At 62.8% G+C, this 56,344-nt stretch carries 60 protein-coding genes (1 of these 60 only partly in view); 32 read left to right on the forward strand and 28 right to left on the reverse strand.

Annotated elements, in window-relative coordinates; genetic code table 11:
* Positions 1-617: LysR family transcriptional regulator (locus tag E0E41_RS10980; RefSeq protein WP_130870833.1), on the reverse strand; the 617-nt coding region annotated here is incomplete at its 3' end.
* A gap of 167 nt (positions 618-784) precedes the next feature.
* On the opposite strand from E0E41_RS10980, the gene E0E41_RS10985 reads away from it, so the two are divergent.
* The 9 genes from E0E41_RS10985 to E0E41_RS11025 all read left to right on the forward strand — a co-directional run bounded on the left by E0E41_RS10985 (position 785) and on the right by E0E41_RS11025 (position 10,060).
* Positions 785-1,240: a MarR family winged helix-turn-helix transcriptional regulator gene (locus E0E41_RS10985; RefSeq protein ID WP_130869938.1), complete on the forward strand. Its 456-nt coding sequence runs from the start codon at positions 785-787 to the stop codon at positions 1,238-1,240.
* Positions 1,237-2,976 carry an ABC transporter ATP-binding protein gene (locus E0E41_RS10990; protein ID WP_130869939.1) on the forward strand — a complete coding sequence of 580 codons (1,740 nt, stop codon included), beginning with the start codon at positions 1,237-1,239 and terminating at the stop codon, positions 2,974-2,976. Before E0E41_RS10985 ends, E0E41_RS10990 begins: the two co-directional genes overlap by 4 nt.
* Positions 2,977-2,992: 16 nt before the next feature.
* Entirely contained in the window at positions 2,993-4,879 is a 1,887-nt protein-coding gene (locus E0E41_RS10995) for an ABC transporter ATP-binding protein (protein WP_130869940.1), read from the forward strand.
* 110 nt (positions 4,880-4,989) lie between these two features.
* Entirely contained in the window at positions 4,990-5,664 is a 675-nt protein-coding gene (locus tag E0E41_RS18530; protein ID WP_165450538.1) for a Crp/Fnr family transcriptional regulator, read from the forward strand.
* A gap of 43 nt (positions 5,665-5,707) precedes the next feature.
* Positions 5,708-6,493, forward strand: coding sequence for a molybdate ABC transporter substrate-binding protein (gene modA / locus E0E41_RS11005; protein WP_207303214.1), 786 nt, complete (start codon positions 5,708-5,710; stop codon positions 6,491-6,493).
* Entirely contained in the window at positions 6,477-7,280 is an 804-nt protein-coding gene (locus E0E41_RS11010) for an ABC transporter permease (protein ID WP_130869943.1), read from the forward strand. The genes modA and E0E41_RS11010 overlap by 17 nt, the downstream gene beginning before the upstream one ends.
* A complete protein-coding gene (locus E0E41_RS11015) occupies positions 7,277-8,065 on the forward strand; it encodes a Rossmann-like domain-containing protein (RefSeq protein ID WP_130869944.1) in 789 nt (262 codons plus the stop codon). The genes E0E41_RS11010 and E0E41_RS11015 overlap by 4 nt, the downstream gene beginning before the upstream one ends.
* A 59-nt stretch (positions 8,066-8,124) precedes the next feature.
* On the forward strand, positions 8,125-9,483 hold the full coding sequence (locus tag E0E41_RS11020) for an MATE family efflux transporter (RefSeq protein WP_368019915.1): 1,359 nt from the start codon (positions 8,125-8,127) through the stop codon (positions 9,481-9,483).
* A 256-nt stretch (positions 9,484-9,739) separates the two neighbouring features.
* Positions 9,740-10,060: a hypothetical protein gene (locus tag E0E41_RS11025; protein WP_130869946.1), complete on the forward strand. Its 321-nt coding sequence runs from the start codon at positions 9,740-9,742 to the stop codon at positions 10,058-10,060.
* Positions 10,061-10,098: 38 nt separating this feature from the next.
* On the opposite strand, the gene spoIIID is transcribed toward E0E41_RS11025, so the two are convergent.
* Positions 10,099-10,350, reverse strand: a complete 252-nt coding sequence (gene spoIIID / locus E0E41_RS11030; protein WP_130869947.1) for a sporulation transcriptional regulator SpoIIID — start codon at positions 10,348-10,350, stop codon at positions 10,099-10,101.
* Positions 10,351-10,473: 123 nt separating this feature from the next.
* On the opposite strand from spoIIID, the gene E0E41_RS11035 reads away from it, so the two are divergent.
* From E0E41_RS11035 to asrC, 4 genes are all read left to right on the forward strand, one after another.
* Positions 10,474-11,355: a LysR family transcriptional regulator gene (locus E0E41_RS11035; RefSeq protein WP_130869948.1), complete on the forward strand. Its 882-nt coding sequence runs from the start codon at positions 10,474-10,476 to the stop codon at positions 11,353-11,355.
* Between the two features lie 182 nt (positions 11,356-11,537).
* Positions 11,538-12,575: an anaerobic sulfite reductase subunit AsrA gene (asrA, locus tag E0E41_RS11040; protein WP_130869949.1), complete on the forward strand. Its 1,038-nt coding sequence runs from the start codon at positions 11,538-11,540 to the stop codon at positions 12,573-12,575.
* Positions 12,576-12,590: 15 nt separating this feature from the next.
* Complete coding sequence (gene asrB, locus E0E41_RS11045; RefSeq protein WP_130869950.1) at positions 12,591-13,382, forward strand: anaerobic sulfite reductase subunit AsrB; 792 nt, start codon at positions 12,591-12,593, stop codon at positions 13,380-13,382.
* A gap of 18 nt (positions 13,383-13,400) precedes the next feature.
* Positions 13,401-14,468, forward strand: coding sequence for a sulfite reductase subunit C (gene asrC, locus E0E41_RS11050; RefSeq protein ID WP_130869951.1), 1,068 nt, complete (start codon positions 13,401-13,403; stop codon positions 14,466-14,468).
* A gap of 71 nt (positions 14,469-14,539) precedes the next feature.
* Here the strand turns inward: asrC and E0E41_RS11055 are convergent, their stop codons facing one another.
* A complete protein-coding gene (locus E0E41_RS11055; RefSeq protein WP_130869952.1) occupies positions 14,540-15,409 on the reverse strand; it encodes a DegV family protein in 870 nt (289 codons plus the stop codon).
* The gene (locus tag E0E41_RS11060) at positions 15,406-15,879 is read right to left on the reverse strand and encodes a MarR family winged helix-turn-helix transcriptional regulator (RefSeq protein WP_130869953.1); all 474 of its coding nucleotides are present in this window, start codon (positions 15,877-15,879) and stop codon (positions 15,406-15,408) included. Before E0E41_RS11060 ends, E0E41_RS11055 begins: the two co-directional genes overlap by 4 nt.
* A gap of 165 nt (positions 15,880-16,044) precedes the next feature.
* Here E0E41_RS11060 and spoIIP point away from each other — a divergent pair, with 165 nt between their 5' ends.
* On the forward strand, positions 16,045-17,202 hold the full coding sequence (gene spoIIP, locus E0E41_RS19145; protein ID WP_130869954.1) for a stage II sporulation protein P: 1,158 nt from the start codon (positions 16,045-16,047) through the stop codon (positions 17,200-17,202).
* 86 nt (positions 17,203-17,288) lie between these two features.
* Here spoIIP and E0E41_RS11070 read toward each other — a convergent pair whose 3' ends face one another.
* From E0E41_RS11070 to rpmH, 10 genes are all read right to left on the reverse strand, one after another.
* Entirely contained in the window at positions 17,289-18,164 is an 876-nt protein-coding gene (locus E0E41_RS11070; protein ID WP_368019916.1) for an IS3 family transposase, read from the reverse strand.
* Positions 18,165-18,209: 45 nt separating this feature from the next.
* Entirely contained in the window at positions 18,210-19,850 is a 1,641-nt protein-coding gene (locus tag E0E41_RS11080; RefSeq protein WP_130869956.1) for a DEAD/DEAH box helicase, read from the reverse strand.
* 161 nt (positions 19,851-20,011) lie between these two features.
* The gene (locus E0E41_RS11085; protein ID WP_130869957.1) at positions 20,012-20,524 is read right to left on the reverse strand and encodes a shikimate kinase; all 513 of its coding nucleotides are present in this window, start codon (positions 20,522-20,524) and stop codon (positions 20,012-20,014) included.
* 5 nt (positions 20,525-20,529) lie between these two features.
* Positions 20,530-21,405, reverse strand: coding sequence for a hypothetical protein (locus tag E0E41_RS11090; protein WP_130869958.1), 876 nt, complete (start codon positions 21,403-21,405; stop codon positions 20,530-20,532).
* An 82-nt stretch (positions 21,406-21,487) separates the two neighbouring features.
* Positions 21,488-22,804 carry an L-cysteine desulfidase family protein gene (locus E0E41_RS11095; protein ID WP_130869959.1) on the reverse strand — a complete coding sequence of 439 codons (1,317 nt, stop codon included), beginning with the start codon at positions 22,802-22,804 and terminating at the stop codon, positions 21,488-21,490.
* A 70-nt stretch (positions 22,805-22,874) separates the two neighbouring features.
* Entirely contained in the window at positions 22,875-23,657 is a 783-nt protein-coding gene (gene jag / locus E0E41_RS11100) for an RNA-binding cell elongation regulator Jag/EloR (RefSeq protein ID WP_130869960.1), read from the reverse strand.
* 36 nt (positions 23,658-23,693) lie between these two features.
* Positions 23,694-25,043: a YidC/Oxa1 family membrane protein insertase gene (locus E0E41_RS11105; protein ID WP_130869961.1), complete on the reverse strand. Its 1,350-nt coding sequence runs from the start codon at positions 25,041-25,043 to the stop codon at positions 23,694-23,696.
* A 32-nt stretch (positions 25,044-25,075) separates the two neighbouring features.
* Entirely contained in the window at positions 25,076-25,294 is a 219-nt protein-coding gene (gene yidD / locus E0E41_RS11110; protein ID WP_130869962.1) for a membrane protein insertion efficiency factor YidD, read from the reverse strand.
* Entirely contained in the window at positions 25,291-25,644 is a 354-nt protein-coding gene (gene rnpA, locus E0E41_RS11115) for a ribonuclease P protein component (protein WP_130869963.1), read from the reverse strand. Before rnpA ends, yidD begins: the two co-directional genes overlap by 4 nt.
* 91 nt (positions 25,645-25,735) lie before the next feature.
* Positions 25,736-25,870, reverse strand: coding sequence for a 50S ribosomal protein L34 (gene rpmH / locus E0E41_RS11120; RefSeq protein WP_006570963.1), 135 nt, complete (start codon positions 25,868-25,870; stop codon positions 25,736-25,738).
* Between the two features lie 352 nt (positions 25,871-26,222).
* Here rpmH and dnaA point away from each other — a divergent pair, with 352 nt between their 5' ends.
* The 12 genes from dnaA to bilS all read left to right on the forward strand — a co-directional run bounded on the left by dnaA (position 26,223) and on the right by bilS (position 37,203).
* Positions 26,223-27,536: a chromosomal replication initiator protein DnaA gene (dnaA, locus tag E0E41_RS11125; protein ID WP_130869964.1), complete on the forward strand. Its 1,314-nt coding sequence runs from the start codon at positions 26,223-26,225 to the stop codon at positions 27,534-27,536.
* A gap of 255 nt (positions 27,537-27,791) precedes the next feature.
* Positions 27,792-28,904, forward strand: coding sequence for a DNA polymerase III subunit beta (gene dnaN, locus E0E41_RS11130; protein ID WP_130869965.1), 1,113 nt, complete (start codon positions 27,792-27,794; stop codon positions 28,902-28,904).
* Between the two features lie 28 nt (positions 28,905-28,932).
* Complete coding sequence (locus tag E0E41_RS11135; protein WP_130869966.1) at positions 28,933-29,355, forward strand: acyl-CoA thioesterase; 423 nt, start codon at positions 28,933-28,935, stop codon at positions 29,353-29,355.
* Between the two features lie 10 nt (positions 29,356-29,365).
* A complete protein-coding gene (locus tag E0E41_RS11140; RefSeq protein ID WP_130869967.1) occupies positions 29,366-29,578 on the forward strand; it encodes an RNA-binding S4 domain-containing protein in 213 nt (70 codons plus the stop codon).
* Positions 29,575-30,681, forward strand: a complete 1,107-nt coding sequence (recF, locus tag E0E41_RS11145; protein ID WP_130869968.1) for a DNA replication/repair protein RecF — start codon at positions 29,575-29,577, stop codon at positions 30,679-30,681. The genes E0E41_RS11140 and recF overlap by 4 nt, the downstream gene beginning before the upstream one ends.
* 9 nt (positions 30,682-30,690) lie before the next feature.
* On the forward strand, positions 30,691-31,002 hold the full coding sequence (locus E0E41_RS11150; RefSeq protein ID WP_130869969.1) for a Tat pathway signal protein: 312 nt from the start codon (positions 30,691-30,693) through the stop codon (positions 31,000-31,002).
* 1 nt (position 31,003) lies between these two features.
* Complete coding sequence (remB, locus tag E0E41_RS11155; RefSeq protein WP_130869970.1) at positions 31,004-31,267, forward strand: extracellular matrix regulator RemB; 264 nt, start codon at positions 31,004-31,006, stop codon at positions 31,265-31,267.
* 90 nt (positions 31,268-31,357) lie between these two features.
* On the forward strand, positions 31,358-33,298 hold the full coding sequence (gyrB, locus tag E0E41_RS11160; protein WP_130869971.1) for a DNA topoisomerase (ATP-hydrolyzing) subunit B: 1,941 nt from the start codon (positions 31,358-31,360) through the stop codon (positions 33,296-33,298).
* Between the two features lie 44 nt (positions 33,299-33,342).
* Entirely contained in the window at positions 33,343-35,847 is a 2,505-nt protein-coding gene (gene gyrA / locus E0E41_RS11165; RefSeq protein WP_130869972.1) for a DNA gyrase subunit A, read from the forward strand.
* A gap of 3 nt (positions 35,848-35,850) precedes the next feature.
* Positions 35,851-36,207, forward strand: coding sequence for an SHOCT domain-containing protein (locus E0E41_RS11170; protein ID WP_242623761.1), 357 nt, complete (start codon positions 35,851-35,853; stop codon positions 36,205-36,207).
* A gap of 10 nt (positions 36,208-36,217) precedes the next feature.
* A complete protein-coding gene (rnhA, locus tag E0E41_RS11175) occupies positions 36,218-36,655 on the forward strand; it encodes a ribonuclease HI (protein ID WP_130869973.1) in 438 nt (145 codons plus the stop codon).
* A gap of 41 nt (positions 36,656-36,696) precedes the next feature.
* Positions 36,697-37,203 carry a flavodoxin family protein BilS gene (gene bilS / locus E0E41_RS11180; protein ID WP_130869974.1) on the forward strand — a complete coding sequence of 169 codons (507 nt, stop codon included), beginning with the start codon at positions 36,697-36,699 and terminating at the stop codon, positions 37,201-37,203.
* 40 nt (positions 37,204-37,243) lie between these two features.
* Here bilS and E0E41_RS11185 read toward each other — a convergent pair whose 3' ends face one another.
* Genes E0E41_RS11185 through E0E41_RS11205 form a run of 6 tightly spaced genes read right to left on the reverse strand, consistent with a single transcriptional unit; the run spans position 37,244 to position 41,798 of the window.
* Positions 37,244-37,798: a sugar O-acetyltransferase gene (locus tag E0E41_RS11185; RefSeq protein WP_130869975.1), complete on the reverse strand. Its 555-nt coding sequence runs from the start codon at positions 37,796-37,798 to the stop codon at positions 37,244-37,246.
* Between the two features lie 48 nt (positions 37,799-37,846).
* Positions 37,847-39,091 (reverse strand): PSP1 domain-containing protein, encoded by a 1,245-nt coding sequence (gene ricT, locus E0E41_RS19150; RefSeq protein WP_130869976.1) that lies wholly within the window; start codon positions 39,089-39,091, stop codon positions 37,847-37,849.
* A 28-nt stretch (positions 39,092-39,119) separates the two neighbouring features.
* Positions 39,120-40,115 (reverse strand): DNA polymerase III subunit delta, encoded by a 996-nt coding sequence (locus E0E41_RS11195; protein ID WP_130870835.1) that lies wholly within the window; start codon positions 40,113-40,115, stop codon positions 39,120-39,122.
* Positions 40,116-40,121: 6 nt separating this feature from the next.
* Complete coding sequence (locus tag E0E41_RS11200; RefSeq protein ID WP_130869977.1) at positions 40,122-40,445, reverse strand: cyclic-di-AMP receptor; 324 nt, start codon at positions 40,443-40,445, stop codon at positions 40,122-40,124.
* Positions 40,446-40,480: 35 nt separating this feature from the next.
* The gene (locus tag E0E41_RS18965; RefSeq protein ID WP_368019917.1) at positions 40,481-40,576 is read right to left on the reverse strand and encodes a hypothetical protein; all 96 of its coding nucleotides are present in this window, start codon (positions 40,574-40,576) and stop codon (positions 40,481-40,483) included.
* Entirely contained in the window at positions 40,545-41,798 is a 1,254-nt protein-coding gene (locus E0E41_RS11205) for an aminotransferase class V-fold PLP-dependent enzyme (protein WP_438819467.1), read from the reverse strand. The genes E0E41_RS18965 and E0E41_RS11205 overlap by 32 nt, the downstream gene beginning before the upstream one ends.
* Before the next feature lie 169 nt (positions 41,799-41,967).
* Here E0E41_RS11205 and E0E41_RS11210 point away from each other — a divergent pair, with 169 nt between their 5' ends.
* Positions 41,968-42,594: a DUF4230 domain-containing protein gene (locus E0E41_RS11210; protein ID WP_130869978.1), complete on the forward strand. Its 627-nt coding sequence runs from the start codon at positions 41,968-41,970 to the stop codon at positions 42,592-42,594.
* 82 nt (positions 42,595-42,676) lie between these two features.
* Here E0E41_RS11210 and E0E41_RS11215 read toward each other — a convergent pair whose 3' ends face one another.
* Both E0E41_RS11215 and gpr read right to left on the reverse strand, forming a co-directional pair.
* Positions 42,677-44,113, reverse strand: a complete 1,437-nt coding sequence (locus E0E41_RS11215; protein ID WP_130869979.1) for a glycine--tRNA ligase — start codon at positions 44,111-44,113, stop codon at positions 42,677-42,679.
* Between the two features lie 461 nt (positions 44,114-44,574).
* Complete coding sequence (gpr, locus tag E0E41_RS11220) at positions 44,575-45,477, reverse strand: GPR endopeptidase (RefSeq protein ID WP_130869980.1); 903 nt, start codon at positions 45,475-45,477, stop codon at positions 44,575-44,577.
* Positions 45,478-45,679: 202 nt separating this feature from the next.
* Between gpr and rpsT the strand changes: the two genes are divergently transcribed.
* Positions 45,680-45,943, forward strand: coding sequence for a 30S ribosomal protein S20 (gene rpsT, locus E0E41_RS11225; RefSeq protein ID WP_165450539.1), 264 nt, complete (start codon positions 45,680-45,682; stop codon positions 45,941-45,943).
* A 99-nt stretch (positions 45,944-46,042) separates the two neighbouring features.
* Entirely contained in the window at positions 46,043-46,909 is an 867-nt protein-coding gene (locus tag E0E41_RS11230) for a YihY/virulence factor BrkB family protein (protein ID WP_130869982.1), read from the forward strand.
* 75 nt (positions 46,910-46,984) lie between these two features.
* On the opposite strand, the gene E0E41_RS11235 is transcribed toward E0E41_RS11230, so the two are convergent.
* The 4 genes from E0E41_RS11235 to E0E41_RS11250 form a co-directional block, all read right to left on the reverse strand.
* The gene (locus tag E0E41_RS11235; protein ID WP_368019918.1) at positions 46,985-47,860 is read right to left on the reverse strand and encodes an IS3 family transposase; all 876 of its coding nucleotides are present in this window, start codon (positions 47,858-47,860) and stop codon (positions 46,985-46,987) included.
* Positions 47,839-48,153: an imidazolonepropionase gene (locus tag E0E41_RS11240; RefSeq protein WP_130868681.1), complete on the reverse strand. Its 315-nt coding sequence runs from the start codon at positions 48,151-48,153 to the stop codon at positions 47,839-47,841. Before E0E41_RS11240 ends, E0E41_RS11235 begins: the two co-directional genes overlap by 22 nt.
* Before the next feature lie 108 nt (positions 48,154-48,261).
* Positions 48,262-49,014: a type III pantothenate kinase gene (locus tag E0E41_RS11245; RefSeq protein ID WP_130869984.1), complete on the reverse strand. Its 753-nt coding sequence runs from the start codon at positions 49,012-49,014 to the stop codon at positions 48,262-48,264.
* Positions 49,015-49,017: 3 nt separating this feature from the next.
* A complete protein-coding gene (locus E0E41_RS11250) occupies positions 49,018-49,713 on the reverse strand; it encodes an ECF transporter S component (RefSeq protein ID WP_130869985.1) in 696 nt (231 codons plus the stop codon).
* A 230-nt stretch (positions 49,714-49,943) separates the two neighbouring features.
* On the opposite strand from E0E41_RS11250, the gene coaBC reads away from it, so the two are divergent.
* Entirely contained in the window at positions 49,944-51,146 is a 1,203-nt protein-coding gene (gene coaBC, locus E0E41_RS11255; protein ID WP_130869986.1) for a bifunctional phosphopantothenoylcysteine decarboxylase/phosphopantothenate--cysteine ligase CoaBC, read from the forward strand.
* 51 nt (positions 51,147-51,197) lie between these two features.
* Here the strand turns inward: coaBC and E0E41_RS11260 are convergent, their stop codons facing one another.
* Together E0E41_RS11260 and pta are read right to left on the reverse strand one after the other, a co-directional pair.
* Positions 51,198-52,658: a peptidoglycan DD-metalloendopeptidase family protein gene (locus E0E41_RS11260; protein WP_130869987.1), complete on the reverse strand. Its 1,461-nt coding sequence runs from the start codon at positions 52,656-52,658 to the stop codon at positions 51,198-51,200.
* Positions 52,659-52,921: 263 nt separating this feature from the next.
* A complete protein-coding gene (gene pta, locus E0E41_RS11265; protein WP_130869988.1) occupies positions 52,922-53,905 on the reverse strand; it encodes a phosphate acetyltransferase in 984 nt (327 codons plus the stop codon).
* A 182-nt stretch (positions 53,906-54,087) separates the two neighbouring features.
* Between pta and E0E41_RS11270 the strand changes: the two genes are divergently transcribed.
* Both E0E41_RS11270 and lepA read left to right on the forward strand, forming a co-directional pair.
* Entirely contained in the window at positions 54,088-54,786 is a 699-nt protein-coding gene (locus E0E41_RS11270) for a helix-turn-helix domain-containing protein (RefSeq protein ID WP_130869989.1), read from the forward strand.
* 177 nt (positions 54,787-54,963) lie between these two features.
* Positions 54,964-56,344, forward strand: partial view of a translation elongation factor 4 gene (gene lepA, locus E0E41_RS11275; RefSeq protein ID WP_130869990.1) — the 5' portion only. Its footprint extends 428 nt past the window's final position; the window shows 1,381 of its 1,809 coding nt (coding positions 1-1,381); its start codon is at positions 54,964-54,966; the stop codon falls past the right edge of the window.

The raw sequence follows: 56,344 nt of genomic DNA on the forward strand, positions 1-56,344 counted from the left end.
AGAGATAGTTGGCGAGGTATTGAGATATAAATGGATAGGAGATCGAGATGAGATAGTTTATTTTTAGTGAGAAGCAGGCCACACCGAGATCTAAAAACAGGTGTTATCGGCGGCAGCGTGTGATGTGAATAAGAGACGGCCCCCTGAAAGCCCCTTTTTCGGGGCACCGCCCCATGAAAGGTGAGCATCACCTCGATGTCCCCGTCCGCCAGCAGGTTGTCCAGGGCACTGAAGGGGAGCAGCCGCAGTTGGGGCAGCACCTCCGGCTCCTCCCGCCGCAGACGCTCCAGGGCCGGGCGGATGAGCCGCAGGTCGGCGGCACTGCGGCAACCGATGCCCAGCCTGACGGGCCGGCTGGTGCGGCACTGCCTCACCTGGGTCGCCGACTGGCGGGCCAGCTTCAGGATATCCCCGGCATATTGCAGAAACAGATGTCCCTCCTGGGTCAGGCGGACGCTCTTGCTGGTGCGCTGGAACAGCTCCACCCCCAGCTCGTCCTCCAGGGTCCTGATCTGGTGGCTGACGGCGGGCTGGGTGATCCGCAGGTGCTCCGCCGCCCGGGAAAAGTTCAAAAAGTCCGCCACCGCCATAAAACACTCCAGTTGTGTGGTATTCAACAAATCCGCCTCCCCGCTGCCCGAACAAATTTGTTCAATGCATAAAATTGATAAAAGTTATTTATAGATTATAGCAGATTTGAATTTCACATACAAGGCGGTTGGTGCTATAAAAAGTAAGGTAACTAACAATTCGTGTGCGGCACAATTAAAAGGGGGGATACCATATGGCACTGGATCGGGGGCAGCTGATGCGGGACAACCGGCAGATCAGCATTCAGCTGGATCTGCTCTCCAACCGGGCGCTGGCGGAAAACGATATTACGGGCGTCCAGGCCCACGCACTGCTCTACGTGCTGCGGCAGACGGACGGCGGCACCTCGGTCACGGCGCTTCACCGGGCCTCGGGGCACTCCAAGGCCACCATCTCCCACCTGGTCAAGCGGCTGCGGGAGAAGGGCTACGTGCGGATGGAGCCCTGTCTGGAGGACGACCGGCGCAGGCTGCTGTTCGGCACCGAAAAGGGCAGGCAGCTCCAGGGCGCCCTGGAGACGTCCCTCCGCAGCATGGAGGACGCCCTTTACCGGGACTTTTCCCCAAAGGAGCTGTCCACGCTGGACCACCTGCAAAAGAAAATGCTGCGAAACCTATCCGCAACCCAAAGGGAGGCAACCAAACAGTGAAACAAGTACTGCATCAGCTGGGAAGGTACCGGAAGGACACCTTCCTGTGCATCGCCATGGCGGCGCTGGAGGTTCTGATGGAGATCCTCATGCCCTTCATCACCGCCATCATCATCGACCAGGGTCTGGAGGCCGCCAATCTGTCTGTGGTGTACCGCTACGGCATCCTGATGGTGATGCTGGCCCTGCTGGGCCTGGCCTTCGGCGCCATGGCCGGCAAGTGCGCCGCCAGCGCCTCCGCCGGCCTGTCGGCCAATCTGCGCCAGGCCATCTACAACAACATCCAGACCTTTTCCTTCTCCAACATCGACAAGTTCAGCGTGCCCGGCCTGGTCACCCGGATGACCACCGATATCACCAACGTGCAGAACGCCTTTATGATGGTCATCCGCATTGCGGTGCGTGCCCCGCTGATGCTGGTGTTCAGCTACGCCATGTGCCTGATCATCAGCCCCAGGATGAGCCTGATGTTCCTCATCGCGGTGGTGTTCCTCATCGTGGTGCTGGGGATCATCATGGTGGTCACCCTGAAGATCTTCAACCAGGTCTTTCAGAAGTACGATGACCTGAACGCCAGCGTCCAGGAGAACGTGTCCGCCATCCGGGTGGTAAAGGCTTTCGTCCGGGAGGACCATGAGAACAAGAAGTTCGCCAGGGCCTCCGCCAACCTGTACAAGCTGTTCGTCAAGGCGGAGGGCCTGCTGGCCCTCAACAACCCGGCCATGATGCTGGCGATCTACTTCTGCATCATCTCCGCCTCCTGGCTGGGCGCCCACTTCATCGTGGGCGGCACCCTGTCCACCGGCGATCTGACCAGCCTGTTCAGCTACATCATGTCCCTGCTGATGAGCCTGATGATGCTGTCCATGGTGGTGGTCATGATCTCCATGTCCATGGCCAGCATCCGCCGGATCAGCGAGGTGCTCAGCGAGACCCCCGACCTGAAGGAGCCCGAGCACCCCGTCACCGAAGTGGCCGACGGCTCCATCGACTTCGACCACGTCAGCTTCTCCTACAAGAAGGGCAGCGGGAAAAACGCCCTCAGCGACATCGACCTGCACATCAAGTCCGGCGAGACCATCGGGGTCATCGGCGGCACCGGCTCGGGCAAGAGCAGCCTGGTGAACCTGATCTGCCGACTGTACGACGTGACTGAGGGCTCCGTCAGGGTGGGCGGCCTGGACGTGCGGCAGTACGACATGGAGGCCCTGCGCAACCAGGTGTCGGTGGTGCTCCAGAAGAACACCCTGTTCTCCGGCACCATTCTGGACAACCTGCGCTGGGGCAATCCGGACGCCACCGAGGAAGAATGTGTTCAGGCCTGCCAGGCGGCCTGTGCCGATGAATTCATCGACCGGTTCCCCGACGGCTACCACACCCGCATCGAGCGGGGCGGCGCCAACGTGTCCGGCGGCCAGAAGCAGCGGCTGTGCATCGCCCGTGCCCTGCTGAAGCACCCCAAGGTGCTGATCCTGGACGACTCCACCTCCGCCGTGGACACCGCCACCGACGCCAAGATCCGCGCCGCCTTTGCCAAACAGATCCCCGGCACCACCAAGATCATCATTGCCCAGCGTGTGTCCAGCGTGGAGCACGCCGACCGCATCCTGGTGCTGGACGAGGGCCGCATCGACGGCTTTGACACCCACGAAAATCTGCTGAAGACCAATGCCATCTACCGGGAGATCTACGACTCCCAGGTGAAGGGCGGCGGCGACTTCGACCAGCCCGCATAAAGGAGGCCTGTTTTTCATGAATCAAACCAAGCAAAAGGCGGGCGCCGGCAAGGTGCTCAGCCGGGTGCTGCGCTATATGCTCCGCTCCTACGGACCCCTGTTCGCGCTGGTGGTGGTGTGCATCCTGCTTTCCGCCGTGGCCACCGTGGTGGCTGCCACCTTCCCCCAGACCCTGGTGGACGACTACATCGTACCCATGGTGAACAGCGGCTCCCGGGACTTCAGCGGCCTGGCCGCCGACATGGTGAAGCTGGCCTGCCTGATGGCGGTGGGCATCGTGGCCGCCTTCGCCTACAACCGCATTATGGTCAACGTCAGCCAGGGCACCATGCGCAGGCTGCGCAACGACCTGTTCCGCAATATGGAGTCCCTGCCCATCCAGTACTTCGACACCCACGCCCACGGCGACATCATGTCGGTGTACACCAACGATATCGACACCCTGCGGCAGCTGCTCAGCCAGAGCATTCCCCAGATCATCAACTCGGTGATCACCATGGTTGCCACCCTGGTGACCATGCTGCTCCTCAACCCCACCCTCACGGTCATCTCGGTGCTCACCGCCGTGGTGATGCTGCTGGTCACCAAGAGCTTTTCCCGGCTGTCCGGCAAGTACTACGTCCGGCAGCAGCAGGACCTGGGCACGGTGGACGGCTTCATCGAGGAGATGCTGGACGGCCAGAAGGTGGTCAAGGTGTTCTGCCACGAGGAGGCCGCCAAGGCGGATTTTGCCAAGGTGAACGAGGCCCTGCGCCAGAGCACCGACAAGGCCAACCGCTACGCCAATCTGCTCATGCCCATCAACAACAACATCGGCTGGCTCAGCTACGCCGTCATGGCCATCGTGGGCGCCGTGCTGGGCATCAACGGCCTGGCTGGGGTGACCCTGGGCACGGTCATCACCTTCGTGGGTCTGAACAAGAGCTTCACCCAGCCCATCACCCAGGTGAGCCAGCAGGTCAACTTCGTGGTCACCGCCGCCGCCGGCGCCCAGCGTGTCTTTGAGCTGATGGACCAGCAACCCGAGTCCGACGAGGGCTATGTGGAGCTGGTCAACGCCAAGGAGGGCGCGGACGGCCAGCTCACCGAGAGCAAGGAGCGCACCAATGTGTGGGCCTGGCGGCACCCCCACAAGGCCGACGGCACCATTACCTATACCAAGCTGGAGGGCGGCGTGGTGCTGGACCATGTGGACTTCGGCTATGAGCCCGGCAAAATGGTGCTCCACGACATCAGCCTGTACGCCCATCCGGGCCAGAAGATCGCCTTCGTGGGAGCCACCGGCGCCGGCAAGACCACCATCACCAACCTGATCAACCGCTTTTACGACATCGCCGACGGCAAGATCCGCTACGACGGCATCAACATCAACAAGATCAGGAAGGCCGACCTCCGCCGGTCTCTGGGCATCGTCCTCCAGGAGACCCACCTGTTCACCGGCACGGTGATGGACAACATCCGCTACGGCAACCTGGATGCCACCGACGAGGAGTGCATCGCCGCCGCCCAGCTGGCCAACGCCGACGGCTTCATCCGCCGCCTGCCCGACGGATACAACACCATGCTCACCGGCGACGGCGCCAACCTGTCCCAGGGCCAGCGGCAGCTCATCGCCATCGCCCGGGCCGCCGTGGCCGACCCGCCCGCCCTCATCCTGGACGAGGCCACCTCCTCCATCGACACCCGGACGGAAAAGCTGGTGCAGGACGGCATGGACGCCCTGATGACCGGGCGGACCACCTTCGTCATCGCCCACCGGCTGTCCACCGTCCGCAACTCCGACTGCATCATGGTCATGGAGCAGGGCCGCATCATCGAGCGGGGCACCCACGACCAGCTGATGGAGAAAAAGGGCAAGTACTATCAGCTCTATACCGGAAAACCGGCCCAAGCCGCCGGATAACAGAAAAAACGGCCGCCTGCGGGCGGCCGTTTTTTTGCGGCCCTCCGTCCCGCCCGCCGTTGCAAAAAAGCCGGGGCCGTGCTATCCTTCGGTCAAGGGAGGTGGCGCCCGTGGAGCCGCTGGACATCTTGAAAACCTGCATTCTCTTTCGGGGGCTGGACCCGGCGGAGGTGGTCCCCCTGCTGGAGGGCGCCTGGTCCGACTACCCCGCCCAGGCGGAGGTGGTGGCGGAGGGGAACCGGGTGGACCGGCTGGAGGTGCTGCTCTCCGGCACCATGCGGGCCGCCCGGCTGGACGCCGACGGCAGCGAGTTTCTCTACCAGCAGCTCCGCCCCGGCTTTCTGGTGGCGGGGGAGGCGGCCTGCACCCCCAAGCGCACCTGTCCCTACACCGTCTACGCCCTGGAGCGCTGCGCCACCTGGTCCGTCCCCCGGGACAGGCTGGACGACCCCGCCCTGCCCCCGGAGCTGCGGCTGGCCCTGCTGGGCAACCTGCTGGCCTTCGTGGGCAACCAGAACATGAAGAAATATTACAAAATCGACGCGCTTTCCGTGAAAAGTGCCCGGCAGCGGATTCTGAAGTATCTGACCGCCCAGGCCGGTCGGGTGGGGAGCACCAGCTTCTCCATCCCCTTCGACCGGGAGGCCATGGCCAACTACCTCTGCCTCAACCGCTCCGTCCTGTCCCACACCCTGAAGGAGCTGGAGGGGGAGGGGGTACTGGCCTTCCGCAAAAATCAATTCACCCTTTTCCCGGAAAAGTTGTCCGGACAACATACGAAGTAGGGCCGTTCTGGTATACTCATGGCAAACCTTGGAGGTGTTTGTCATGAAAAGATATCTGTCGCTGTTCGGCTCCCTGGTCCTGGCTCTGGCTCTGCTGGCGGGCTGCTCCCCCGCCGCCCCGGCGGAGACCACCCCCGCCGCGGCGGACGCCGATCTGACCGGCCACACCCTGCTGATCTTCTGCGGGGCGGGAATGAAGGACCCCTTTACCGAGATTGCCCAGACCTTCCAGGACGAGACCGGCTGCACGGTGGAGGTGACCTACGCCAACGCCGCCCAGATCCAGACCCAGATCAACACCGCCCAGGAGGGCGACTTCTTCATCGCCGGCTCCGAGCAGGAGGTCAAGCCGGTGGCCGGGCTGGTGGAGTCCTCCACCTCCCTGGTGCGCCACATCCCGGTGATCGCGGTGCAGAAGGGCAACCCCCTGAACATCACCGGCCCCGCCGACCTGGCCGGCGATGGGGTGCGGGTGGTCATCGGCGATCCGGAGGCCACCCCCATCGGCAAGATCGCCGTGCAGGTGTTTGCCGACTTCGGCATCTCCGACACGGTGGACATCCTGTCCACCACCGCCACCGCCCCCGCCATGACCACTGCCCTGGCCGCCGACGAGTGCGACGCGGTCATCGTGTGGAAGGAGAACGTGAACGCCGACCAGGGGGAGATCGTGGACTGCGCCGGGATGGAGGCCTATGTCAGGACCATCCCCGCCGCCCGGCTGACTTGCTCCGCCGACGCCCTGGCCGCCGATGCCTTTTCCGGTTTCCTGAACAGCCAGACGGCGTGGGACATCTGGACCAGCTACGGCTATGAGCTGGCGGCGTAAGTACAGGCTCAAGCCCTTTGAGCGGGCCTTTCTGGTCCTGCTGCTGGCGGTGCTGCTCTATGTGGCCGCCAGTCTGTGGGGCGTGGCTGCAGGAGGCATGCCCAACCTGGGCCGGGCCCTGGCCGACGGGGAGATCCGCTTCGCCATGGGTCTGAGCCTGTGGACCACCACCCTGTCCACCGCCCTGTGCGTCCTCATCGGCATCCCCTGCGCCTATATGCTCGCCTGCACCAGACTGCCCGGCCGGCGGTGGATGGGGGCCCTGCTGGAGCTCCCCCTGTCCCTGCCCTACCTGGTGCTGGGCCTGTGCCTGCTCACCCTGTTTTCCTCGCCGGGGGGCAAGCTGCTGAAGGAGCTGGGGCTGCGGCTGGTGTTCGACCCCAAGGGCATTGTGGCGGTCCACCTGCTCATCAACCTGCCCTTCGTCATCCACCTGGCCGCCCAGGCCTTCGGCCAGATCGACCCGGAGCTGCCCCTCACCGCCCAGACCCTGGGGGCCACCCGGTTCCAGGCCTTTCGGTACATCACCCTGCCCCTGTGCCGCCCCGCCCTGCTCTCCGCCGCCCTGCTGGCCTGGAGCCGGGGCATCGGGGAGTTCGGGGCCACCCTGATGCTGGTGGGGGTCACCCGGCTCAAGACCGAGACCCTGCCCGGCAGCATCTATCTGAATATCTCCACCGGCGACAACGGCATGGCCCTGGCGGCGGCGCTGCTGCTGCTTCTGCTCTCCCTGGCGGTCCAGGGGATCAGCCGTCTGGCGGAGAAACTGGGAGGAGATCTGTCATGACTGCTGCACAAATTTACGGCACCCTGCGCGCCGCCCTCACCGCCGCCCTGGCGGAGGAGGGGCTGGACGGGGCAGTGACCGTCAGCGCCCGGGGGCTGACCCCGGCGGAGGCCATCGGTCACCCCGGCCGCACCGACTACCCCATCCTCTCCGGCAAGGAGGTCATGCTGATGGCCGACTTCCGGGGCGCCAAAGGCCAGGCCTTTACCGACGCCCCCGTGGCCTTCCACGGCAGCCTGCGGGAGGTGCTGGCGCTGGACCCGGAGGAGGACCCCCACAGCCGGGGGCTGTTCGTGGCCGTCCTCAACGCGGTGATGGCCCACCTGGGCCGGGCGGACAACACCGTCCACTGCAGGGACGGCGGCCCGGAGTTCTGCGCCCGCCACATGGCGGACTGGGTGGGGGAGACCTACGGGAATCCCAGGATCGCCCTGGTGGGCTTCCAGCCCGCCCTGATCGGAGCCCTGTCCCAGCGGTTTCCCCTGAAGGTGCTGGATCTGAATCCGGAGAATATCGGCAGGACCAAGGACGGCTGCCCGGTGCTGGACGGAAAAGCGGACCGGCAGGGGGCGGTGGACTGGGCCGACCTGGTGCTGTGTACCGGCAGCACCCTGTGCAACGGCACCATTGTGGACTATCTGGAGCTGGACAAGGAGGTTGTGTTCTTCGGCACCACCCTGTCCGGCGCGGCCCCCATCCTGGGGCTGAAGCGGATGTGCTTCGCCGACAAGAGCCTGGAGGAGAAATCGTCCATTTCTCTTGCCTTTCCCCATAAAACCGTGTAGAATCTTGGTGCGGGGTCCTTCTGGGCGCCGCACCATTTTTCTGTTCAGGAGGGATCCCCATGCTGCGGCTGGGTCAGACCGGCGACATCACCCAGGGCGTGATCTGGAAGCAACTGCTGGCGTTCTTCTTCCCCCTGTGGTTCGGCACTTTTTTTCAACAGCTCTACAACACGGTGGATACGGTGGTGGTGGGCCGGTTCGTGGGCAAGACCGCCCTGGCGGCGGTGGGCTCCACCGGCGTCATCGTCAACCTGACCGTGGGACTTTTCACCGGCCTGGCCGCCGGGGCGGTGGTGGTCATCGCCCAGCGCTACGGCGCCCGGATGGGGGACGAGGTCCACAAGAGCGTCCACACCGCCATGCTGCTGTCCATCCTCATGGGCGCCTTCTTTATGGTGGTGGGCTTCCTCATCACCCCCTGGGCCCTGCGGGCCCTCAACACCACCGAGGACGCCCTGCCCGGCGCCATTCTCTACCTGCAGGTCTACTTCCTGGGCATGATCCCCAACCTGGTGTACAACATGGGCACCGCCGTGCTGCGGGCGGTGGGAGATTCCCGCCGGCCCCTGTACTTCCTCATGGCCGCCTCCCTGTGCAATATCGTGCTGGACCTGCTGCTGGTGGTGGTGTTCCAGCTGGGGGTGCTGGGCGTGGCCATCGCCACGGTGATCTCCCAGATCCTGTCCGCCGTGCTGGTGGTCCTCTCCCTCACCCGGGCGGAGGGGGCCCCCTTCCAGCTCTTCCCCAGATCCCTCACCATCCACCCCCAGCCCCTTCGGGCCATCCTCCAGGTGGGGGTGCCTACCGCCCTCCAGTCGGTGATGTACAGCTCCTCCAACCTCTTTATCCAGGCCGCCATCAACTCCTTCGGCACCGACGCCGTGGCCGCCTGGACCGCCTACGGCAAAATGGACGTGGTCTTCTGGATGACCATTACCGCCATGTCCCAGTCGGTAACCACCTTTGCCGGGCAGAATTACGGCGCCGGCAAGTACGACCGGCTGAAAAAAGGGGTGAAGGTATCGGTGGGGATGAGCGCCATCATCACCCTGTCCATCAGCGCCATCATGGTGCTCTTTGCCCGGCCCATCCTCACCATTTTTACCCCCGACCACGACGTGCTGGAGATCGGGGTGTCCATGGTCCGTTTCCTGGCCCCCAGCTATATCACCTACATCCTCATCGAGCTGACCTCCGGCGCCATCCGGGGCGCGGGCAAGTCCCTGGTGCCCACCCTCATTACCGTGTTCGGCGTGTGCGGCCTGCGGCTGCTGTGGCTGTTCACCGTGGTGCCCGTCCACCACACCATCGAGATGGTGGAGGCCAGCTATCCCATCACCTGGGCCGTCACCTCCCTCGCTCTGCTGATCTACTACCGCTTCGGCAAATGGCTGGAGCCGCCAAAAGCTGTTCTCTGATTCCGAAAAGGGCCGGGCCTGTCTCTGACAGGCCCGGCCCTTTGTCCAACAGAAAGGTCTTTTGGTCAAAAACTCCCTCTTGCAAAACTCGAACATATGTTGTATACTTTACTCGAACATAAGTTCTGATGAACAGCCGGAACTTTTCCACTGTTTCCGCCGTCTATGTGGATAAAGGGACCTGTGGTCCGTTTTATGGGACAGCAGACGTGGGACAATATGCTTATCAAAGGAAAGATGAGCAGGAGGGATCGCCATGGAGACCATTTATTATCGTCTGAACGCCACCCGCATCACCGTGGACGGGGACCGGAAGGTATCCGGCGGGGAAGGAGTACGTTGCGTCGTGCTGCCCAAAAAGGCCGCCCCTGCCCCGGCGGAGGGGAAGGTGCTGGACTTTGAGGCCTACCGCCGGGCCCTGGAGCCGGAGGAGGTCTTTGCGGCGGAGGAGCCTGAGCCGGAAGAGGCGCCCGCCCCCAGACGTGCCCTGTCTCCCTGGATTCTGGCGGACCTGTGCGCCTCGGCGGCGGTGGTGGGCTTTACCGCCCTGACCGCTTTCGGGGTGCTGCTGGGCTGAGGCGGAGCGTATGAAGCAGAAAACGGCCGCGGCGGGGCTTATGCCCCGCCGCGGTATTTGTTTCTGGTGGCGATGCCCCCCCGGATGTGCCGCTCGGCCTTGTTCTCGTCCATCACCTGCTTGACCTGGAGGTAGAGGGTGCGGTTGAAGGCGGGCAGCCGCTCGCTCAGGTCCTTGTGCACCGTGGATTTGCTGACGCCGAACTTCTTGGCCGCACCGCGCACCGTCGCTTTGTTTTCTATAATGTAAAGCGCCAGCCGGCAGGCGCGCTCCTCGATGTTCCCTTTCACACAGCAACACTCCCCGCAATGTTTCTCACGGGGCATGTATATGCGGAAAAGCCCCCGGAGATTCCCCTTTCCCGCCCGGGGAAAACGGAGTATAATAGGGGACAAAGGGAAGGGGGGAGGCCTGTGCTGGACTTTCGGATGGACACCTTTCTGGAGGTGTGCCGGTGCAGAAACTACACCCGGGCGGCGGAGAACCTGAACATCACCCAGCCCGCGGTGACCCAACACATCCAGTATCTCCAGAATTACTATGGGGCACGGCTGTTCGTCTACCACAACAAGCAGCTCACCCTCACCCGGGAGGGAGAGCTGCTGCGCAGTGCCGCCCTCACCATGCGCCACGACGAGGAAAAGCTGAAGCGGGACATGCTGGATCTGAAAACGGGCAAGCGGTCCATCCGGTTCGGGGCCACCCTGACCATCGGGGAGTACCTGCTGCCGGAGCGGCTGGCCGACTATATGAAAAACCACCCCGCTACCGACGTCCATATGGTGGTGGAGGATACCAAAAGCCTGCTGCTGCGGCTCAACCAGGGGGAGCTGGACTTTGCCGTGGTGGAGGGCTACTTCCACAAGAGCGAGTACGACTACATCCTCTGGTCCCACGAGCCCTACATCTGCGTCCGGGGCCCCGGCTATGCCCTGCCGGAGGGCCCCCTCCACCTGGGCGACCTGTTCTCCCACGACCTGATCCTCCGCAACGACGGGTCGGGCACCCGGGACGTGCTGGTGAAGGCCCTGGAGGGGATGAACCACCACCTCTCCGACTTCCGCCACATCACTGAGATCAGCGATCTGTTCGTCATCAAGGAGCTGGTAAAAGGGGGCTGCGGCATCACCTTCCTCTACCGCAAGGCAGTGGAGCGGGAGCTGGCCGACGGCTCCATGGTCCAGGTGGAACTGGCCGATTTTCAGGTCTCCCACGAGTTCACCTTCCTGTGGCGGAAGGACAGCGTGTTTGAGGAGGAATTCCGACAGGTTTTCAAGGAATTATCCGGGAAATAAATCACTTTTTTCGAAAAAAGCAACGATTTTGGCCGCAATCTGCCTATCCGGGCGGACTGCGGCCTTTTTTGCTTCTCTCATTAGAAAAGATTATGGAAGCATAACAAAATAAAAGTTTTCTTTTGGGGAGGGACAATGTTATTTTATTAACAGAATCTAAATTATTTAAGGAGGTACGGAGCATGGGTTTCTCCCTCACCGCCGCTCAGGCGGACACCGTGCTGAGCGCACTGAAACAGGACTACCGGGTGTTCGCCCCCAAGCGCTTTCCCAAGCAGGGCCGCTATTCCGACACTGACGTGGTGAAATACGCCGAGGTGGACCGCTTTGCCGACATCGTGTGGGACGTGAAGTCTGACTACCCCGCCAAGGAGGTCATCACCCCCATCCAGCAGGCCATTTTCTACTTCACCGAGGATGAGTACCGGGCCAGCAAGGCCAAGGAGAAGCCCATCCTCATCCTGGCCCGCCCCTGCGACATCAACGCCCAGCACATCCAGGCCAAGATCTACGCCGGCAACGGCGGCTATGAGGACCTGTACTACAAGCGGGTCCGGGACCTGGTGAAGTTCGCCATGATGGAGTGCAACGGCGGGGACGACACCTGCTTCTGCGTCTCCATGGGCACCAACAGGACCGACGACTACTCCCTGGCCCTGAAGTTCTCCGCGGACGGCGTGCAGGTGCAGGTCACCGACGATTCCTTCGCCCGCTACTTTGAGGGCATGGCTCAGGCCGACTACACCCCCGCCTTTGTGGAGGAGAACGAGCTGAAGGTCACCATCCCCGACCTGGACGACAAGGCGGTCCGTCTGGCCCTGAAGAGCCACCCCATGTGGAAGGAATTCAACAGCCGCTGCATCTCCTGCGGCGCCTGCACCGTGGCCTGCTCCACCTGCACCTGCTTCACCACCCGGGACGTAATCTACGGCGACAACCCCGAGGTGGGCGAGCGCCGCCGGGTCACCGCCTCCTGCCAGATCGCCGGGTTCGACCAGATGGCGGGGCAGAAGGAGTTCCGCTCCACCGCCGGGGACCGGATGCGCTACAAGGTGCTCCACAAGTTCCACGACTACAAGGCCCGCTTCGGCGAGCAGCACATGTGTGTGGGCTGCGGCCGGTGCACCCACCGCTGCCCGGAGTTCATCTCCATCACCGCCACCGTCAACAAGGTCAACGCCGCCGTGGAAGAGATCAAGGCTTCCATGGCCAATCAGTAAGGGAGGGCAGAAGCTATGATGAATCCCGTGCAGCCTCAGGCCTGTACCATCCTGAGTGTCAAGAAAGAGAGCGTCCACGAGTGGACCTTCCGTGTGGCCACCGACGCCAAGCCCGCCCACGGCCAGTTCATGCAGCTGTCCATTCCCATGATCGGCGAGGCTCCCATCTCCGTGTCCGCCCAGGGGGACGGCTGGCTGGAGTTCACCATCCGCTCCGTAGGTAAGGTCACCAACGTGATCTTCCAGAAGCAGGCCGGCGACACCCTCTTCCTCCGGGGCCCCTACGGCAAGGGCTGGCCCGTGGAGCAGTTCAAGGGCAAGCACCTGGTGGTCATCACCGGCGGCACCGGCCTGGCTCCCGTCCGCTCTATGCTGAACATGCTGGCGGACGACCCCGGCTATGTCAAGTCCGTCCACCTGATCTCCGGCTTCAAGAATGAGGAGGGCATCGTCTTCCACAGCGAGCTGGAGGCCTGGAAGGACAAGTTCTCCACCATCTATGCCCTGGACAACGACGCCAAGGAGGGCTGGCGCACCGGCCTGGTCACCACCTTCGTGAAGGAGATCCCCTTCGATTCCTTCGACGGCAACTACGCCGTTGTGGTGGTGGGTCCCCCGCCCATGATGAAGTTCACCGGCCTGGAGCTGATGAAGAACGGCGTGGACGCCGACAAGGTGTGGATGAGCTTCGAGCGCAAGATGTCCTGCGCCGTAGGCAAGTGCGGCCACTGCCGCATCGACGAGGTGTACGTATGCCTGGACGGCCCCGTGTTCCCCTACACCGTGGCCCGTGACCTGGTGGACTGAGAGAGGAGTGGGTGAAGGATGAATCACGATATCAACGTCAAAAAGATGCGTCTGAACTGCTTCCGGCAGTCCAAGGTCCCCGGTGAGTTCATGCTCCAGATGCGCGTCCCCGGCGGCATGGTGGACGCCAAGTACCTCAGCTATGTGGAGCACATCGCCAACACCTGGGGCGACGGCAATTTCCACTTCGGCACCCGCCAGACCTTCGACATCACCGGCATCAAGTACGAGAACATCCCCGCGGTGAACGAGTACCTGGAGCAGTACATCAAGGAAGTGGACGCCGAGCTGTGCGGCGTGGACATGGACACCGTGGCCCACGAGCCCCAGCCCTGGGACCCCAAGGCGGGCTATCCCACCATCGGCGCCCGGAACATCACCGCCTGCGTGGGCAACTACCACTGCATCTGCGGCAACTGCAATACCTTTGAGCTGGCCCGGAAGATCGAGCCCATCATCTTCCCCAGCCACTATCACATCAAGATCAACATCGCCGGCTGCCCCAACGACTGCAACAAGGCCCACCTGTGCGACTTCGGCATCATCGGCGTGGCCCGGATGACCTACCACCCCGAGCGGTGCATTGCCTGCGGCGCCTGTGTCCGGGCCTGCGAGCACGGCGCCACCCGGGTGCTGTCCGCCAACACCGCCATCGGCAAGGTGGAGAAGGACCCCTGCTGCTGCGTGGGCTGCGGCGAGTGCGTGCGGGTGTGCCCCACCTCCGCCTGGACCCGCCAGGAGACCAAGTTCTACCGGGTCATCCTGGGCGGCCGCACCGGCCGTCAGACCCCCCGCACCGGCAAGATGTTCCTGAACTGGGCCACCGAGGACGTGATCCTGGGCGTGCTGAAGAACTGGCAGAAGTTTTCCGCCTGGGTCATGGACTACAAGCCCGAGTACCTCCACGGCGGCCACCTGATCGACCGGGCCGGCTACAAGAAGTTCAAGGAGATCATCCTGGACGGGGTGGAGCTCAACCCCGAGTGCCTAGTGGCCGAGGACATCTTCTGGCACGAGACCGAGTACCGCTCCAACTTCAATGTGAAGCCCATGTCCATGCATCACACCGCTGGCCCCCAGGAGTAAGCGGATTTTCCCATAAAACACCACCGGCCGGCCGTTCCAAAAGGAACGGCCGGCCGGCGTTTTTCTCTGATTCAGATTTTCAAAGCCTTGGTGATGGTCACCGCCAGGGCGCCGGGGCCGATGTGGCAGGCCACCGACAGGGACAGGGGGTCCATGTGGATGGGATAGCCGGGGAATTCGTGCTCCAGCTCCTCCAGCCACTCCCGGGCGTCCTCCCGCTTGCCGGTAAAGGCGGCGGCGATGTGGAGCTTCTCCGGGCCGGACAGGCCGGCAAACTGGGTGTCCATGGTCTTGTGGATGGCGTCCAGCATGGTCTTTTTGGCCGCCTTCCAGCCACGGGCCTTGGCGAAGGAGTCCAGCTTCTCTCCCTGAATGCGCAGCACCGGCTTCAGGCCCAGCACCGTGCCGATGGCCGCCGCCGCCGGGGTGCACCGGCCGCCCTTTTTCAGATACTTCAGGGTATCCACCGTGATGTAGATATCCGATTCAAACTTGGTCTGCTCCAGCAGCGCCTTGATCTCGGCCGCGCCCATGCCGGCTTCCGCCAGAGCCTTGGCGTCCAGCACGGACTGCCGCTGCGTCACGGAAATGCGCTGATTGTTCACCACAAAGACCTTGCCCTCGTAGTCCTGGGACAGCATCTCGGCAGTCTCCCAGGAGGAGCTCAGGCCGCTGGACATGGGGATGTACACGATCTGGTCGTAGTCCTTCAGAATCTTATCCCACAGCTCGATCACGTCGCCGGGGGCGGGCTGGGTGGTCTTTACGTCGGCGTCCTCCGCCAGGCGCTGATAGAACTGCTCCTGGCTCAGGGTGATATCCTCCAGAAACAGCTCGTCGTTGATATAAAACGGCATGGGCAGCACAAAAATCCCCAGCTCCTTGCCCTGGGCCTGGGTAATGCCGCTGTTGCTATCGGTAGCGATGGCAATTCTGCTCATATGTATCCCTCCATCTTTGTTTTTTCCTCAACACTCCGGTACAAAACCTGGGACAGCTTATCCACCGCCCGGGCAAATGCCGCCGCCTCGTCCTCGGTGAGACAGGCTACGGCGCTTTCGGCTACTTTCTTGCGGAAGGCGGCATATCCCTCGCTGGCCTTCCGGCCCAGCTCGGTGGGGGTCAACCGCACCACCCGCCGGTCACGCTCGTCCCGGCGGCGGGTCAGATACCCCTTTTTCTCCAGTACCTTGGCCGCCGAGGTCAGGGTACCGGCAGTGACCTGCCGGGCTGCGGCGATAGCGGTGGAGCGGTTGTCCAGGCCGTCGTCCACCGCCTGACAGACGGTCTCCAGCAGCTTGGCCTCCTGGGGCGACAGGTCCGCCCCGGAAAAAAACGCCGCCTCCGCATGCTGGAAGCGGTCGAACAAATCCGTTAAAAACCGGTTGAGCGTTTCTCTGCCCTGCTCCACGGCGCTCCCTCCTTATGCTGTTAAGCATTATACTATGCCCGCCCGAAATGTCAAGGTATTTTGAATATCAAACTATTTCCGCTCTGTGAAAATAGGGAGGACAGGCTCATATCCTCTCCCGGCGGCGCATAGATATAACTATCAAACTACAAAGGATGATGCGACATGAAGGGAAAGATCCTGTGGGGGCGGCTGCTGCGCCGGGCGGCAGCCCTGTTCCTGGCCACGCTGGCGGTGTGGGTGCTCCCCCTGTGCACTGGGGCGGGGGCGGCCAGCGCCCTGCGGGAGCTGGGGGAGGACCCGGGCTTTGTGGCGGCAGCCCTGGAGGCGGAGCTGGGTCTGGACCCGGGGGAGGGGCCCCTGGCGGCGCTGGACGGCTGGGGACGGCTGGCGGTGGGGCAGTCCCCTCTGCTGCTGGCCAATCCGTCGGAAGGGGAGGAGGCGGAGGAAGCGGAGGCGCTGGATCTCCCCGCCGGTCAGCCCGCCCGGGATCTGGATGACATCACCCCGCCGCCGGTCACCACCGCCGCGCCGTCGGACATCGTGGCCCGCACCCTGGTGCCCACCAGTCCGGAGGGCTATGACGTGGCGGGGGGGCTGTACCTCTACAACCGCACCGATCTGGACGTGGATCTGGCGGCGGCGGCCTCGGCGGCGGTGCCCATCACCCTGCCTGAGGAGGGACCCCAGATCCTCATTGTCCACACCCACGGCACCGAAGCCTACACCCCCGACGGCACCGACGTGTATACCCCTTCGGACAACAACACCCGCACCCTGGACACCAACTACAACATGGTGCGGGTGGGGGACGAGATGGAGCAGGTCTTTACCGAAATGGGCCTGGGGGTGATCCACGACGAGACCCTGTACGACTATCCCCAGTACAACGGGGCCTACGACCGGTCGGCGGCGGCGGTGGAGGCCTATCTGGAGCAGTATCCCACCATCCGCATCGTGCTGGACGTCCACCGGGACGCCCTCATCGGGGAGGACGGCACGGTGTACAAGGCGGTGACCACCGTGGACGGCACCTCCACCGCCCAGGTGATGCTGGTGCTGGGCTCCAGCGAGGGGGGAGAGCACCCCAACTGGATGGAGAACCTCACCCTGGCCTGCAAGATCCAGAACGGCATGAACACCCTGTACCCCACCCTGGCCCGGCCCATGACCCTCCGGTCCTCCCGGTACAACCAGCAGCTGTGCTCCGGCTCCCTGCTGGTGGAGGTGGGCACCCACGGCAATACCCTCCAGGAGGCCCTGGCCGGTGCCCGGCTCTTTGCCCGGGCGGCGGGGCAGGTGCTGCTGGGTCTGGAGGCGTAGACGCGGAAAGCCCCCGGCGCAGTTCTTGAACTGCCCCAGATTGTGCGGACAGTACAAAAAAGAGCCCTGGTAGGAAATATGAAGTTTTAGGAGGAGAGGCGTCGCGCAAGCGGCGCCTCTCCAGTTTTCAACTGGATGCGCTCATGGTTGTAAAAATGGATGTAACGGTCAATCATCTCGTTAGCCTCAGAGAAAGAGGCAGGTTTGTGTCGGTAAATACATTCTGTTTTGAGGATAGAGAAAAAATTCTCTGCCATGGCATTGTCATAAGGGTTTCCGTATCTTGACATAGACGGCGTAATGCCGTATGTTTGAGTCAGCTCAAAATATGCTTGTGAGGCGTACTGAGCACCCTGGTCGCTGTGGAGTTGCAGCTCTGCAGCGACCCTCTTTTTCTCTCGCTTCATGGCCAGACGAATCGTGTCCAAAACCAGATTCACAGTTTGTTCTGTCCCGGTTTTGTAAGCTACAATGCTATTGTCATAGAGGTCCCGGATCATGGACAGGTACAGTACGCCCTGGTTGGTGTGGATATAGGAGATATCCGTTACCCATTTGCTGTTGGGCTTGTCCGCATAAAACTGCCGGTTGAGCAGATTTTTGTACCTGTGAACCTGCTGCCCCATTTGCTGCCATTTCCTGCGGCGGCGGATTTCAGACAGCAGATCGTACTTTTTCATAATTCGCAGCACAGTTTTGGGATTACAGAAAATATTCTGACTTTTCAGCCATATCCACATCCGCCGGTACCCGTAGGTACGCAAGGTGCGTTCCCGCTGCCGTGCAAGCATTTCCGCAAGAGTGGCATCCTTTTCTGGTCTGCCCAGGCGATGGACAAAGGCGTAGTAGCCGCTTCTGGATACTCCAAAAAATTTACACATGACTGCCACTGGATGCTCGGTTCTGTGACGATATATGACATGGTATTTTACCCTTGCCCTCACTTCCTTCCTGTGAAGCACAGAAAATCCCGCAGCAGCTTATTCTCCATACGAAGCCGCTGGATTTCATAGGCCTGCTCTGACACAATGTCTCTTGGTGCGGCGCCTTTCCNGAGCGCGCCACGGGGGCTGAGAGAGGTGTACAAGAGCCAGCTCCTGGGCCAGGGGCTCCGCCGCCGGACGGGGGGTATGGGCGGGCCGCCGGGGAGCCAGCAGCCGGGCGGTGGCGTCCATGATCACGTCGCTGGCCAGAGGGTCCGGCTTCTGGAAGTCGGTAAATGCCGGCTCGGGGGCGGCGGGACGGCTGGGCGCGGTGGCGGTGGGGGCCTGCTCCAGGGTCTTGCTGTTGCGCACGCCCCGTCTGGGCTTCTTCTTCTCCGGCTGGACTTTTTCCACCGGAGCGGGAGCCGGTGTGGAAATCTCCGTCTTCTGCGCGGCCTTGGCCTCTTTTTTGGCCTGGGCGGCGGCCTTGTTGGCCGCGTCCCGCTGACGGCGCTTTTCCTTGGCGGCGGCCCGGGCTTCGGCGTCCTCGGGATTCACTACCCGGCCCTTCTTGTCCTTGGGTAGGGGCTCCAGCACCTCCATGGGCCAGGGGTGATCGGCCACCACCGGGATCTCTTTGCCCAGCAGCTTCTGGATGCCCTTCAGCTCCTCCTTCTCGTTGATGTCGCAGAAGGAGATGGCGGTGCCGCCGTGGCCCGCCCGGCCGGTACGGCCGATGCGGTGGACGTAGGTCTCAGGTACGTCGGGCAGGTTGTAGTTGAACACGTGGGAGAGCTCCTCGATGTCCAGGCCCCGGGCGGCGATATCGGTGGCCACCAGGGCCTTGACCGCGCCGCTCTTGAAGTCGGCCAGGGCCTGCTGCCGGGCGGTCTGGCTCTTGTTGCCGTGGATGGCGGCGGCGGTGATGCCCGCCTTCACCAGATCCCCCGCCACCTTGTTGGCGCCGTGCTTGGTGCGGGTGAATACCAGGGCGTTTTTCACCCCGGGCTGCTGGATCAGGGAGGCCAGCAGCTTGGTCTTGTTGCCCCGGTCCACATAGTACAGCTTCTGGTCGATGACCTCCACCGGGGAGGACACCGGGTCCACCGCCACCTTTACCGGGTTGACCAGCAGGGAATCCACCAGTCCCTGCACCTCGGGGGGCATGGTGGCAGAGAAGAAGAGGGTCTGCTTCTTCCTGGGCAGCCAGCCCAGGATCCGGCGCACGTCATGGATGAAGCCCATGTCCAGCATCCGGTCGGCCTCGTCCAGCACGAAGATCTCCAGCTTCTTCAGGTCCACGAATTTCTGGTTGTACAGGTCGCCCAGGCGGCCGGGGGTGGCCACCAGGATGTCCACGCCCTTCTTCAGCTGCTCCACCTGGGGATTCTGGCCCACCCCGCCGAAGATGACGGCGGAGCGGAGGGGGAGATACCTGCCGTAGGCGGTGAAGCTCTCCTGGATCTGGAGGGCCAGCTCCCGGGTGGGGGTGAGGATCAGGGCCCGGATGGGCCGGTCGGCGGCTGGTACGGCCGCCAGCCGCTGGAGAATGGGGGCCGCAAAGGCACAGGTCTTGCCGGTGCCGGTCTGGGCGCAGCCCAGCACGTCCCGCCCCGCCAGAGCGGGGGGAATGGCCTTTTCCTGAATGGGGGAGGGGTGCTCATACCCCTGTTCGGCCAGCGCCTTCAGGATGGGCGGATTCAGGCCGAGTTCCTGGAATGTCATTTGGGTTCGTTCCTTTCCTGTATACCGCCCCTTCCGCGCCGGGGGCAGTGGAAAAAATGACCTGCCGCGCGGGGGCAGGGATAAACACGACGAAGCCCGCCGGAGAGCCAGCGGGCAGCGTGCGTATCGTTATACTGTCAAGTATTAGTATACCACGGATTTCAGAAATTACAAGAGGCCAGCACCGCCGCCACTGTCTCCTCCAGACCGGCGCCGGGGCGCACCTCCACCGTGGCATCGGCGTACTGCCGGTACAGCGGCTCCCGCTGGGCGTATACGTCGGCCAGGGTCTGGCCGGGGGCCATGGCGATGCCCCGGGTGGTGATGTTGTCCACCCGCCGTTCCAGCTCGCTGAGGGGCACGTGGAGGTACACCACCGGACCCAGCTCCTTCAGCCGGGCCATGCCGCCGGGGCGGCACACCACGCTGCCCCCGGGGGCGATCACCGACCGGGTACAGTCCAGCTCCCTGACGGCGGCCTCCTCCGCGTCCAGAAAGTACTCCACGCCCCGGCAGTCCAGGATGTCCTGCAAAAGGGCACCCTCCCGCCGCTGGAGCACCAGGTCGGTATCGATAAATCCATAGCCCAGGGCCTTGGCCAGCAGCACCCCCACGGTGCTCTTGCCGGAGCCGGGCATGCCGATAAGGGTCACATTATCCCGCAGCAGATCCATTCCTCCTATTCCACACCGATGGAGACATACACGTTCTCCTCGTCCATCACCACGGCCGTCAGCTCCTGATCCGCCGCGTTCTCCGGCAGGAAGTAGAAGCTGTAGCCGAACAGTTCCTCGTCCGCCGTGCCGTCGGCCAGGGAGAGGCTTTCCAGACCGCACTCCTCCTCAACATCGGGCGGCAATTCCTCCGGCAGACAGATGGTGCCGTCCTCCGTCATCAGTCCTACAGGGATGTAGCTGTCCCCGGGCTCTCCCAGCACCCACAGGGCCACCGCCACACAGCGGGTACCCGGATGCTGATCCATAAAGCTGTCAGGCAGCCAGGGTTCCCAGGCGTCGCCCACCGAGACCTGCTGGCCGCTGGAGAGGGTAAAGGTGTCGTAGCTCTCATACCAGCCCTCGGGCAGGTCGGCCACGATATCCTCCCGGGCAGGTACCTCTTCCACACTGCCAAAGGAATCGGTAAAGGAATAGACAGCGTCAAAGATCTGCTCCGCCACCGCCTCTATCAGGGGCACCCCGATGAACAGGACGGCCAGCACCACCACCAGGATCACCAGGCCCTTGACGCCGCTCTTCTTTCTGGGTTCACAGGCGCCGCAGTCGTTGATGCGGGCGGAGTGGGTTTTCCCCTTCTTCAGGTCGGGGCCGCTGCCGTAGGTGGGGTGATAGTTTACCGTCCGGGCGGTCGTCTTGCCGGCGGATTTTCCGGCAGACGGCCCGACGGAGCCGGGCCGCTGGAACCGGGAGAGCAGCTCCTGCTCCAGGCGGGTGGCGCCGCTGTCCGGCGGCGGGTTGAAGCTGCCGCAGCGGGGGCAGAAATCGTCCACATCATAGTCGTAGCTCTTGCCGCAGTCGGCACAGCGAATTTTCCGCATCCGGATCCTCTCCTTCCTCCGGTCCAGCCCATATTACAGGGTCAGTATACCAAATTATTTCGGGGCAGGCAAGAAAAAGCGGTCAGTCCTCGTTGACCCACTTATCCACCATGATGTGGAGGATCTCCTTGTCGGTCTCCCGCATGCCCTCCCGGCCCAGGCGGCCCACGCTGGCGATCATGTTTTCCACGCCCTTTTTCACGATGCCGTCGCCGCCCAGGAACTGCTGGCCCTGCCGGTACATCTCCCAGCCCAGAATGCCGCTGTCTACCGCCAGGGCGATCTTGCCGGCGCAGGAGGCCTTGGCCCCGTCGCAGATGACGCCGGAGGAGATGGCCAGGGCGTTCACCAGGGTGTGGGAGACGGCGTCCAGGCCGCCGCCCTCCAGGTAGGCGATGCCGCAGCCGGCGGCGGCGCCGGCGTTGATGGCCCCGCAGTAGGCCGACAGCCGGCCGATGGTGGATTTCTGATGGATGGCCAGCAGGTTGGAGAGCACCAGGGCCCGGTACAGCTTCTCCTGACTTGTCCCCAGGGCACGGGCATAGACGATGACGGGCACCGAGGCGGTGATGCCCTGGTTGCCGCTGCCCGAGTTGATGATCACCGGCAGCTCGCAGCCGTTCATGCGGGCGTCGCTGCCGGCGGCGGCCATGGCGCGGGCCCGCAGCCGCACGGCGGAGGGGCCGTCGGCGGAGAGCACCTCCGGGTGGGAGGCCAGGAGCACCGAGCCGATGTTGGCTCCGTAGTCCCCCTTCAGGCCCTCCTCCGCAATGGTCATGTTGCAGGAGATCTGCCGGTTCAGCAGGGGGGACACGTCGGCCAGGTCCACGGTGTCGGCAAAGTCCAGGATGCCTGCCACCGTCAGACAGCTCCGGTCGGTAAGGCCGCCCTCCTCCTCGCTTTCCACAGCCTTGTGCAGCAGCACCTTCCCGTCTTTTTCCACCAGAACCACGTTGGTGTGGAAATTGGCGATGCGGGCCCTGGCCCAACAATCCCCGCTGCGGAGGGTGACAACGATATCGAAGATCAGGGGAGACTCCGCCAGACTTACCTCCACCGGCGTCCGCTCCAGAAAGGCTCCGATCTGGTCCTGCTGGGCGGGGGTGACCTGGGAGATCACCTCCAGCTGCCGGTCCGGATCTCCGACCACGATGCCAGCGGCCACGGCGGCGGGAATGCCACGGCGGTGGCCGGTGTTGGGCACCACCACGCTCTTCACGTTCTTGATGATGTTGCCGCTGGCCGCCACTTCCACCCGGTCGGGGAGGGTACCCAGGGCCTTCCGGGCCACTGCCCCGCAGTAGGCCACGGCAATGGGCTCGGTGCAGCCCATGGCGGGGAGCAGCTCCTCCTCCAGAATTTTGACGTACTTTTGGTAATTGGCGTCGGTCCGTTCCATGTTATCTCCCTCATTTGTAAAAAAGCGGCCTGTCCCGAATCAATTCGGAACGGGCCGCTTCTTCTTTTTTTTACCGGTGTTCGCCCCGGCTGTAAGCCACCACCGTGCGGCGGTTGGGCTCGGTGCCGATGGAGTAGGTGGTCACGTCTGGGGTGTCCTGGAGGGCGGTGTGGATCACGTGCCGCTCATAGGCGTTCATGGGCTCCAGGGTTACGTTGCGGCGGTACTTGACCACCTTGCCCGCCACCTTGTGGGCCAGACGGATGAGGGATTCCTCCCGCTTGGCCCGGTAGCCCTCGGCGTCCACATGGATGCGGACCCGCTTGGACTGGCCGTGGTTCACGGCGTAGCCGGTGAGCTGCTGGATGGCGTCCAGGGTCTCGCCCCGGCGGCCGATGAGGCCGCCCAGGTCCTGGCCCACCAGTTCCACCTGGTAGGTGCCGTTTTCGTCCACCTTGATCTCCGGCTTGGCCTGGGCTCCCATGTGCTCCAGCAGGCCGGTGAGGAAGCCCTCAATGGCCGCCGTCCGGTCCTCGGGACCGGCGGGGGTTCTGGGAGCGGAAGCGGCGGGAGCCGCAGGGGCGGGCTCGGCCTTCTCCGCCCTGGGGGCGGGAGCCGCGGGTTTTTCCACAACAGGGGCGGGAGTGGGGACAACCTTCTCCTCCGGCTCCTCATCAGGGGCCTCGTAGCTGACCTTCACCTTGGCCGGACAGCTGCCGATGCCCAAAAATCCGGACTTGGCCCGCTCCAGGATCTCCACGGACACCTCGTCCCGATCCATGCCCAGCTGCTGCAGGGCGGCCTCGACAGCGGCCTCCTCGCTTTTGCCGGTGCTTTCGATCCATTTCAGCATAGTGGGTATCTCTCCTTATGCGTCACGGCAAAGCCGTTATTCCTTGGTTTCCTCCTCAGCGGAGGCGTCGGGCTGGGCGGTCTCCTCCGCAGGAGCTTCCTCCACGGGGGCGCTCTCCACAGAGACATGCTCCTCCGCGGGAGCCTCTACGGCAGGGATCTCCTCCTCCGGAGCCTGCTCCGGCTCAGCGGCGGGCTTTTTGTTGAAAATAGGCGCCTCGCCGGGGTAGACGGTGGGACCGTCCTCGCTGTAGCGGTAGGGGTCGTAGGCCCGGCCGCGGGCATACTGGCGCATACCCACACGGCTCATTTCCTTCACCGAGCCGGGGATCTTGTCCTCGTCAACGGCCTTCTTCTCGCTCTTCTTCTTCTTGCCCTTGTTCTTCTTCTCTTCCTCGATGCGGCGGGCCCGCTCTTCCGCCTTGCGGCGGCGCTCTTCCTTCTCCTCTTCCTTCTCCAGGCGCTCCCGCTCGGCCTGCATGGCCGCCGCCTTCTCATAGTCCTTCTTCAGCAGCTTGCCGCAGATGAACTCCTGGAGCATGGACAGCAGGCTGTTGGCGATCCAGTAAATACAGAGGGCCGCCGGCATGGCAAAGCCGATCCACAGGGAGATCAGGGGGGAGACGATCATCATGGACTTCATGGTGGAGTTGCTCTGGCTGCTCTGCTGGTTCACCGCGTTGGTCTTCATGGAGATCAGGGAGAACACCACGCTGAGGGCGGCGGAGATCACGGGCAGCAGGAACAGGGTAAAGCCGCCCTGCTCCACCGTCCAGAACTTCAGCTGAGGCACCTGGGACAGGTCCACGATGCCCAAAAAGTCAAAGTTGATGGAGAAGATCTGCTTGCCCGCCTCGCCCACGGCGGTGCGGACGGCGTCCAGATTTTCGGGGGTAATGAGGGAGGCCAGGTAGAGCTGATTGTAGCCGGTGTCGGCAAAGCTCTCGGCAGCCTGCTTGATCCAGCCCATATTCATGGCCTGGTTGCTCCAGTCCACGGTCTGGGCGATGGTGTTGAGCACACCGGAGTCGGTGACGCCCATCATGTAGTGGATGGGCTGACGGATGATGGGGTAGAGGACCATCAGGATAATCAGGGGGATGAAGGACCACAGGCAGCCGCCCATGGGGTTGACCTTCTCCTTGGCGTAGAGATTCTGGACCTCCTGATTATAGCGCTCCCTGTCCTTGCCGTACTGCTTCTGCAGCTTCTGCATCTGGCCCTGAAGCATGTTCATCTGGATCATGCTGCGCTTGCCCTTCAGGGACAGGGGAAACAGCACCACCTTAACCACCAGCGTGAATAAGATCAGCGCCAGGCCGTAGCTGCCGCTGAACTCATAGAAGATCTTCAGCAGCCATGAAAACGGGGTGAGGATAATATCCATTTGCGCGCCTCCAAGTTGCGTATTCTGTCCCGCTAGGGGACGGGGTCGTACTCGATGGTATCCTGCTTATGGAAGGGCTGACATTTCAGCAGACGACGCAGAGCCAGAAAGCCCCCCTTGAGGGCCCCGTATTTCTCCACCGCCTCCAGGGCGTAGGCCGAGCAGGTGGGGATGAACCGGCAGCAGGGGGGACGGGCCGGGGAGATATACTTACGGTAAAACCGGATGGCGGCCAGAAGAATCCCTTTCATCTTCCGCCCGCCTCCTTCCGCAGCAGACCCAGCTTGTCCGACAAAGTCAGCAGGCTGCGCTCCAGCTCCCGGTACCGGCTGTGGCCCGCCTTGACCCGGGCCACCACCACGATATCATATCCCGTCACAAACCGGTCCTCATGGATGCGGTAGGCCTCCCGGATCCGGCGGCGGGTGCGGTTGCGCACCACCGCCTTGCCCAGCTTGACCCCTACGGTGAGGCCCAGCCGGTTGTTTGTCCTGCCGTTTTTCCGGCAGTAGACCGCCAGGCGGGAATCCACCGCGCTCTTGCCCTTGCTGTACAGCCGGCGGAACACATGATTTTGTTTCAGGGAGATGGTATCCTTCACGTTTCCGCTCCGTTTCTGCGTATACTGCGCAGGGGCGGTGGGAAAGCTCCCCCGCCCCTTTCAAAAAAGCCCTATTCCATTCGCAGACCCATCAGTGGGTCAGACGGGCGCGGCCTTTCGCGCGGCGGCGAGCCAGGACCTTGCGGCCGTTGGCGGTGCGCATGCGCTTGCGGAACCCGTGCTCCTTGGAGCGCTGGCGCTTCTTGGGCTGATAGGTACGAACCATGTGGGGACACCTCCTGTAAAAAGATCGACGGGAAATCCCGCCTCCACAACAGCCTTCCGGCTGCGGTTGACAAAGGAAACTGCTTTACACTGTGCCGCATATACGGCGCACATGGTATTATAGCCTATTTAAAAATCACCTGTCAACCATAAGTTTGGATCTTTTTTTGTTTTTTTCTCCCAACTGAGACACAAATACAATATCTTGTGTTTCCATTTTTCCATAAACCCCAGACGCCCCTCCCCCCCTCCGGAAAAAGGAATTCTTTTTTATATAGTATCCGTTGCGCCGGAGCCGTTTTTTTGGTATAATCAATTGGATATGTAATTCTACCGAAAGAGGTGGTTTTTTCGTGAATTTACCGGCCGATCTTTGGGCCAAGGTACTCTCCCTGATGGAAGGGGAGATGACCGCCACCACCATCAACACCTGGTTTGACGACGCCACCGCCGTGGCGCTGGAGGCAAACCGGTTTGTCATTCATACCCCCTCCAACTTCAAGCGGGACATCATCCAGTCCCGGTACGTGCCCGTCATCCAGAAGGCCCTCCATGAGCTCTTTTCCGCCGAGTTTGAGGTGGTTGTACTGGGGGAGGGGGAGCTGGAGGGTTATGGCAAGCCTGTGGACGATGTGTTTCTCCCCGGCACGGAGGAGTATACCTTTGAGCGGTTCGTGGTGGGCTCCTCCAACAAATTCGCCCACGCGGCGGCTCTGGCGGTGGCCGAGCAGCCCGCCAAGACCTACAACCCCCTGTTCATCTACGGCGAGTCCGGCCTGGGCAAGACCCACCTGCTGTACGCCATCGCCCACAAGATCCACCGGGACCACCCGGAATACCGGATCGTGTACATCAAGGGAGATTCCTTCACCAACGAGCTGATCCAGGCCATCCGGGAGGGCCGCAACCCGGAGTTCCGGGAAAAATACCGGTCCGCCGACGTGTTCCTCATGGACGACGTGCAGTTTATCGCCGGCAGGGAATCTACCCAGGAGGAGATGTTCCACACCTTCAACACCCTGTATGAGGCGGGCCGTCAGATCGTGTTCACCGCCGACCGCCCCCCCAAGGAGATGCTGCGGCTGGACGACCGGCTGCGCACCCGGTTCGAGTGGGGCCTGCCCGTGGACATCCAGCCCCCCGACTATGAGACCCGGGTGGCCATCATCAAGAACAAGGCCATCCGCCGGGGCATGAACCTGCCCGACCCGGTCCTGCAGTACATTGCCGAGAACATCACCTCCAATGTGCGGCAGATTGAGGGCACGGTGAACAAGATCCTGGCCTTCCAGGAGTTGATGGGGGAGAGCGTGGACGTGGACACCGTCACAAGGGCGGTACGGGACATGTTCAAGGACAAGGCGGAATTTCTCCCCTCGCCGGAGGTCATCATTGACGAGGTGGGCAAGTTCTACAACATCGACCCGGAGGCCATCCGGGGCCAGGGCCGCACCAAGGACACCGCCCTGGCCCGGCAGATCGCCATGTATCAGATCCGCCGGATGACCAATCTGTCCCTGAAGGAGATCGGCAAGGAGTTCGAGGGGAGAGACCACACCACCGTCATGCACTCCATCGACCGGATCGAAAAGCTGACCAAGCAGTCCCCCGAGATCGCCGAGGTCATCAAGGACATCAACGCCAATATCAACGCCCGGTACGAGTAGCACAGGTTTTCCACCTTTCCACCGGGTTTTGGGGAGATGTGGAAAGTGCCCTGTGGATAAGTTTTGCCCCGTTTTTCCCCATGTGGAAAGCGGTAAATTTCATCCACAACCCCTGTGGACGTTTTTTTCTATGAGTCTCAACGGATTGCGGGAGTTTTCCACATCATTTTTCCCTACGGCTTACTATTACGACATTTATCCCCCTCTTTCTCCTGGAGGAGCGGGAGGGGAGCAGGAAACGGAGGAAGCAACGCTATGAAATTCACCTGCGAAAAGGCGCTCCTACAGGCGGCCATCTCCACCACCTCCCGGGCAGTGTCACCCAAGAGCTCCATTCCCGCCCTGGAGGGCATTCTGGTAGAGGCCGGCAACGATCTGCGCCTCACCGGCTACAATCTGGAGACCGGCATCCGCACCGTGGTGCCCGCCGAGATCCAGGAGGAGGGCACTCTGGTACTGGGGGCCCGTCTGTTTGGAGAGATCATCCGGAAAATGCCCGACGATATGGTCACCTTCCAGTCCAATAACTATATGGTCAACATCAAGTGCGGCATGAGCGAGTTCAACATCCTGGGCACCGACCCCGAGGAGTTCCCCGAGCTGCCCACCGTGGAATACCAGAATTCCCTGATTCTGGCACAGAGCAAGCTGAAGGCCATGATCTCCCAGACCCTGTTTGCCGTCAGCGACAACGAGAGCCGGCCCATCCATACCGGCTCCCTGTTCGAGGTGGACGACAGCGGCCTGACCATCGTGTCGGTGGACGGTTACCGGCTGGCCCTGCGGCATGAGGCCATCGACAAGAAGGAGGGGGCCCCGGAATTCTCCTTCGTGGTGCCCGGCGCCGCCCTGTCGGAGGTGGAAAAGATCTGCTCCGATGTGGACGAGCCGGCCTCGGTGACCCAGGGCGCCCGGCACGTCATGTTCAAAGTGGGGGACACTATGCTGGTGGCCCGCCGGCTGGAGGGCGAATTTTTGGCCTACCGCCAGGCCATCCCCCGGAACAACACCATCCATGTGGAGGGAGACACCCGGGCGCTGCTCTCCTCCATCGACCGGGTCAGCCTGATCATCAGCGATAAGCTCAAGTCCCCCCTGCGCTGCGTGTTCGACAACGGGGTGCTGAAGATCACCACCAAGACCGCCATCGGCGACGCCTATGACGAGTGCCCCATCGACGGCGACGGGGAAGGGCTGGAGATCGGCTTCAACAACAAATACCTGATGGACGCCCTGAAGGCCGCCCCCGCCGACAAGGTGCGGCTGGAGCTGACCACCGGCGTGTCCCCCTGCGTCATCCTGCCCACCGAGGGAGAGGAGAATTTCCTGTATATGGTGCTCCCCGTCCGCCTGCGGGCCGGAGAGTAAAAATTACGGAAAGCGAGGAAAAAACCCCTTGGAACTCCATCCTTATCTGCACAAAGTGCAGTTTTATGAGACCGACGGCATGAGCATTGTCCACCATGGAAATCATATCCTGTGGATGGAGGAGGCCCGCACCGACTTTCTGGACCAGCTGGGCTGGGGCTACGAGAAGGCGGTGGAGGCGGGCATCGACTTTGCCGTATACAGCGTGTCCTGCGCCTACAAGTCCATGATCCGGTTCGGGGAGACGGTGGCCATCACCCTGAAGGTGAATAAGCTCCATCAGGCCAAAATGGAGCTGGGCTATACCATGGTGGATTCAGTCACCGGCCAGCTCCGGGCGGAGGGCACCAGCGTCCACTTCTTCTACGACCGGGCCAAGGGCCGTCCGGTGTCCCTGAAGCGGGCGCTGCCCGAGGTGTACGCCTTGCTGGAATCCCTCGCGGAGCAATGAGGAGGGGAACATGGAAAAAAGACAGGTAAAAATCACCACCGAATATATCAAGCTGGAGGCCCTGCTGAAATTCGAGGGCCTGGCGGAGACCGGCGGAGACGCCAAGGAGCGGATCCAGGCCGGTGAGGTGACGGTGAACGGCGAGGTATGCACCATGCGGGGCAAGAAGCTGCGCCCCGGGGATAAGGCCGCCCTGGACGGGGTGGAGCTGGAAGTGGTATGATCGTCCGCTCCCTCACCCTGGACTTTTTCCGCAACTACCCCCACTTTGAGGGGGAGTTTTCCTCAAATGTCAATGTGATCTGGGGAGAAAACGCCCAGGGCAAGACCAATCTGCTGGAGGGGATCGCCTATCTGTCCACCGCCTCCTCCCACCGGGCCAGGTACGACAGGGAGCTGATCCAGTTCGGGGTGGACCACGCCTTCGTAAAGGGGGAGGTGGAGGCCCGGGACCGGGTGTTCACCCTGGAGGCCCGGCTGAGCCGGGGGGCCAGGCGGCAGCTCTTCTCCAACGGGGTGCGGCTGAAAACCGCCGGGGAGCTGGCTGGGGTGCTGAACACCGTGCTCTTCTGCCCGGAGGACCTGTGGCTCATCCGGGAGGGGGCGGCGGTGCGCCGGAAATTTCTGGACAGCTGCATCTGCCAGCTGCGGCCCAAATACGCCGAGGCCCTGGCGGAGTACCGCCGGCTGTATGAGCACAAGACCCGGATCCTCCGGGACTGGGAGGAGCACCCATCCCTGCTGGATACCCTGGACGAGTTCAATCTCCGCATGGCCCAGACGGGAGCCCTCATCATCCACTACCGGGCCCACTTCATCCGCCGGCTGGGGGAGGTGACCCCCGCCATCCACCGGGACTTCTCCGGGGGGCGGGAGGAGCTGGAGCTGGGGTATGAGACGGTGAGCACCGTCACAGATCCGCTGGCCCCCGCCCGCACCATCCTGGAGCAGCTGCTGGCCCATCAGGAATCCCACCGGCGGGCGGGAATGGGTTCCCGGCAGTGTCTGTCCCGGCCCCACAAGGACGATCTGGCGGGAGAGCTCAACGGCCTGTCCGCCCGGCAGTTCGCCTCCCCGGGCCAGACCCGGACGGCGGCATTGTCCCTGAAGCTGGCTTCCCGGGAAATCTTCTTTCAGGAGACCGGGGAGTGGCCGGTGCTGCTGCTGGACGACGTTTTATCCGAACTGGACGGAAAGCGGCAGGAATTTGTACTCAAACGGATCACCAACGGGCAGGTTTTCATCACCTGCTGTGAGGAGATGGATCTGTCCCGGCTGGGGAGTGCCCGTACCTTCCACATCCGGGACGGGGCGTTGGTGAGATAAGGAGAACCTATGCCCATTATCATCGGCATTTTCTGTATCTTGCCCCTGCTGCTGGGGCTGGCGGTGGAGTATCTGGTCTGCCGGTTTCTGAAGAAGAAGCTGTGGCGGGCCCTGCCGCCCCTGGTCGTCCTGATCCTGGCCGCTCTGGTGACCGCCGGACGGCTGGGCGTGTGGGAGGCGGACGAATCCCCGGTGACCCAGCTGCTGTTTGTCCCCGGCCTGCCCGCCCTGTGCGCCCTGATGGGTACGCTGCTGGGCTGGCGGCTGTGGAAAAAGCTGTGGGGCCCCAGGGTGATCTGGGAACACAGGAGGAGGGACTGAAATGTATCTGCATCTGGGCCAGAGCGTGGTGGTCCCCTTCCGGGACGTGGTGGGGGTGTTCGACCTGGACAACACCAGCTCCTCCCATCTGACCCGGGCCTTTCTGGAGCGGGCGGAAAAGGAGAGACGGGTGGTCAACGTGTCCGACGACCTGCCCCGGTCCTTTGTGCTGTGCGCTCCGGGCAGGGGAGCGGGCACCGTCTATCTGTCTCAGCTGTCCGCCGCCACTCTGCTGCGGCGGGCGGAGAACAACAGTTTTGAATGAAGTCTGACCACGGGCCGCCGGAGGCGGCTCCTACGACCCATCGTAGGAGCGGCCCCTGGCTGCCCGGAAGATCCCAATGGAGGTTTTCAAATGTCTGAAGAATTGAACGGCACCACTCAGGTGGAGCACGAATACGGCGGTTCCGAGATCCAGGTCCTGGAGGGCCTGGAGGCCGTCCGCAAGCGCCCGGGCATGTATATCGGTTCCACCAGCGAATCCGGTCTCCACCACCTGGTCTATGAGATCGTGGACAACTCCATCGACGAGGCTCTTGCGGGTTACTGCGACGAGATCACCGTGCGCATCGACGAGGGGGACATCATCACCGTCATCGACAACGGCCGCGGCATCCCGGTGGATATCCAGCCCCAGACCGGCCTGCCCGCCCTGGAGGTGGTCTTTACTATCCTCCACGCCGGCGGCAAGTTCGGCGGCGGCGGCTACAAGGTATCCGGCGGCCTCCACGGCGTGGGCGCCAGCGTGGTCAACGCACTCAGCGAGTGGCTCACCGTCCGGGTCCACAAGGAGGGCAAGATCTACGAGATGAAGTTCTCCCGGGGCAAGGTGACCCAGCCCATGCAGATCGTGGGCGACACCGACCGCCACGGCACCGAGGTCACCTTCAAGCCCGACCCGGAGATGTTCGAGGTCACTGAGTACAACTATGACACCCTCCACACCCGCATGCGGGAGGAGGCCTTCCTCAACGCCGGCCTGCGCATCCACACCATCGACGCCCGGCCCGGCAAGGAGAAGCAGGACACCATGCACTACGCCGGCGGCATCCGGGAGTTCGTGTCCTTCATCAACCGCTCCAAGGACGTGGTCCATCCCGACGTGGTGTACATGGCGGGGAGCAAGGACGACTCCATGGCGGAGGTGGCCTTCCAGTACAACGACGGGTATAACGAGACCATCGTCTCCTTCGCTAACAACGTCCACACCCCTGAGGGCGGCATGCACGAGGAGGGCTTCAAGCGGGCGCTGACCACCGTTTTGAACAACTACGGCAAGAAGATGAAGATCCTCAAGGACGAGGACAAGGTGTCCGGCGAGGACTGCCGGGAGGGTATCGCCTGCGTCATCTCGGTAAAGCTGACCGAGGCCCAGTTTGAGGGCCAGACCAAGGCCAAGCTGGGCAACGCCTCCATCCGCACCCTGGTGAACAACATCGTCACCGAGAAGCTGACCGAATACCTGGAGGAAAACCCCGCCGTGGGCAAGGCCATCCTGGACAAGGCCCTGATGGCCAACCGGGCCAGAGAGGCCGCCCGGAAGGCAAGGGAATCCATCCGGAGAAAGACCGCCCTGGGCGGCGCCGCCATGCCAGACAAACTGCGGGACTGCAACGAGGTCAACCCCGAGCTCACCGAGCTCTACATCGTGGAGGGCGACTCCGCAGGCGGCTCCGCCACCCAGGGCCGGGATTCCCGGTTCCAGGCCATCCTGCCGCTGTGGGGCAAGATGCTGAACGTGGAGAAGGCCCGGGCGGACAAGGTGTACGGCAACGACAAGCTGACCCCTGTCATCACCGCCCTGGGCGCCGGCATCGGGGACGACTTTGACCTGGACAAGCTGCGCTATCACAAGATCATCATCATGGCCGATGCCGATGTGGACGGCTCCCACATCCGCACCCTGCTGCTGACCTTCTTCTTCCGGTTCATGCGGCCCCTCATTGAGCACGGCTATGTCTACGCCGCCGTGCCCCCCCTGTACAAGCTGACAAGGGGCAAGACCACCCGGGTGGCCTTTGACGACATTGAGCGGGAAAAAATTGCTGCCGAGCTGCGGGGCGACAACCCCAACGCCAAGGTGGATATCAGCCGCTATAAGGGCCTGGGCGAGATGAACCCCCACGAGCTGTGGGAGACCACCATGGATCCGGAGCGGCGCACCCTGAAGCGCATCCAGCTGGACGACGCGGTGCTGGCCGACCAGACCTTCACCGTCCTCATGGGCGAGAAGGTGGAGCCCCGGAAGGAGTTCATCGAGAAGAACGCCAAGTACGCGGTGAATCTGGACTATTAAGGGACGCACCCTTTGATCTACCATAAAGATTGAGAGGCATCAGCATGAGCAAAAAGCCACAGTATGACCCGGAGGAGATCCGGTACCCGGACCAGACCATCGTCACCGCGCCCCTGGTGCATGAGATGGAACAGTCCTATATCGAGTACGCCATGAGCGTCATCAAGGGCCGCGCCCTGCCCGACGTGCGGGACGGCCTGAAGCCGGTCCACCGCCGCATCCTGTACGCCATGTACGAGGACAACCTGACGGCGGACAAGCCCTTCAAGAAGTCGGCCACCTGCGTGGGCGACGTGCTGGGCCGGTATCACCCCCACGGCGACGCCAGCGTATATGACGCCCTGGTCCGTCTGGCCCAGGACTTCTCCATGCGCTATCCCCTGGTGGACGGCCACGGCAACTTCGGCTCCATCGACGGCGACCCCCCGGCCGCCTACCGTTACACCGAGGCCCGCATGTCCCGCATTTCTGACGAGATGCTCCGGGACATCGAGAAGGACACGGTGGACTGGGACCCCAACTTTGACGAGACCCGGAAGGAGCCCCGTGTGCTCCCCAGCCGGTTCCCCAACCTGCTGGTCAACGGCTCGGCGGGCATCGCCGTGGGTATGGCCACCAACATCCCGCCCCACAACCTGCGGGAGGTCATCGACGCCACCATCTGCGTGCTGGACGACCCCAACGCCACCCTGGCCGACCTGATGGAGCACGTGAAAGGCCCCGATTTCCCCACCAAGGGCATCATCATGGGCCGGTCCGGCATCCGGGCGGCCTACGCCACCGGCCGGGGCCGGGTGTGCGTCCGGGCCCGCACGGAATTTGAGGAGTTCGGCCAAAACCGCACCCGCATCATCGTCACCGAGATCCCCTACCAGGTCAACAAGCGCATGCTGATTAAAAATATGGCCGACCAGGTGGAGGACAAGCGGCTGGAGGGCATTTCCGACATCCGGGACGAGTCCGACCGCAACGGCATGCGGGTGGTCATCGAGCTGAAGCGGGATGCCAACCCCCAGGTGGTGCTCAACCGCCTGTTTGCCCAGACCCAGCTCCAGACCACCTTCGCCATCAACATGCTGGCCCTGGTGGACAACCAGTCCCAGCCCAAAATTCTCTCCCTGCGGCACATCCTGGACGAGTACATCGCCTTCCAGGAGGAGATCATCGTCCGCCGCACCAAGTACGACCTGAAGAAGGCCCAGGAGCGGGCCCACCTGCTGGAAGGCCTGCTGATCGCCGAGGAGAACATCGACGAGGTGATCCGCACCATCCGGGAGAGCTACGACAACGCCAAAGAAAACCTGATGGCCCGGTTTGGTCTGGACGACGTCCAGGCCCAGGCCATCCTGGACATGCAGCTCAAGCGCCTCCAGGGCCTGGAGAAGGAGAAGCTGGAGAACGAGTACAAGGAGCTGGAGGAGCGCATCGCCTACTACAATGAGCTGCTGGCCTCCGAAGAGATGATCCGGGGCGTGCTGAAGTATGAGCTCATCGCCATCCGGGACAAGTACGGCGACGACCGGGTCACCGAGATCCAGGATGTGGAGGACGAGATCGACATCGAGGACCTGATCGAGGAGGAGGAGTGCGTCTTTACCCTCACCGATGGCGGCTACATCAAGCGCACCGCCGCCAGCGAGTACGCCGCCCAGTCCAAGGGCGGAATGGGCAAGAAGGGCATGGCCACCAAGGAGGAGGACTATGTGAACACCGTGTTCACCGCCTCCACCCACGACTATATCCTCTTCTTCACCGACCGGGGCCGGGTGTTCCGCAAGAAGGGCTACCAGATCCCCGAATCGGGCCGCACCGCCAAGGGCACCAACCTGATCAACATCCTCCAGGTGGAGCAGGGGGAGAAGGTGTCCGCCATGATCCACACCCGGGACGTGGAGAGCGAGGACCGGTTCCTGATGATGTTCACCCGCAACGGCACGGTGAAGCGGCTGTCGGTGACGGCGCTGAAGAACCTGCGCAACAACGGCCTGCGGGTGCTCACCCTGGAGGAGGGGGACGAGCTCATTACCGTCCGGGAGACCGACGGCACCAAGAAGGTCATCATCGCCACCCACGACGGACAGGCCGTCTGCTTTGACGAGAACGACGTGCGGCCCATGGGCCGTACCGCCGTGGGCGTCCGGGGCATCCGCCTGCGGGAGGGCGACTACGTGGTGGGAGCCGCCCGGGCCACCGCCGGCCGGTGCGTGCTGTCCATCACGGAGAACGGCTACGGCAAGCGCACCCCGGTGGAGGAGTACCGCATCACCAACCGGGGCGGCCTGGGTATCCGCAACTATATGGTCACCGAAAAGACCGGCAAGGTGGTGGGCATCAAGGTTGTGGACGGCAATGAGGACCTGCTGCTGGTCACCCAGAGCGGCACCCTGATCCGCACCCATGTGGACAACATCCGCATTGCCGGCCGCTCCACCCAGGGCGTCATCGTCATGCGCTTCAAGGAGGAGGGGGACCAGGTGATCTCCATGGCCCTCACCGACCGGGAAAATGAAGAGGAGGAAGCCGCCCAGACGGAACAGCAGGAGGAGTAAGCCATGCGCAGAAAACGGGTAACTTACCGCCCCAGCAAGACCGGCTCGGTATTCGGCGGTGTGGTGGGCTGCATCTTTGTGCTCATCGGCCTGTTTGTGGTCATCCCCACCTTCGGCCCCTTCGGCATCCTGTGGACCCTCATCGCCGCGGGCATTACGGTCATGAACTTCTACCAGGGCTTCGGCAAGGGCTATGTGGGACCGGAGATCCACATTGAGGACGAAAATGGGGAAAACTCCGCCGGACCGGAGGCCGGCCCCGAGGAGCGGCTGCGCCAGCTCCAGTCCCTGTACGACCAGCGGCTCATCACCGCCGAGGAGTATGAGCAGAAGCGGCAGGAGATCCTGAAGGAGCTGTAAGAGGAGAAGCATGAAAACAGTCACCATTTACACCGACGGAGCCTGCTCCGGCAATCCCGGCCCCGGCGGCTGGGGGGCTATCCTGCAATACGGGGAATTCAAGAAGGAGCTCTCCGGCGGGGAGGCCCACACCACCAACAACCGGATGGAGCTCACCGGGGTCATCACTGCCCTGTCGGCGCTGAAGGAGCCCTGCATCGTGGAGCTCTACTCCGATTCCAAGTATGTGATCGACGCCCTGGAGAAGGGCTGGGCCAGAGGCTGGAAGGCCAGAGGCTGGGTGAAGGGGGACAAGAAGCCCGCCCTGAACCCCGACCTGTGGGAGAAGCTGCTGGACCTGTGCGACTACCACACCGTCCGCCTCCACTGGGTAAAAGGCCACGCCGACAACCCCTATAACAACAGATGTGACGAGCTGGCGGTGGCGGAGAGCCGGAAATACAAATAAGGACGGATGCCCCCATCCGTCCGCTGTTCAAAGGAGAACATATGAAAATCGCCATTGTTTTTTACAGCGCCACCGGCAATACCGCCCAGGTGGCCCAGGCCATCCAGGAGGCCTGCGCCGGCCATGAGATCGTGGCCTATGGTCAGCCCCCTCAGAACGTGGACAAGGCGGAGCTGGTGTTTGCCGGGTCCTGGACTGACAAGGGGACCTGCACCGCGGAGATGAAGGAGTTCCTTCAGGGGCTCCACGGCAAGCGGATTGCCCTGTTCGGCACCGCCGGCTTCGGCATCTCCGAGCTGTACTTCGCCTCCTTGGCGGACCGGTTCAAGGCGGAAGTGCCCCAGGGCAATCAGGTGGTGAGCACCTTCTTCTGCACCGGCAAGATGCCCCAGGCTGTCCGGGACCGGTACGAGGCCCAGCTGAAGGAGAAGCCCGGCGACGGCAAGCTCCAGTCCATGATCAAGGCGTTCGACCTGGCCCTGACCCATCCGGACCAGGCCGACCTGGACCAGGCGGCGGACTTTGCCCGGGAAGCCCTTAAGGAATAAAAAAGATAAAAAAGCGCCCAGCCATCGGCTGGGCGCTTTTTTATAGAATCTGCTTTACAGGCCGACAGGGATTGCCTACTGCCGTCACACCGGCGGGGATATCGTGGACCACTACGCTGCCCGCGCCGATCACCGACCCGCTGCCGATGGTCACGCCCGGCAGCACGACCACGTTCCCGCCGATCCACACGTCATCCCCCACGGTGATGGCCTTGGCGAATTCCAGGCCGCTGTTCCGGGTGGGGGCGTCCAGGGGGTGGCCGGCGGTGTAGAAGCCGCAGTTGGGGGCGATGAACACGTTGTCCCCGAAGGTCACGGGGGCGCAGTCCAGGATGACGCAGTTGTAGTTGGCATAAAAATGGTCGCCCACGGTGATGTTGCCGCCGTAGTCGCAGTGAAAGCCGGGGTTGATGGTGCAGGAGCCCTTCACAGACCCCAGCAGCTCCCGCAGCAGGGCGGAGCGCTCCTCCTCCTGAGCAGGGGAGAGGGCGTCCAGCTTATGGCACAGCTCCGCCGCCCGGCGGCGCATGGCCTGAAGCTCAGGCACTTCGGCGTTGTACAGCTGGCCGGAGATCATTTTTTCCCACTCCGTCATAGTATTCCTCCTTTTGAAAAACGGGCGGCCATTTGGCCGCCCGTCTGTTTAGGCTTCGGGATTCTGAGGCTTGTCCCCACGGGGCTTGCGGTGATACCGGCGGCGGGGCCGCTTCTTTTCCCCGGCGGGGGCGCCGCCTTGCTGCTCGCCCTGGGGCGCGGCAGCCTGCTTGGGCTGCTGCTCGGCGGGCTTGGCTTTCTCCGGCCTGGGGGACTTGGGCTTGGGGGGAGCGGGCTGCTTGCCCTGCTCCGGCTTGGCGGACCCTTCCCCGGCGGGCTTGCTTCCGCCCCGGCGGCCCCGGCTCCGGCGGCGCCGGGAGGCCCCTTCGCCACCCTCCCCGCCGGACTCGGCCACGCCCAGGCCGGTGAGGGCGCTGTCCAGACTGTTCAGCAGGCTTTTGGGCTCCTCCACCGGGGTCACCTTCCGCAGCTTGGCCAGCTCCTCCGGCGGCGGGGCCACATAGCCCTCCGGCCGCTTGCCCTTGCCGTTGCGCACCACGCAGATCTCGCAGTTGTGGAAGCACTTGGGAGTGTCCGGCTGGTCCTCCAGCCGCACCTGCACCGTCTCCTTCAGCAGATTTACCTGGGAGACGGTGCCCACCCCCTCCGGGGTCTCCACAAAGGATTCGTTCTTGGGCATCCGCTTCACCGCGTCCTCATAGGCCTCCTGCTCGTATTTCAGGCAGCACATCAGCCGCCCGCAGGTGCCCGAGATCTTGGTGGGGTTCAGGGACAGGTTCTGGGTCTTGGCCATCTTGATGGACACCGGCTGGAACTCGTCCAGGAAGCCGGCGCAGCAGAAGGGCCGGCCGCAGATCCCCAGGCCGCCCAGCATCTTGGCCTCGTCCCGCACGCCGATCTGCCGCAGCTCGATGCGGGCGTGGAACACCCCGGCCAGGTCCTTCACCAGGGCCCGGAAGTCCACCCGGCCCTCGCTGGTGAAGAAGAAGAGGATCTTGCTCCCCTCGAAGTTGTACTCCACCTCCACCAGCTTCATGTCCAGCCCGTGGGCCGCGATCTTGTCCTGGCAGATGGTGAAGGCCTTTTTCTCCTTCTCCCGGTTCTTGGCCACGGTGTCCAGATCCTTCTGGGTGGCGATGCGCACCAGGGGGCGCAGAGGCTGCACCACCGCCTCGTCCTCCACCATGGTGTTGGACTGGACGCACTCGCCGTACTCCAGGCCCCGGGAGGTCTCGATGATGACCCCCTGGCCCTCATCCACGTGCTGGCCCTGGGGATCGAAATAGTATTGTTTTCCTCCGCTCTTAAAGCGGACGCCGATGATCTCGGTCATGGTTCCCTCCACATTCGACAATGAAAAATCAGCGCAGCTCCGCCAGGCCCGCCGCCAGCCAGCCGGCCAGATGCCCGGCGCCCAGGTTGAAGTTCAGGGCGTCCCGCAGCCGGCGGGTCAGCTCCATGGCGGCCATCAGCTGCCTGGGCTTCAGCGCCCCGGATGCCTCCTCCGCCAGCGCCTTCCGCTGGGGGTCGGTCTCCGGACAGGCGCCGTAGGCGGCGGTCAGGGCGTCCCGCAGCAGCAGGCCGAACTCCTCCAGCAGCTTGTCCAGCCCGTCCCGGTCCCACTTGTCCCGCTCCAGCCTGGCACAGTATTCTGCCAGGGCGGTCTCGCCGCCGGTGGACAGCTGGTGCAGCAGCTCCCCGGCCGCCTGGACCTCCCGCCGTTCCTCTCCGGCGGTGCCCTCCAGCTCGGCGGCCGCCCGGCCCAGCAGGCCCTCGCAGTGCTCCACGGCGGCCTGACGCTGACCTGGCGTGCACTGGGGATAGTGGGTGTCCACCCACGCCCGGGCCTCCTGGGGGGTCACCGGCGTGAGGGTGAGCACCTCGCACCGGGAGCGGACGGTGGGCAGCAGGGAGGCGGCGTTTTCCGCCAGCAGCAAAAAGGCCGCGTAGGGGGGCCCCTCCTCCAGCAGCTTGAGCATGGCGTTCTGGGCGCTCTGGTTCATGCTCTGGGCCTGATGGAGCAGGTACACCTTCCGCCCGGCCTCGTTGGGCTTGATGTAGGCGTCGCTGCGCAGGGCACGGACCTGGGCCACGGTGATGTCCTTCCCGTCGGCACCGATGGCGGAGATATCCGGATGGATGCCCGCCATGGCCTTTTTGCAGCCGGAGCAATGGCCGCAGGGGATCTCACCTGTGCCGGAGCACACCAGGGCAGCGGCCAGCAGGCCCGCCAGGGTCCGTTTGCCGGAGCCCGCCGGGCCGCTGATGATGTACGCATGGGACAGCCCCCGGCGGGCAGTCTCCGCCTCCAGCTGTCGTTTCAGCGGGCCGTTGCCCGCCAGCGGGGTCAGGTTCATCAATGCTTATACCCGCTCAAACCGCTCGATGTCCACCACGAAGATGGTGGCGCCGCCCACCACTACTTCCACCGGCATGGAGGGGTAATACCCATAGCTCATCTCGGTGGTGGTGGGGATCATCTGCTTGCGGGAGTGGGAGTGCTCCCGGATGATGTCGATGACGGCCTGCACCTTTTCCTCGTCCACGCCCACCAGAATGGTCACGTTGCCGGCCATGAGAAAGCCGCCGGTGGTGGCCAGCTTGGTGGAGGAGAAGCCCTTCTTGGTCAGGGACTGGGTCACGGTGTTGGCATCGTCATGATTGATGATAGCAAGGATCAGTTTCATTCCTATCCCTCCTGCCTTGGGTTCACACACAGTTGTCAAACACAAATTCGACAGTCACTATTATAACCTATTTCAGCCAAATATGCGATACTTTTTTTCTCAATCCGCTCTCCCGGAGCCACTACCGGCACGCCGGGGGGGTAGGGGGCGACGGGGGAGGCGGCGANTGCAGGCACCGGGCCAGGCGGGTGGTAGTTGTGACGCGTGGCGTGTTGTAAGGAAGGCGTGGGCCGAAGAGGTTGGCAACAGGGGTCTGGTGGGCCGCGTCAGGTGTGTAGAAGGGACAGGCCGGGGGGTGAGGACCTGCTCCGGCAGCTCCGGCGGCGGGGGAAATGCGGGGCAGAGGCCCAGCTCCACCCGGCTGAGGGCCTGCCGCAGCCGGGCAAAGTCCTCCGGCCCGTCGGCGCAGGTGGGGATGAGCACTACATGGCCTCCGTCCGCCATCTCGGGCCACACCCCCAATCGCTCCAGTTCCTCCTGGGCCCCGAAGCCGTCGGGGGAGAGGAGGGTGAGCCGGGTGGGGTCCAGGGGGGCGTGACGGCCGGTAAGGGCGGGAAAGTCCCGCCGCAGGGCGGCTACCTCCTCCGCCGTCCGGCCGTAGGCCGCCGCCCCCTCCTCCAGCATATGCGCCCGGCAGACGTCCAGCGCCGCCATCATGGGATAGGAGGGGCTGGAGGAGCCGTAGATGCCCCCCGCCCGCCGCAGGTCGGCGTGGGAAAACCGCTCACCTGCCAGCAGCAGGGCGGACTGGCCCGGGGCGGGGAGGGTCTTGTGGGCGGACACCACCACCAGATCGGCGGCGGAGAAGTGGTCCATCCCCAGGAAGGGGAGGTGGGCGCCGTGGGCCCCGTCTACCACCAGGATCCCCCCGCGGCGGTGCATCACCGCCGCCAGGGCGGGAATATCCGACAACACTCCGTAATATGTGGGAGAAGTAATACAGAGCGCTTTTATATTCGGGTGGGTCTCCAGCAGCTTTTCCACCTGGGCGGGGGAGACGGGGCCGGTGACGGCCTCCTCCGCCAGCCAGGGCCGGGGGACGTACACCGGCCTCAGATCCAGCAGGGCCATGGCGTGGAAGGCGGAGCGGTGGCATCCCCGGTCCAGCAGAATCTCCGAGCCGGGGGGACAGGCCAGGGTGAGGGCGGTCAGCACCCCCTGGGTGGACCCGCCGGTGAGGAAGAGGCAGTGCTTCATGTGAAAGACATCCGCCCAAAGGTCCTCCGCTTCGCCGATGGCCCCGCCCCCGTCAAACAGGTTGCCGGTGGGGGGCAGCTCGGTGAAGTCGATGGACGAAAACCCCGCCAGCTCGGGGGCGGGGAGGGCCTTGCCCTTGTGGCCGGGCATGTGCATCCGCAGGGGATGCTGGGCGGCAAAGTCCCGCAGGGTGGTATAGAGGGGTGTGTTTTCCACGAAACATGCCTCCAGTGTTGAAAAATGCGGCTCCCCTGTCGAATGAGGGGGGATATTGTAGGAGAGCGGGGGCTATGGTATAATCAAAACAAAAACGGAGGATCTGCCCATGGGCGAGAGAGAGACAAAACGGCGGGGAGCCGGCTGGAAGCTGGCGGCATTGCTGCTGCGGCCCAGGACACTGATAGTCATTCTGATCGTGGTCATCCTGTGCGGAGGAAGCCTGGGGCTGGGGCAGTATCTGGCCTCCCGGAACAAGATCACCAAGCTGGGGTTTGAGGACATCGGCGAGCTGGCCACCCAGGCGGCCTACTGCACCGAGGTCAACGTCACCGAGGCCTCACGGGAGTTCTACGGGATCACCATTCCCTTCACCCAGAGCAAGTACATCTACAGCTATGACGTGGTCATCAAGGCGGGCTTTGACTTCAACCAGGTAAAATGGACCCTGGACGGCAGCACCATCAGGGTCACCCTGCCCGAGGTGAAGATTCTGAGCAGCCAGCTGGACCCGGACTCCTTCCAGCTCTATCACGAGGCGGAGAGCATCTTTATGCCCATCACCCTGGAGGACAACAACGAGGCCCTCAAGGCTCTGGTAAAGAGCGCGGAGGAGGAGGCGGTGGGCAACGGCCTGCTGGAGGAGGCCCGGAAAAACGGGGAGCTCATCCTGAAGGGCTTTTTCGCCAACGTGTACGACCCGTCGGAGTACACCGTGGAATTCACCCAGCAGTAAAAAAGTTGCTATGAGTATAGCAGAAGGAAAGGAAAGAAACAAGAGCCCCGGCCGAATGGCCGGGGCTCTTTTGCCCATATACTCAGAACTTCACGCGCTCGGCAATGTAGTTCTTGACCTGGTCCATGGGGATGCGCACCTGCTCCATGGAATCCCGCTCCCGGATGGTGACACAGCCGTCGGCGGGGGTGGTGTCGTCGCCCACGGTCTGGAAGTCCAGGGTGATGCAGAAGGGGGTGCCGATCTCGTCCTGGCGGCGGTACCGCTTGCCGATGGAGCCGGCGTCGTCGTAGTCCACCATGAATTCGCGGGCCAGCTCGTCCCGCAGCTGCTGGGCAGGGCCGGAGAGGACCTCCTTCTTGCTCAGGGGCAGCACAGCGCACTTGAAGGGGGCCAGCGCGGGGTGGAGGCGCAGCACGGTGCGCACGTCGTCGTTGCCCTTCTTGTCCTGGCCCACCACTTCCTGGTCGTAGGCGTCCACCAGGAAGGCCAGGGTGACGCGGTCGGCGCCCAGGGAGGGCTCCACCACGTAGGGGATATAGTGCTCGCCGGTCTCCTGGTCGAAATAGGTCATGTCCTTGCCGGAGACGGTCTGGTGCTGGGTCAGGTCGTAGTCGGTGCGGTCGGCCACGCCCCACAGCTCGCCCCAGCCGAAGGGGAACAGGAACTCGAAGTCGGTGGTGCCCTTGGAATAGAAGCACAGCTCCTCGGGGCTGTGGTCCCGGAGCCGCAGGTGGTCCTCCTGCATGCCCAGGCTCAGCAGCCACTGCTTGCAGAAGGAGCGCCAGTACTGGAACCACTCCAGATCGGTGCCCGGCTTGCAGAAGAACTCCAGCTCCATCTGCTCGAACTCACGGGTGCGGAAGGTGAAGTTGCCGGGGGTGATCTCGTTGCGGAAGCTCTTGCCGATCTGGCACACGCCGAAGGGCAGCTTCTTGCGGGTGGTGCGCTGGACGTTCTGGAAGTTGACAAAGATGCCCTGGGCGGTCTCGGGCCGCAGGTACACGGTGTTCTTGGCGTCCTCGGTCACGCCCTGGAAGGTCTTGAACATCAGGTTGAACTGCCGGATGTCGGTGAAGTTGTGCTTGCCGCAGGAGGGGCAGGGGATGTTCTTCTCCTCGATGAAGGCCTTCATCTCGTCCTGGGAGAAGGCGTCGATGGGTTTTTCCAGCTCCACGCCGTTCTCATTGGCCCAATCCTCGATGAGCTTGTCGGCGCGGAAGCGCTCCTTGCACTCCTTGCAGTCCATCAGGGGATCGGAGAAGCCGCCCAGATGGCCGGAGGCCACCCAGGTCTGGGGATTCATCAGGATGGCGGCGTCCAGCCCCACGTTGTAGGGGTTCTCCTGGACGAACTTCTTCCACCAGGCCTTTTTGACGTTGTTCTTCAGCTCCACGCCCAGAGGGCCGTAGTCCCAGGTGTTGGCCAGGCCGCCGTAGATCTCGCTGCCGGAGAAGATGAAGCCCCGGCCCTTGCACAGGGTGACGATCTGGTCCATGGTCTTTTCGCTGTTTTTCATGGTGTCATGCTCCTTTTCTGTCAGTTTGGTCTGGCCCAGAGCAAAAAAACGCCCTGAGCCGGTTGTCGGCTCAGGGCGAACAGTTGTCACGCTCCGTCTGCTCACCACGCAGCCTAAGCCGCTCCAACTGCGCAAGCCGGCTGGCGGCCCCCCGGGCCGGCAGTCCGTTTGCTCCGTTCCACGTCTTAGTCTGCTGTTCGCGACGACTCTGCGCTTTTTTGTCCGTGGTTCCACCTGAATTCGCGGCTGGCTGCCGCGCACTCTTGCCCGGTAACGGCGGGGACCGGCGGGGCATTTCCTCCCCGCGGCTCACAGGCGCCTTCCCGCCCCCTCCGCCGGAGCCTTGCACCGTCCGGCTCCTCTCTGCATGCGGAAAACAGGGGGTACTGTTCCTGTTCACTGCCTTATCGTGGGCCATTCTATCATCTTTTTTCCACCCCGTCAAGGTGAACGGTGGAAAATCAGGACAGAAACAGGTCGATGTCCCCGATGGTCAGGCCGGGCTGGAGGGCCAGGTTGATACCATAGCCGATGACCTTGGCCAGGTCGGCTACCCGGGCGTCGATGTCCCGGGGGGTGACCAGCAGGCCGTCTCCCGCTCCACGGAGGGCGTCCGGGTCCAGATCGTCCCGCCCCGCCTGGGCCAGCACGTCGGCGGCCAGGGTAGCGGCGTCCACCACCGTGGGTACCCCCACGGCGATGACGGGCACCCCCAGGGTCTCTTGATTGAGGGCGAAGCGGGCGTTGCCCACCCCGGAGCCGGGGACGATGCCGGTGTCGGCCAGCTGGACGGTGGTACACACCCGGCTCAGGCTGCGGGAGGCCAGGGCGTCCACCACAACTACGCAGGCGGGCTGGATCTTCTCCGCCACAGCCCGCACCAGTTCCCCGCTCTCCACGCCGGTGGTGCCCAGCACCCCGGCGGCCAGGGCGGCCACTGGCCGGAAGGAGCCGAAGTGCTCCGGCACCTGCTCCACCAGGTGGCGGGTGACCATGGTATGGTCGGCGGCCTTGGGGCCGATGTCGTCGGGGGTGATGGACCGGTTGCCCAGGCCCACCACCAGGGCGGGAGCCCCCTTGGACAGCTTCAGCAGGGGAGTGAGCTCCGCTGCCACCGCCCGGGCCGCCCGGCCGAAGGCGTCCTGCTCCCGCCGGGCCAGCCCCTCCAGGATGAGGGTGACGTAGGTGCCCCGGGGCTTGCCCAGGGCCTCCTCTCCCCGGCAGTCCAGGATCTTTACCGTGGTCACCGGGTAGCCCTCCCGCTTGCTCTCCCGGCTCTCCACGCCGGGCAGCTCACCGGCCCCGCCCCGCTCCCGCCAGAGCTGGGCGGCCTCTACCGCCAGGTCTGTCCGCCGTTTTTCCATTTGCCCGCCTCCTTTAATACCCCAAGATATGGTGCTGCTTCTCATCTGCGGAACTATTTTTTGCGGATGGGCCCCTCCTATGCAAAAAAAACAAAAAAAGTTGAAAAAAACAGTTGCATTTTTCAGCGAGCACTGTTAAAATAGGATTCTGCACGGGCAAACTGTGTAAAAAATATTATCGTCATCGGAGGAGGTGTTTGGTTTGCCGAATATTAAGTCTGCCAAGAAGCGTGTCCTGGTGAACAAGACCAAGGCCATGCAGAACAAGGCCGCTAAGTCCGCGCTGAAGACCGACATCAAGAAGTTCGAGGCCGCGGTGGTCGAAGGCAACCGCAGCGAGGCCGAGGGCGCTTACAAGGTGGCCGTCAAGGCGGTCGACAAGGCTGTGGTCCATGGTCTGCTGCACAAGAACAACGCCGCTCACAAGAAGAGCGCCATGACCATCAAGCTGAACAAGCTGGCCTGAGCGTAGGCAACGTAAGGACCGTCTGCTCCAAGCAGACGGTCTTTTTGTTTTTTCGCGGGGAAATTGGGGTATGCTGTAGGGCGGAAGGGAGGGGAACGGATGGAGCGGCTGTGGAACAGCGCCGGGGTGCGCTTTGTGCGGGAGATGGTGCGCATCTACTTTGCCAGGCGGGTGTCCCGGTCGGCGGCCGAGCTGGCCTACTTCCTGGTGCTTACCTTTTTCCCCATCCTTATCTGTATCAACGCCTTTGTGGGCCTGCTCCATCTGGATATCCAGGCGGTAATGGAGGCCGCCGCCCCCTTCTTCCCCAAGGAGATTTTAGGAATTCTGGGGGACTATGTGGGATATATCAGCGGAAATCAATCCACCGCCCTGCTCATTGCCGGGGCGGGCATGACCCTGTTCTCCGCCTCCGCCGCTTTCCGGGCCCTGATGAACGTGATGGAGGAGCTGTATGGCCGGAAGGGCTACCGGGGGTTCTGGCGTATCCTGGCCAGCCTGGTGTTTTCGGTGCTCTTCCTGCTCACCATTTACCTGTCGCTGGTGGTGCTCCTCACCGGAGACTGGCTGTTCAAGCTGGTGGAGGACTTCTTCCATCTGGAGACCGCCACCCTGCCCTGGGACTGGCAGTGGTTCCGGTTCCTGCTCCTCTTTTTGCTGGTGCTCCTCTTCGTGCTGCTGGTCTACCGCATGGCGGCCCCCAGAGGCAAGCCCAGGCCCCCCATCCTCACCGGCGCCTTCCTGGCGGCGGCGGCCCTGGTGGCGGCCTCCGCCCTGTTCTCCTGGTTTATCGGCCTGTCCTCCAAATACTCCCTGGTATACGGGTCGTTGGCCTCGGTGATCATCCTGCTGGTGTGGCTCTACCTGTGCGGCAACATCCTGATTCTGGGCAACGTGTTCAACTGCGTGTGGTACCGGAAAAAGAAGGTGCGGGCTCTCAGGCAGAACAGAACATGGAAAAACTGAAAACCCGCCTTTGGTCTGAACTGCCCCAGATTGTGCGGACAGTACAAAAAGAGCCCTGGTAGGAAATATGAAGTTTTAGGAGGAGAGGCGTCGCGCAAGCGGCGCCTCTCCAGTTTTCAACTGGATGCGCTCATGGTTGTAAAAATGGATGTAACGGTCAATCATCTCGTTAGCCTCAGAGAAAGAGGCAGGTTTGTGTCGGTAAATACATTCTGTTTTGAGGATAGAGAAAAAAATCTCTGCCATGGCATTGTCATAAGGGTTTCCGCATCTTGACATAGACGGCGTAATGCCGTATGTTTGAGTCAGCTCAAAATATGCTTGTGAGGCGTACTGAGCACCCTGGTCGCTGTGGAGCTGCAACTCTGCAGCGACCCTCTTTTTCTCTCGCTTCATGGCAAGATGAATGGTGTCCAGAACCAGATTCACCGTTTGTTCCGTTCCGGTTTTGTAAGCTACAATGCTATTGTCATAGAGGTCCCGGATCATGGACAGGTACAGTACGCCCTGGTTGGTGTGGATATAGGAGATGTCCGTTACCCATTTGCTGTTGGGCTTGTCCGCATAAAACTGCCGGTTGAGCAGATTTTTGTACCTGTGAACCTGCTGCCCCATTTGCTGCCATTTCCTGCGGCGGCGGATTTCAGACAGCAGATCGTACTTTTTCATAATTCGCAGCACAGTTTTGGGATTACAGAAAATATTCTGACTTTTCAGCCATATCCACATCCGCCGGTACCCGTAGGTACGCAAGGTGCGTTCCCGCTGCCGTGCAAGCATTTCCGCAAGAGTGGCATCCTTTTCTGGTCTGCCCAGGCGATGGACAAAGGCGTAGTAGCCGCTTCTGGATACTCCAAAAAATTTACACATGACTGCCACTGGATGCTCGGTTCTGTGACGATATATGACATGGTATTTTACCCTTGCCCTCACTTCCTTCCTGTGAAGCACAGAAAATCCCGCAGCAGCTTATTCTCCATACGAAGCCGCTGGATTTCATAGGCCTGCTCTGACACAATGTCTCTTGGTGCGGCGCCTTTCCTCGGCCGTCCTTTGGGCCGCGGGAGAATGCCGGCTTCCAATTTGCGTTCTTTTCTTCGCTCACGCTTAAGCAGCCTTTTTACCACCTGCTTATCCTGAAAGCCGTAGTATTCTGCAACTTCCCGCTGGGTTTTCCCCTCTGCTATCATTGCCTTGATTTCAGGCAGAAGTACTTGAACGTGTGTGTAATTCCGTTTTCCCATGACAAGACCCCCTGATGTAGTCTATTTTCCTACATCAGGGGGTCTTTTGTCACTGTCCGTTTTTACTGGACCTGTTCAGGTCATGCCAAAGGCGGGTTTCTTCTTATGTTATGAATATTGCTTCAGCCACAGCTGCCGCAGGCCCAGGAAGGTCAGGTTGGGCTCCCAGGCGGTGGGTACCCGGAGGAGAGGCCGCACATAGGCGCTGTTGCCCCCGGTGAGTATCACCGTCAGGGGCCCCAGCTGCTCCTCCAGCCGAGCCACGATGCCCTCAATGGCCCCGGCGGCTCCGTACAGGGCGCCGTAGCGCATACAGGTCTCAGTGTTGGTGCCGATGAGCCCCTCCGGCGGGGAGAGGGTGATGGGGGGCAGCTGGGCGGCCCTGGCACTGAGGGCGTTCACCGACAGGGACAGGCCGGGCAGGATCATGCCCCCCTGGAACATCCCGTCCGCCCCCACCACCGACAGGGTGGTGGCGGTACCCATGTCGAACACCGCCAGGGGCGGGGCGTACCGGCTCAGGGCGGCCACGCAGTCCACCACCCGGTCCATACCCAGGTTTTTGGCGTCGTAGTGCCCCAGGGGCAGGCCGGTTGGGGTGTTTTTGTCCACCGTCAGCACCGGCTTTCCCGTCAGGGCGGACAGAGCGTCCGCCACCCTGCCGGTCAGGTCGGGCACCACCGAGGCCAGGGCGGAACCCCGGACGGACCCCGCGCCCGCCAGCAGCTCTCCCAGGGCGGTCTGCCAGCCGGGGCCGTCCAGGTCCCGGTCGCTGGGCAGGCGCCGGAGAAAGGCCAGCCGCTCTCCGGCAAAGCCGGCTACGGCAACGGTGGTGTTGCCGATGTCAACGGTCAGCAGCATGGCTCAGGCCAGCTCGGCCGCGGCGGCGGGCACTTTTTTCTGCTCCAGCTTCAGGGCCTTCACCAGGGGCACGCACACGGCGGGGGTGACCGCGGCGGCCACAATGGCCTCGGGGATGCCGTTGGCGGCCACGATGCCCAGGATGAAGCCGGTGATGGCCTCGGCAGGGATGCCCTGGGCGGCGGCGTAGGCCTCGGTGAAGATGACGCCGATGGAGCCCATGACCAGGGCGGTGTTGGTCAGGGCCCCCACAATGCCGGCCAGCACCAGGGAGATGGTCTGGACGCCGGTATTGCGCTTACCGGGCAGGTGCCTGAACAGGGCGTATACCAGCCAGGGGGAGACACCCACCAGGATCCGGGGCACGAAGCAGATGAACAGGGCCCAGGGGCTGCCCCGGTCCAGGCCGGGGACGGGGATGAAGGGGGAAAAGACAAAGGAGGACAGACCGGGCACCAGCGTGTTTTTGATCATGCTGGACAGGCCGAACATACCGCCCAGGAAGGCGCCCTTTCTGGGGCCCAGCAGAATGGAGCCGATGATCACGGGCACGTGGAGTATGGTGGCCTTGATGACCGGCAGGTCGATAAGGCCCAGCGGCGTGAAGGTAAGCAGGAAAATGATGGCGGTAAACATGGCCAGAATGGCCAGGCTCTGCACCTGCTTGGTGCGCTGAGCGCGGGTTTGGGCGGTTTTCATATGCAATTACCTCCTGCTGCCGTTCCCACCTGTGGGATACAGCGCAAAATTTGATGGGCGGTCTGGGGCGGGGGAGTGGACCTGCCGTCTCCCTCCGGGAGTACAGCGGTCCGCCGTCCGGGACAGCCGAGGCCATTATACCGGGTATACCCCCAAAATGCAATCCCAATGTGGAAAAGGGAGCGGTGGTCTGATATAATTGGGGGACAACCTGCAAAGGAGAGAACCATATGCTGAAGGGAAAGACTGTGCTGCTGTGTGTCACCGGCGGCATTGCCTGCTATAAATCCGCCTCCCTGGCCTCGGCCCTGGTGAAGCAGGGGGCCAACGTCCAGGTGCTGATGACCAGAAACGCCACCGAGTTCATCGGTCCCCACACCTTTGAATCCCTGACGGGCAACCGGGTGAGCGTGGACACCTTTGACCGCAACTATCAGTTCCAGGTGGAGCACATCGCCCTGGCCGACCAGGCCGACGCGGTGCTGGTGGCTCCCGCCACCGCCAACGTGCTGGCCAAGCTGGCCCACGGCCTGGCCGACGACATGCTCACCACCACCGTGCTGGCCTGCGGCTGCCCCAAGCTGGCGGCCCCCGCCATGAACACCCGGATGTATGAGAACCCGGTGACCCAGGACAACCTGGACATTTTGCGCAAGTACGGCTGGGAGATCATCGAGCCCGCCAGCGGCCGGCTGGCCTGCGGCGCGGTGGGGAAGGGGAAGATGCCCGAGCCGGAGGACCTGCTGGAATATCTGGACCACGCGGTGGGCCATGAGAAGGACATGACCGGCCTGCGGGTGCTGGTCACCGCCGGGCCCACCCAGGAGGCCCTGGACCCGGTGCGCTATCTCACCAATCACTCCACCGGGAAGATGGGCTACGCCATCGCCAGAGCCGCCGCCGCCCGTGGGGCCCAGGTCACCCTGGTGTCCGGCCCCACCAGCCTGAAAAAGCCCCTGTGTGTGGATACGGTGGATATTGTGTCCGCCCAGGACATGTTTGAGGCGGTCACCGGCCGGGCGTCTCAGCAGGATATCATCATCAAGGCCGCCGCCGTGGCCGACTACCGGCCCGCCGCTGTAGCGGAGGACAAGATCAAGAAGAGCGGCGCCGACGCCGACCTGGCCCTGCCCCTGGCCCGCACGAAGGATATTCTGGCCTGGCTGGGGGAGCACAAGGCGCCCGGCCAGTTCCTGTGCGGCTTTTCCATGGAGACCAGGGACATGGTGGAAAACTCCCGCAGGAAGCTGGAGAAGAAGCACCTGGACCTGATTGCTGCCAACAATCTGAAGGACCCGGGGGCGGGCTTCGGGGTGTCCACCAACCTGCTCACCCTCATCAGCCCGGACGAGCTGGTGGAGCTCCCCCTCATGAGCAAGGAGGAGGCCGCCCACGCCCTGCTGGACCACATCCTGGCCCGCCGGGGATCCTAGATATAAAAAATGCGGGAGCGACAGGTGTCGCTCCCGCGTTTTTTATTTGCTTCAGTTCAGGTAGGACAGGGGGTTGACCGGCGTGCCGTTGATCTGCATCTCAAAGTGGCAGTGGTTGCCGGTGGACCGCCCGGTGGAACCCACCCTGGCGATGGCCTGACCCTGATACACATGGTCGCCGGCGGAGACCAGCAGGCTGGAGCAGTGGGCGTAGATGGTGCGCACGCCGTTGCCGTGGTCGATGACCACATACTTGCCGAAACTCCAGTAGCTTCCGGTGCCGGTGCCCGACCACACCACCGTGCCGCCGTCGGAGGCCTTGATGGTGGTGCCGTAGGAGGTGGCGATATCCAGACCGTCATGATAGCTGTAGGAGCCGAAGACGGAGCGGTAGCCGAAGGAAGAGGTGATGTGACCGTATACCGGCCAGATGTAGGTGCCGGTGGGGTACCAGCTGGGCCGCACCTTGGTGCCCACGGCAATGACCTTGTTGGTAGCCTCCCGGGTGACCTGGGTGGAGAGCACGGTGCGCTCCTGCTCCACGCCGTTCAGGTAGGAGATGTCGGCGTTGATGATCTGCTCACCGGGGACGCCCTCGTCCAGTACCTTGGTCTGGCCCTGGAACATGGTGTCGTCCTCCACCTCCACCACCGGGCAGTCAATGGACTGGGTGTAGGTCACGTTGTCCACCGTCTTGACCGACAGGAAGGGGATCTCCTCCTTCACGTTGAGGAGCTGGCCGATGTAGATGTTGTTGATGTCCACGTCGGGATTGAGGGCCTCCATCTCGGAGACCGTCATGCCGTTGTCCAGGGCGATCTGCATGAAGGTGTCGCCCTTCTGTACCTCATATACCGTCTGGCCGTTGGTGTTGGCGGTCAGGGAATCCAGCATCACCTGGGTGTCCTGATTCACGTCGGAGGCGGTGTACTGATGGGAGATGGACACCGTGCCCACGAATTCGGAGGAGACGGTGTTTTCATTGACGTAGGCCGCCTTCACCTGGTCCAGCACCCCGTCCAGCACGGAGCGGTCCTGGGCGGCGCCGATGAACTGGCCGTCCACCGTCAGCACGTAGTTTTTCATCACCTCGCCGATCTGGTCGAACAGATAGGTCTCAAACTGAGGGGTGGGGGTGATGTTTTCCGGCTCGGTCAGGGCAAACTCATAGGTGAAGTCGCTGTCCAGGGTGTAGTCATAGCCCAGGATCTCAGAGGCCCGGGCCTCTACCCGGTCCACCGCGTCCTCAAACACCTGGGGATCGGACACCGTGCCCAGCACGATGCCGTTCTGCTCCACCACGTAGGCGGGGGTGTACACCGTGGCCACGATGGCGGCCACGCCGATGACGGCGGCGGCGGCAAAGAAGTTCAGCGGACTGACAAGCCGCCGTTCACCCGCGGTGGCGGTGTCCAGGCGGCGCTGCAGAAGCTCCAGCCGCTGCCGGAGCTGCCCCAGCCTGGCCTGGACGTTGGACCCGTCCCAGCGGGGAAGATGAAGGATCGATTCCATAAAGGGGATACCCTCCCGTTCTGTTAAGGTTGGTATGGTTACAGCCTGGTGGCTGATTGTAACAGATCAGTAAGAATGGTTACAAATTGTTACAAGGCGTATAATACACGCTTTTTACGGAAAAGTCAAGGCTTACGTGCAAAAAAGACAAATTATGGCGGTTTTAGGGGCCGCGGAATAGGGAAATACGATATCTAGTGGGTCGGCCGACGAAATAAAAAACAGGAGCACCCCCGAAGGAATGCTCCTGTTTTGCGCAAAACTTAGGCCAGAGCCGCGGTGATGATGGCCATGGAGTAGACCTCCTGGGCGTTGCAGCCGCGGGACAGGTCGTTGATGGGGGCGTTCAGGCCCAGCAGGATGGGGCCGTACGCGGCGAAGTTGCCCAGACGCTGGGCGATCTTGTAGCCGATGTTGCCGGCGTTGATGTTGGGGAAGATAAAGGTGTTGGCGTAGCCGGCCACCGGGGAGCCGGGGAACTTCAGCTGGCCCACAGTGGGGGAGACGGCGGCGTCAAACTGCATCTCGCCGTCGATGGCCAGATCGGGGGCAGCGGCCTTGGCCTTGGCGCAGGCGTTGCGCATCTTGTCCACGGTGTCGCCCTTGCCGGAGCCGTGGGTGGAGTAGCTCAGATAGGCCACCTTGGGGTCGATGCCGAAGATCTTGGCGCACTTGGCGCACTCCAGGCCGATCTCCACCAGCTCGTCCTCGGTGGGGTCGATGTTGATGGCACAGTCGCCCATGGCCAGCACGGTGTTGTCGCCCACGCCCTCACGGACCATGATGAAGCAGGAGGACACGATCTTGTTGCCCGGCTTGGTCTTGACCAGCTGCAGGGCGGGACGGACGGTGTCGGCGGTGGAGTAAGTAGCGCCGCCCAGCAGGCAGTCGGCCACGCCCATCTTCACCAGCATGGTGCCGAAGTAGTTGCCCTTCTTCAGAGCGGCACGGCACTCGTCGGCGGTCATCTTGCCCTTGCGGAGCTCCACCATGGTCTCCACCATCTTCTCCATGTCGGGGTAGGTATCGGGATCAATGATCTCGGCGCCCCGGATGTTGAAGCCGGCGTCCTCAGCGGCGGCCTTCACCTCGTCCTCCTTGCCGATCAGAATGGGGGTCAGGAAGGTGCCGGCCAGCAGGCGGGCGCTGGCCTCCAGGATACGGGCATCGGTGCCCTCGGTGAACACGATGCGCTTGGGGCTCTTCTTCAGAGTATCGATGAGCTGCTGGAACATATGAATGGCCATTGGTATCATCCTCCGTCAATCAGTACAAAACCAGATTTGCCGTCTATGCGGCGGTACCAGTATTATACACCCATCAGTCTACAAACTACAATGCCAAAAGGTATAAGATTGTGGAAAAATCCACTTTACTTTTTGTATTCACCCATATATACTATACCTACTGTTTTTGAACGAGGTGTGCTATGAGTTCTGATTTTTCCCGCTGCCTGTCCCTGCTGCGGCAGGAGAAGGGCATCTCACAGAGAGCGGCGGCCAAAGAGCTGGGGATCAGCCAGGCGCTGCTCTCTCACTATGAAAACGGCGTGCGTGAACCGGGTCTGGCCTTTGTCATCAAGGCCTGCAATTACTATAATGTGTCGGCGGACTTCCTGCTGGGCCGCACCCTGAGCCGGGACGGCACCACCATCGCCGCCGAGGAGCTGTACGACTACTCCGCCGAGAAGGACAACGTGCTCCACGGCTCCATCCTGGCCACCCTGAACAAGAAGCTGCTGGTGAACTCCATCGGCGTACTTTTCGACCTGTTGGGCAAGACCGGGAAGAAGGAGGCCATCAACGCCGCCGCCGACTACCTGGGCACCGCCATCTACAAGCTGTTCCGCCACCTGTACCGGGCGGACGGCACCCAGAATGAGGACTTCTTCTCCGTCCCCGCCCGGCAGTTCATGGCGGGCATCCCCTTTGCCGACATGATCTGCACCGAGTCGGAGTATGTGGACGCCCTGGCCTGCCACGCCAAGGAGAAGGGGACCTTCCCCCCCATGAACAACGATGCCCTGATGGAGAACTACCCCGGGTTGTACCAGTCCCTGCTCCAGATCATTCACACCACCGGGGAGCGGGTGAACTGCCGGGGGAGAGCCCGGAAGGAAAAGAACTGAGACCAGACGAGCCTCGGAGGTTTTTTATCTATGACCGATCGCGTCCTCGCAAGCTCCGTATCCCTCGCTTCCCCCTGACGGAGAAAGCTCGCTCACTCCGCTGCTCGTCCTTTCCAAATCAAACCCGCTTCGCTGGGCTTTGATTTGGTTTATCCCCCCTATCGGAGGTTTTTGTCTATGACCGATCAAAGTAAGATCCGTAATTTTTCAATCATTGCCCATATTGACCACGGAAAGTCTACCCTGTCTGACCGGCTGATCGAGCAGTGCAACGCCGTTACCGCCCGGGAGATGGAGTCCCAGCTGCTGGACAACATGGACCTGGAGCGGGAGCGGGGCATTACCATCAAGGCCCGGGCAGTCAAGCTGAATTACCAGGCCGCCGACGGCTCCACCTATGAGCTCAACCTGATCGACACCCCGGGCCACGTGGACTTCAACTATGAGGTGTCCCGGTCCCTGGCCGCCTGCGAGGGTGCGGTGCTGGTGGTGGACGCCGCCCAGGGCATCGAGGCCCAGACCCTGGCCAACACCTACCTGGCCATGGAGCACGACCTGGAGATCCTGCCCGTCGTCAACAAGATCGACCTGCCTGCCGCCGATCCCCAGCGGGTGAAGGACGAGATCGAGAACGTCATCGGCATTCCCGCCCAGGACGCCCCCGAGATCTCCGCCAAGGTGGGCATCAATATCCCCGCCGTGCTGGAGGACATTGTGAAGAACATCCCCGCCCCCAAGGGAGACCCCAAGGCCCCCCTGAAGGCCCTGATCTTCGACAGCCAGTACGACGCCTACCGGGGGGTCATCGTCTACTTCCGGGTGATGGAGGGCACCATCAAAACCGGCATGAACGTGAAGCTGATGGCCTCCGGCGCCACCTATCAGGTGCTGGAGTGCGGCCACCTGCTGCCCCTGGGCATGGAGCCCTGCGACGAGCTCATCGCCGGGGAGGTGGGCTACTTTACTGCCTCCATCAAGAACGTGAAGGACACCCAGGTGGGCGACACCATCACCGGGGCGGACAAACCCGCTGACGAGCCGCTGCCCGGCTACCGGCCCGCCCGGCCCATGGTGTACTGCGGCATCTACACCGAGGACGGCTCCAAGTATCCCGACCTGCGGGACGCCCTGGAGAAGCTGCAGCTCAACGACGCCTCTCTGTCCTTTGAGCCGGAATCCTCTGCCGCCCTGGGCTTCGGCTTCCGGTGCGGCTTCTTGGGGATGCTCCATATGGAGATCATCCAGGAGCGGTTGGAGCGGGAGTTCGACCTGGACCTGATCACCACCCTGCCCTCGGTGATCTACCGCATCACCAAGACCGACGGCTCGGTGGTCATGGTGGATAACCCCCACAACTACCCCGATCCGGCGGTGATCGCCACGGCGGAGGAGCCCTACGCCAAGGTGTCCATCGTCACGCCCCCCGACTATGTGGGCAACATCATGCCCATGTGCCAGGAGCGGCGGGGGGAGTACAAGGACATGCAGTACCTGGACACCAATCTGGTGGAGCTCCACTACTCCATGCCGTTGGGGGAGATCATTTACGACTTCTTCG

The organism is Intestinimonas massiliensis (ex Afouda et al. 2020) (genome assembly GCF_900626285.1).
GTDB classification, from domain to species: domain Bacteria; phylum Bacillota; class Clostridia; order Oscillospirales; family Oscillospiraceae; genus Flavonifractor; species Flavonifractor massiliensis_A.

Coding starts and splice junctions, on each gene's coding strand:
- coaBC (WP_130869986.1), top strand. CDS start 49,944: ATGCTGAAGGGAAAGACTGTGCTGCTGTGTGTCACCGGCGGCATTGCC.
- E0E41_RS11260 (WP_130869987.1), bottom strand. CDS start 52,658: ATGGAATCGATCCTTCATCTTCCCCGCTGGGACGGGTCCAACGTCCAG.
- E0E41_RS11270 (WP_130869989.1), top strand. CDS start 54,088: ATGAGTTCTGATTTTTCCCGCTGCCTGTCCCTGCTGCGGCAGGAGAAG.
- E0E41_RS11015 (WP_130869944.1), top strand. CDS start 7,277: ATGACTGCTGCACAAATTTACGGCACCCTGCGCGCCGCCCTCACCGCC.
- bilS (WP_130869974.1), top strand. CDS start 36,697: ATGAAAATCGCCATTGTTTTTTACAGCGCCACCGGCAATACCGCCCAG.
- E0E41_RS10985 (WP_130869938.1), top strand. CDS start 785: ATGGCACTGGATCGGGGGCAGCTGATGCGGGACAACCGGCAGATCAGC.
- spoIIP (WP_130869954.1), top strand. CDS start 16,045: ATGAAGGGAAAGATCCTGTGGGGGCGGCTGCTGCGCCGGGCGGCAGCC.
- E0E41_RS11195 (WP_130870835.1), bottom strand. CDS start 40,115: ATGAACCTGACCCCGCTGGCGGGCAACGGCCCGCTGAAACGACAGCTG.
- E0E41_RS11185 (WP_130869975.1), bottom strand. CDS start 37,798: ATGACGGAGTGGGAAAAAATGATCTCCGGCCAGCTGTACAACGCCGAA.
- ricT (WP_130869976.1), bottom strand. CDS start 39,091: ATGACCGAGATCATCGGCGTCCGCTTTAAGAGCGGAGGAAAACAATAC.
- jag (WP_130869960.1), bottom strand. CDS start 23,657: ATGCTGAAATGGATCGAAAGCACCGGCAAAAGCGAGGAGGCCGCTGTC.
- rnhA (WP_130869973.1), top strand. CDS start 36,218: ATGAAAACAGTCACCATTTACACCGACGGAGCCTGCTCCGGCAATCCC.
- E0E41_RS11025 (WP_130869946.1), top strand. CDS start 9,740: ATGGAGACCATTTATTATCGTCTGAACGCCACCCGCATCACCGTGGAC.
- E0E41_RS11240 (WP_130868681.1), bottom strand. CDS start 48,153: ATGGGAAAACGGAATTACACACACGTTCAAGTACTTCTGCCTGAAATC.
- pta (WP_130869988.1), bottom strand. CDS start 53,905: ATGGCCATTCATATGTTCCAGCAGCTCATCGATACTCTGAAGAAGAGC.
- remB (WP_130869970.1), top strand. CDS start 31,004: ATGTATCTGCATCTGGGCCAGAGCGTGGTGGTCCCCTTCCGGGACGTG.
- E0E41_RS11055 (WP_130869952.1), bottom strand. CDS start 15,409: ATGAGCAGAATTGCCATCGCTACCGATAGCAACAGCGGCATTACCCAG.
- yidD (WP_130869962.1), bottom strand. CDS start 25,294: ATGAAAGGGATTCTTCTGGCCGCCATCCGGTTTTACCGTAAGTATATC.
- E0E41_RS11150 (WP_130869969.1), top strand. CDS start 30,691: ATGCCCATTATCATCGGCATTTTCTGTATCTTGCCCCTGCTGCTGGGG.
- gyrA (WP_130869972.1), top strand. CDS start 33,343: ATGAGCAAAAAGCCACAGTATGACCCGGAGGAGATCCGGTACCCGGAC.
- E0E41_RS11210 (WP_130869978.1), top strand. CDS start 41,968: ATGGGCGAGAGAGAGACAAAACGGCGGGGAGCCGGCTGGAAGCTGGCG.
- dnaN (WP_130869965.1), top strand. CDS start 27,792: ATGAAATTCACCTGCGAAAAGGCGCTCCTACAGGCGGCCATCTCCACC.
- E0E41_RS11200 (WP_130869977.1), bottom strand. CDS start 40,445: ATGAAACTGATCCTTGCTATCATCAATCATGACGATGCCAACACCGTG.
- gpr (WP_130869980.1), bottom strand. CDS start 45,477: ATGGAAAAACGGCGGACAGACCTGGCGGTAGAGGCCGCCCAGCTCTGG.
- asrA (WP_130869949.1), top strand. CDS start 11,538: ATGGGTTTCTCCCTCACCGCCGCTCAGGCGGACACCGTGCTGAGCGCA.
- E0E41_RS11215 (WP_130869979.1), bottom strand. CDS start 44,113: ATGAAAAACAGCGAAAAGACCATGGACCAGATCGTCACCCTGTGCAAG.
- E0E41_RS11170 (WP_242623761.1), top strand. CDS start 35,851: ATGCGCAGAAAACGGGTAACTTACCGCCCCAGCAAGACCGGCTCGGTA.
- E0E41_RS11095 (WP_130869959.1), bottom strand. CDS start 22,804: ATGGAACGGACCGACGCCAATTACCAAAAGTACGTCAAAATTCTGGAG.
- E0E41_RS11105 (WP_130869961.1), bottom strand. CDS start 25,043: ATGGATATTATCCTCACCCCGTTTTCATGGCTGCTGAAGATCTTCTAT.
- E0E41_RS11230 (WP_130869982.1), top strand. CDS start 46,043: ATGGAGCGGCTGTGGAACAGCGCCGGGGTGCGCTTTGTGCGGGAGATG.
- E0E41_RS11020 (WP_368019915.1), top strand. CDS start 8,125: ATGCTGCGGCTGGGTCAGACCGGCGACATCACCCAGGGCGTGATCTGG.
- E0E41_RS11010 (WP_130869943.1), top strand. CDS start 6,477: ATGAGCTGGCGGCGTAAGTACAGGCTCAAGCCCTTTGAGCGGGCCTTT.
- modA (WP_207303214.1), top strand. CDS start 5,708: ATGAAAAGATATCTGTCGCTGTTCGGCTCCCTGGTCCTGGCTCTGGCT.
- asrC (WP_130869951.1), top strand. CDS start 13,401: ATGAATCACGATATCAACGTCAAAAAGATGCGTCTGAACTGCTTCCGG.
- recF (WP_130869968.1), top strand. CDS start 29,575: ATGATCGTCCGCTCCCTCACCCTGGACTTTTTCCGCAACTACCCCCAC.
- E0E41_RS11085 (WP_130869957.1), bottom strand. CDS start 20,524: ATGGATCTGCTGCGGGATAATGTGACCCTTATCGGCATGCCCGGCTCC.
- E0E41_RS11250 (WP_130869985.1), bottom strand. CDS start 49,713: ATGAAAACCGCCCAAACCCGCGCTCAGCGCACCAAGCAGGTGCAGAGC.
- E0E41_RS11140 (WP_130869967.1), top strand. CDS start 29,366: ATGGAAAAAAGACAGGTAAAAATCACCACCGAATATATCAAGCTGGAG.
- asrB (WP_130869950.1), top strand. CDS start 12,591: ATGATGAATCCCGTGCAGCCTCAGGCCTGTACCATCCTGAGTGTCAAG.
- E0E41_RS11090 (WP_130869958.1), bottom strand. CDS start 21,405: ATGCGGAAAATTCGCTGTGCCGACTGCGGCAAGAGCTACGACTATGAT.
- rpmH (WP_006570963.1), bottom strand. CDS start 25,870: ATGGTTCGTACCTATCAGCCCAAGAAGCGCCAGCGCTCCAAGGAGCAC.
- E0E41_RS10995 (WP_130869940.1), top strand. CDS start 2,993: ATGAATCAAACCAAGCAAAAGGCGGGCGCCGGCAAGGTGCTCAGCCGG.
- E0E41_RS11245 (WP_130869984.1), bottom strand. CDS start 49,014: ATGCTGCTGACCGTTGACATCGGCAACACCACCGTTGCCGTAGCCGGC.
- gyrB (WP_130869971.1), top strand. CDS start 31,358: ATGTCTGAAGAATTGAACGGCACCACTCAGGTGGAGCACGAATACGGC.